Raw genomic sequence first — 55,797 nt, forward strand, 5'->3', positions numbered from 1 at the left:
CGGCCATCCACAAGTCACGGCCCAACACCGTCGCATTGCGCTCGGGCGGGGGGTTGAGCACCACGCCCAAGTCGATAAGGCCGGTGTCGAGCAAGGTGAGCACTTCGTTGTCAGTGACATCCAAGCTGGTGACGTCAATACCAGGATAGAGCTGCGCAAAACGCTGCAATGCGGGTGTCAGAAATGTCGCCAGCACCATGGGGAAACTGGCGATGCGAATAGTCCCACGCAACATGGGCCTGGCTTCGTCCACGGTGCTACGAATCGCCTGCAACGCCCCAAGCATGACTCGCGCCTGCTCGATCACACTCAAGCCCAGGGCGGTGGGCAAGGTCTTGCGCGGTTCACGGGTAAACAGCTGCGCCCCCAGCGTCGCTTCCATACCGGCCATCGCCTGGCTGGCGGCGGATTGGGTCATGCCCACGCGCTCGGCGGCGGCGGTGATGCTGCCGTGATCGGCCACGGCCACCAGCAAGCGCCAGTGCATCAGGTTCATCATGGCAGTAGCTGTCCTTATGGCAGGGGTCTGAACGTTTAATTTTACGCACGGTGCCACGCCCGCGAGACTGGCGCAAATTCAACGGAGCTGCCCCAGATGAAACTGTATTTCTTCCCCCACGCCTGTTCTCTCGCACCGCATATCGTGCTGCGCGAATTGGCGCTGCCGTTCGACCTGGTCTTGGTGGATAACCAAGCCAAGATCACCGCCGACGGCGAAGACTTCCTGCAGATCAACCCCAAGGGCTACGTCGCGGCGCTGAAACTGGACAACGGCCAGGTGCTGACCGAAGCCAGCGCGATCCTGCAATACCTGGCCGACCTGAAACCCGCCGCGGGCCTGGCGCCGGCTAATGGCAGCTGGGAACGCGTGCGCCTGCAGGAATGGCTGAACTTCATTGCCAGCGAGATTCATGGCGGCTTGGCCGTGTTCTTCAACGGTGCGATCCAGGGCGAAGTGAAAGCTGCATTCCAGGCCACGCTGTTCAAGCGTTTCACGGTGCTGGTGCAGACGCTGGAGCGCCAGGATTACCTATTGGGTGCGCAGTACTCGGTGGCAGATGCCTACCTGTTTGTGGTGCTGCGCTGGGCGGCGTTTCACGCGATTGATTTGGATAAGTGGCCGGCGCTGGCGGCGTTTCAGCAGCGGGTGGGTGAGCGCCCGGCGGTGATTGCGGCGTTGGCCGCCGAGAATCCATAAGGCAAACGCAGCCCCTGTAGGAGCCGGCTTGCCGGCGATGGCGTCCTCACGGGCCTATCGCCGGCAAGCCGGCTCCTACAGAGGGAATGGGGTGGATTCGAGGAAGGTGGCCAGTGCCAGTACATCCACCGAGCCTGAGCGGTCTTCATCAAGATGAGCCACCTGGCTGCGCACGGCTTGATGGACCAGCCGCACACCTTGCCCCAGCCGAAGCGCCCCCCTTAAATCCACCGCCTGCGCGGCGACGATCAGTTCAATACTGGCCAGCCACAGCACCCGCTCGGTCAAGCGACGAGTCTTGTCGACCACCGCCATGGCCTGGCCCGCATAGTCTTCAACACGGTCCGCCACCGGCACGCTGACCGCCGGCAGCGGATTGGCCAGGTGCCCGATTTCCGCGACCAACGCCGAACTGGTGCGCTGCAAGGCGGCCATGCCGACATGACCGGGTTGAGTGATCAGGAAGCGCGGCAGATCGCTGGAAGCCGGCGACAGCAGCTTGGCAATGCGTTCAGCGCTGCACGCGGCGACACGGGTAAGCGCCAGGCCCAACCCTTCAGTGGCCAGCGCCAAGTGGGTGCTGTCGAAATTCGCCGTGGCCAGCACAAGCGACGCTTCGCTGATCAACGCCGGGTTATCCGCACCGCTGCGCAGTTCCAATTCAACCAATTCATGCAGGGCGTGCAGCGCCTGCTGCGCCGCACCCTGGACCACCGTGGCACAGCGAAAGCTCAACGGGTCCTGCAAGCGGCGTGGGCTGTCCGCCAACTCACCACCCGCCAGCAACTGCAACAACGCCGCCGACTGCTCGCTTTGCCCCGGAGCAGGCCGCAGACGCGAAGCCCACGGCTGGAACGGACTGAGGTTGGCCCGATAGCCTTCACACGATAACGCCAGCGCCGCCAGCAAAACCTCCAAGGCCCGCTGCGCCTCAGCCACCAGCAACGCGCCCAGCCCAACACTGGCCGCATTCGCAGAGACCAGCGCCAAGCCATCTTTGCCGGTCAGCGGCACTGACAACGCGAGACTCAGGTGCGCCAGTGGCGCCAGGTCGCTCTCGCCCAACGAGCCGAGCAACGGTACATCGGGCTCGACGCCGGAATTGAGCAACGCTAGCAGTGCATCCGCCGCCCCCGGAGAAATACCCGAACGCCCCTGAGCCAATCCGGCCAGCCGCGCAGCCGTGATCGCACGCAGCTCCTGGCGATTGGCAAGGCGCCCGACCCCCACCGCACGACCCAACGCAATACTCGCCTGTACGGGCGCTACCGCCGTATCCACCGCTGCACCGAGGCCGGTATTTACGCCATAAATTGGCGTGCCTTCAGCCGCCAGTTTCACCAACAACTGATGGCCTTCTTCAATACGCTGACGGGCCTGCGCAGAGAAATCCGCGGGTACGTCCTGGCGGGCAATCGCCAGCAAATCGGCGAGGCTCAAGCCTTCGGGATCGAAGTGAATCATGCCCAGCGCAACCGCTGGCCAATCCCCAGGCGCCCGGCTTTTTCCAGCAGCGCATGGCCCAACGCGATATCACTGAGGCTCAGGCCGCGGTGCCAGAACAGGATGGTTTCCTCGGCGGTTTCCCGGCCTCTTTTCAAGCCGGCAACAATTTGGCCCAGTTCGGCATGCAGGGTCTCGGCAGTGAGTTTGCCAGTCTCAACATGGGCGCGCAGCGAGCCAAATAGCCCGCCTTTGCATTGGCCCCAATCATCGACCACCAGCTTGCTCATGATGTCGGTGAGGGACAATTCCACCGCGCTCATGGTGCCGTAGGGCACCACAAAGGCACCGGGCTTGATCCACTCAGTGCGCAGTAAGGGCTCGGGCTGATCAAGGCGCGACGCCTCGACCACAATGTCGGCGCCACGCACGGTGGACTCCCAATCGTCGGTGACGATCACCGACTTGCCCAGGTCCTTGCGCAGGCGCTCGGCGAAGGCTTCCCGGCTTTCGCTGCGGCGTGAGTGCACACGGATTTCGTCGAAGTCGAACAGGTGATCCAGCAAGCGCACGTTCCAATACGCCGTGCCACGCGCACCAATGTGCGCCAGCACTTTACTGTCGGGCCGGGCCAGGTATTTGGCGCCGATGGCCGTGATGGCACCGGTGCGCATGTCGGTGATCGCCGAGGCATCCAAGATGGCCTTGGGAATCCCGGTGGCGGGGTCCAGCAGGTTGAGGATCGCCAATTCCGAGGGCAAACCCTTGCGGTAGTTGTCGACAAAGTCCCCCACCACTTTGACACCGGCATAGCCGATATCGCCGCCCAGCACACCACGCAATACGTTGAAGTGACCGTTGATCCCGCCGCCGGGAATCAGGTGGGTACGCGGCTCGATCACCGCCTCGCCACGCCCCTGGATCGCCAGGCTCGCTTCGATGGCGCAGAGGATTTCGTCATTGGTAAGCCCCAGTTCGTCGATGTCGAGGCCGTTGAGAAAATCGATGTAGATCGGTTGCATGGTCACGGCGCCTTGAAGACAGCTTGCTGTACATCGACCTTTTTCGGGATCAGGCCGTTGGCAAAGAACAGGTCGGCGGTGTGTTGCTGGGTGGCGATATCGGCGGCTTGCAGCGGACGAATCGGCGTGGAGGAACGGTGTTCGAAGTAGCTTTTGACCACCGCGGGTTGCAGGCCCAGGGTCTTGGCCATCAGCGCGATGCTGGCTTCGGGCTGGTCGAGGGACAGGCGCTGCGCCTTGGCCAGTGTCTGGATGATCGCGCCAATGGATTGCGGGTATTGCTTGGCAAACGGGCTGCTCACCACGAAGAAACTGCCCGCCGGATTGAGGCCCTGGCCATCGCCTAACACGCGGGCGGAACCGTCGACCACGGCCGCGGAGTAGTACGGGTCCCACACCACCCACGCATCGACTTTGCCTTGCTCAAAAGCGGCACGCCCGTCGGATGGCGACAGGTACACCACATTCACGTCTTTCCATTGCAAACCGGCGCGCAGCAGGCTTTTCAGGAACAGGTTGTGGGCGCTGGAGCCCTTGAGCAGCGCCACGCGCTTGCCCTTGAGTTCGGCCACGCTCTGTACGCTGCTGGCTTTTGGCACCAACACCGCTTCGGTCTTGCCCTCGTTGGGTTCTACGGCGAAATACTGCAAGTCGATGCCAGCGGCCTGGGCGAAAATCGGCGGGATATCACCGATATTGCCGATGTCCAGGCTGCCGCCGTTCAGCGCTTCGATCAGCGGCGGGCCGCCGAGGAATTCGATCCACTGCACCTGGGTGCCGGGCAACGCTTCCTCGAAGAGTTTGTGCTCACGGGCCAATACCATGCTCACCGAACTTTTCTGGTAACCGATGCGTAACGTGGCAGGTTCGGCCGCCAGCACCTGACCGACGACCAGCGAAAGTACCGCAGCAGCGAAGATTTTAAGCATCAGAGCGCTCCCTTGACCTTGGTCGCCACATCGATCGGCACCCATTGCTGCCAGACGTCTGGGTGGTCCTTGAGGAACGCTTCAGCGACCTGGCGCGGCGGTGTACGTTTCTCGCTCATTTCGCCGAGGATGCCATTGAGCAGATCAATCGGAAGGTCGACCTTTTCAAACACGCTGACGAGTTGCGGGTACTGCGCCTTGAACGGTGCCGACACACCAATCGCCAGCCGCGCCGGCATCGAGCGGGTGCCGATGGGGTTGGGGTTTTTCGCGTCGGAGAGGGTCTTCCAGGCTTCGGCGTTGAAGGGCGGCTCTTCCAGCTTGACCAGCTTGAAGCGACCCAGCAGCGGCGTCGGCGACCAATAGTAGAACAGCACCGGCTTGCCACGACGGATCGACGACGCCACTTCGGCATCCAACGCCGCGCCGGAGCCGGTGCGGAAGTTGACGAAGCTGTCGGTGAGTTTGTACGCCTTTAGCTTCTGGCTGTTGACGATCTCCGATGTCCAGCCCGTTGGGCTGTTGAGGAAGCGTCCACGGCTCGGGTCTTCGGGGTCGCGGAACACGTCCTTGTAGCGCGGCAGGTCGGCCACCGACTTCAAGTCCGGCGCCAGGGGTTTGATACCGCGTGCGGCATCGCCCTTGATCACGAACTCCGGCACCCACCAGCCTTCGGTGGCGCCTTTGACCGTGTCGCCCAGGCCAAACACTTTGCCTTCGTTTTCCGCCTTGATCCATGCCGGACTGCGCCCGGCCCACTCTTCACCGATCACCTGGATATCGTCCTTGGCCAGGGCGGCTTCCAGGCTCACGGTGCTGCCGGGCAAAGTGTCGGTCGGCAGGCCGTAGCCTTTCTCGACAATCAGGCGCAGTACCTCGGTGATCAAGCTGCCACTTTCCCAGGTGATGTCACCGAAGTGGATGGGTTTGACGGCTTCAGCGGCCGTTGATGGCTGCGCCAAGACGGCCAGTGCCAGCAGCGAGCCACCGAGCAGGTGTTTAAGTGTTTTCATGCAGAACCTCGTGGTGATCTGTAGGAGCCGGCTTGCCGGCGATGGCCGCAACTCGGTTTCCCCTGCTTAAAAGTCATAACTGAGCCGCGTGTAGTAAAACGCCCCTTCCGGCGCCGACGGCGACAAGTAGCTGTACTGCTGGCCCGGCGTCTGGCGCAGGCGGGTGTTGAAGTCGTCGGGCTTGCTGTCGAACAGGTTGTTGGCGCCGACAGACAAACGCAGTTGTTGAGTGAAGGCGTAGTTCACGTCCAGGTCGGTGTTCCACTGCGCGCCGAAGGTCTGGTCGTACTGGGCGTTGGCTTCGCTGGCGGCGTATTTGCGGTATTCGCCGTAGCGGGTTTCGCTGAGGGCGATGGTCCACGCACCGATGCGGTGGGTCGCGCCGAGCACTAGCTTGTCTTCGGGGTAACCGTGTTCCAGGAAGCCACGGGCTTCGCGGGTGAGGATGTCGAAGCCGTTGGGGTTTTCGTGGACCTTCTCGATCGTGGTGCGTGCCTTGGTGTAGCCGGCCGACAGGCTCAACGCGCCGTACTGCGCCAGGTCCAGGTTGTACTTGCCCACGATGTCGACGCCTCGGGTGCGGGTGTTGGCCGCGTTGGTCATGAACTGCGCCCAGGTGTACTGGCCAAACCCGGCTTGCTGCAGGATCTGCTCGGCGCGCGGCCCGGAAATGCCGCCGCTGTAGAGCAGGCGATCACGGATCGAGATCTGGTAGGCGTCGATAGTCAGCGAAGCGTTTTCAATCGGGCGCAGCACCAGGCCCAGGGAGTAGTTGGTGGATTTTTCCGGTTTGAGCGGCTCGGCACCCAGCGCACGGGCGGCCGGGTTGTCGGCGGGCAACATGCGCGTCAGCACCGGGTTGCCGTTGATGTCGACGTTGGTGGTGGTGGTCCACGACGTGCCGATCTGCCCCAGGGTCGGCGCACGGAAGGAGTTGTTCACCGTGGCGCGCAAGCCCACCTGCGGCGTGAAGTCATACCGCGCCGACAGCTTGCCGGTGGTGGCCGATCCAAAGTCCGAATAGTGCTCGGTACGCCCGGCCAGCCCGACCTGGAATTTGTCGGTGAGCTGGTGCTCAAGACCAAAGTAAACGCCGCCGACATCACGCTTGTAGGTGCCGGCGTCGTCTGGCGTGAGACCGGAGGCTTGCACCGCGCCGACCTGCACACCGTTGATGCCGCCAAAGGAGTAGGACTCGTAGTCGCCCTCCTCCAGACGATACTGCTCATGGCGATAGGCAATGCCCGCCGAGACGGTCAGCGGATGGCTTGACCAGTTGACGTCCAGATCCTTGGCGTAATCCAGGCCGATGTTGGTCTGGTCGTTGATCAGGGTGGCCACGTCGAATTTGGTCGGGCTGTTCAGGCCGTAGCTCGGGTTGACGGTGTTGAACGCCAACTCATCGTGCTTGTCGCGACCGTAGGTGGCACTGAGGTCGAAGCGCCCGAGGGTGTCGTCTTCGTAGCGGGTGCCCACGGTGAGCGCACCGTCTTCATAGCGGTAGCGATATTTGGGAATGGTGCCGTTGGGGTAGATGCCCTGCACGTTGTTCGGGTTATTCGCCAGCAGCGGTGGCGTGTTGTTCACCGACTTGTCCTGGCCGAAGGTGGCGAAACTGTAGAGGCGCCACTGGTCGCTCAGGCCGATTTCGGCGTTGGCTGCCAGGTTGAATTTATCGCGCCCTGCACCGCCCCAGCGCGGGTCTTGCAGTTGGCCGTCGGCGACGTATTTGTCGCCAATGTCAGTGGGTTTGTTGTTGAGGGTGTTGAAGCTCAGGGTAAGGAAGCCATCCCCCGGCAAGCCCAGGCCGTACCAGCCGTCGGTGGTTTTGCTGAAGCCGTCGCCCTGGGCGTATTTACCCAGTTGGGTGTTGACCTGGCCACCGCTGTCACGTTCCTTGAGCACAATGTTGACCACACCGGCTACCGCATCCGAGCCGTATTGCGCCGACGCGCCATCGCGCAGCACTTCGACATGATCGATGCTGCTGATGGGGATCATATCCAGGTCCACCGGCTGTGCGCCAATGAACGGCACGCCGCCGGAGATGTTCACCACCGCCGAGGCATGACGGCGCTTGCCGTTGATGAGCACCAGCGTCTGGTCCGGCGCCAGGCCACGCAGGGACGCGCCCTTGGGGTTCTGGCCACGGGTGGCGCTCTGGTTCTGCGGAAAGTTGAACGAGGGCAGCAGTTGGAACAGCGCCTGGTTGAGGCTGGTGGCACCGGTCTGCTTGAGTTCTTCGGCGTTGATTACGTCCACCGGTGCGGCGCTGGTAAGGGCCGTGGCATCACTGCGCCGGGTGCCGATGGCGACTACGCGGTCCAGGGTCGGCGCTTGCGCTGCGCTGGTTTGTGCCTTGACGTTGCTGGTCGCGTTTTTGCTCGCGCCTTCCTTGATGATGAACGCACCGTCCGGACTGACCTGGACTTGCAGGCCGGTGCCCTTGAGTGCGGCGTCCACCGCCTGTTGCGCCGACAGCGAACCGTCCACGCTGGCCGAGGAATAGTTACCCAGTTGCGGGGTGAACGAGATCACCTGACCACTTTGCCGACTGATGTTGAGCAGCACTTCATCCAGCGGGCCAGGGGCGATGTGATAGACCTGGCGTGCTTCTTCGGCACCGGCGGCAAACGAGAAAAACAGACTGGCCAACGGCACCAGGGCAAAGGTTCGAAGCGGCACACGGTTGAACTGATTCACTTTGGCTCCCCCCAAGGAAACACGAGAACGCTGCTCCCCGCAGCGCTTACGGGAGTGATGTGGGTCAGCGGGGGGAAAACTTGCAGATCGTTTGGTTATGTCCTTAGAACCCACATAGGCATAGCCTCCTCGCTTTATGTGGGAGCTGGCTTGCCTGCGATGACGTCGACTCGGTTGGACTGACAGACCGAGCCGCTCGCATCGCAGGCAAGCCAGCTCCCACAGGGACCGAGTGAATCGGCTATACCGCACTGACAGTCACCCACAAACCGGTGCGGCGGGTGATGTGGATCGGCAAGGTGCGCGCCAGGGTGTCAAGGATTTGCTGGGGGTTGTCCAGCCGGTACAAGCCGCTGACGCGCAGGCCCGCCACGGAAGGGTCCAGGCGCAGCACACCATTGTGATAGGGCCGCAGTGCGTCGATGACTTCAGCCAGCGGGCGGTCGCGCACTTGCAGGAAGCCGTCGACCCAGGCCGTGGCGCCGGAGGAACTGGCCTGCACCGGACCGAATCCGGCACGGTCGTAATGCACTTCATGGCCAGCGGCGAGTTGCAGGCGTTCGCCGTTCTGGCCGTCGATTTCCACCGCGCCGTTGAGGGCGACCACCTGGCCCAGCCCTGCCCGTTCACGCACCAGGAACCGGTTGCCATACGCGCGCAGGCGGGTCTGGTCGGTTTGGATCAAAAACGGTCGGATGCGATCACTGGCGACCTTGGCCAACAACTCGCCTTCGCGCAGACGTACCAGGCGGCGTTGCGGATCAAACTGGATGTCGGCCGCGCTGTGCGCGTTGAGCAGCAATTCGCTGCCATCGTCCAACGTGACGGCACGGCGCTCGCCGGTGCCGGTGCGGATATCCGCCGTGAGTTCATTCAATGGCACGCCGAGCGGCTTGGCCAGCAAGGCCGCGCCAACTGCCACACCAGCGCCGGCCAGAGCGACCTGCAACACATGACGTCGACTGGACGATGCCTCCAGCGCCTGCTGCAACACCTTGCCACTCACCCCTTGCGCCTGGGGAACCTGGAACATGCCCAGGCGGCTTTCCAACTGTCGGCACAAGGCATCATGACGCGGGTCGGCAGCGCGCCATTGTCCATAGCGTTGCCAGTCGCCCGCCGTGGCTTGGCCGGAGCGCAGCAGCACGTACCAGCGCGTGGCGCTGTCGATCAGCTCGTCGCTCATTCCAGGCACAGCCTCAGGCAGCGGTTGAAAGCGCGAGTCATATAGTCGCTGACTGAACGCTGGGAAATCCCCAGTTCGCTGGCGATTTCCGGGTAGGTCAGGCCATTGAGCTGCGAAAGCAAAAAGGTCGCCTTGACCTTGGCCGGCAAGCCGTCAAGCAACTGGTCGATGGCTTGCAGGGCTTCGAGCATTTGCGCCAGTTCTTCCGGCGACGGTGCGCTGCTGGTCTCGTCATTGTCGAGAGCGTCGAGGTAAGCGCGCTCCAGATCACGCCGGCGCCACAGTTGATACATAAGGCGTTGGGCGATGGTGGTGAGCAGCGCACGCGGCTGGCGGATGGGCACGACACCCGGCGCACTCAGCAACTGGACGAACGTGTCGGCGGCGATGTCTTCGGCGTGGGCACGGGAATCGAGGTGGCGGTGCAAACGGCTGCACAGCCAGTCGTAATGACTGCGGAACAATCCGCCCACGTAATCGCTGTGAGAAGTGTCGGCGCCGGACATAGTGGCTCCATCTGAGTAGGTTGCGCGTTATGTCCGGTGTTCCGGTGGAGCGATCCTAGCAAGGCCGCTTATTCTTTAATAATATTTAAAAGGTATTTTTATATAACCTTATTGAAGTATCGGGAAGCCGGCGTTGATGGCCTGTCGTTGGTAGTCCAGGAGCACTTCGTAGTCGTCTTCGCTGGCGGGTAGCACGGCCTGCAGGCCCAGCGTCTCGGCGACTTGCGGCAAGTCCTGCAACGCCTGATTCATGGCCTGGCGGAGTTGAATGACCTGTTCATCGCTCAAGCCCAATGGGCCGATATAGGGCAAGGTCGGGCTCGGTGCGCTACGGCTGACGATGCGCAGCCCCGCCACTTCCTGCGGCGCGAAACGGGCCAGGTAGTCGTAGGTGACGCTGTCGATGGCGGCGAGGTCGGCGCGGTCTTCGCGCAGCCAGCGCAGGCTCTCGCGGTGAGCGCCGCTGATGGCGACGCTGGCGAAGAAACGCCCGTCGCGTTGCAAGGGTGCCAGGCGTTCGCGCAGCAGGTTCATGCCGCTGTTGGAGTCGTGACCGTTGATAACGCCACGGCTGTTGTAGAAGTCCGACAGGGTAAAGCGAGCGTTGTCATCGCGGGTCAGCAATAGGCTGCAGTGCTCGCCTTGACTGCTGTGGGGCAGCTCGTAGCGCGGGCGGCCAATGACACGGACTTGCCCGCGCAGCTGGGTCATCAATGGATAACCGCAAGTCTGGGTCAGGAGTAATTCAGGCGCGAGCCACAGACTGTGCAGGTCGAGATGCGCGGCGTCGAGTCGCCCCATGCCCAGGTGGTCGAGGATGCGCGCAATCCACTGCTGGTTGGCCTGTTCGATCGGTGCGGGCGCGACATACATCAACAGCTCAGCATAGTGGTCACTCATGGTCATCTCTCACGCAAAAGGGTGACGGGGGCTGTCGATGGCCTTGACGCCGTGACGGCTGATCAACTGGCCATAGCCCTGCACCAGGAAGCCGCCGCTGCGCGCCACCCATTGCTCACGCCGGGCGCGGTAGACCGTGGGCAGCAAGTACCAGGGCAGTTTCGGCAGGTCGTGGTGCACCAAGTGCAGGTTGTTGTTGAGGAACAGCCAGGTCCACGGCCAGGACGCTTCGTTGAGCACCGTGCGTTGCTCCGGCTGCAGGTGCGGGCGGTGTTCATAGTAGGAACGGATCGAGGCCAGGGACAAGGCCGGCACGCTGACCAGCAGCAGGTAATGCCACACCGACAGCGCACTGTAGTGGGCGATGAAACCCAGCATCAATACGGTAACGGCGCTGTGGGCCAGCCACATCGGCCACACCTGGGGCAGCCGCCGGTATTCGTGACGGGACAGACGGCCAATCGCCAAGGGCGCCGCCAGCAGGAAGCGGCCGAGCACCGTCTTGGTCAGCCAATGCACGCCACGCTCGAACAGCGAGCTGGTGTCCCATTGCTGCTGGTTGAGGTAGCGGCTTTCCGGGTCGATGCCCGGCAGGGTCAGGTCTTCGTCGTTGTGGTGCAACAGGTGGCTGTCGCGGTACAGCGTGTAGGGATACCACACGGCAAAGGGCGCATAGCCAAGCAGCTTATTGAGCCGCAGCGAACGGGTGGGATGGCCGTGGAGCAATTCGTGTTGCACCGACAGCCACAGCGTCACGATAGGAATCAGCAGCAAGAGGCTCAACCCCAAGCCCAGCCAATGGCTACCCAGGATCACGGCGAACCAACCGGCGTACACGCCGATCAGCAGCAGCCAGGTTGGCCATTCGGTTCTTGCGGTAAAGGTGGTGGCCAGGGCTTCGATTTCCCGGCGTTGGGTCGGATCAAGGTAGTTGGCCATCGGCAGCTCAGAGCAGGTGTTTCCTGCTCTGTGCAATGAGGCGCGAAAATCTTGCAGATCGTTTGGTTCTAAGCTTGTAACTCAGTGACCGAACAGGCCTGTCTCGGTTTTCTTAGCTTTCTTGTCGGCGCGTTTTTCATCCGCGGTCTTTGCCGGTTTTTTCTTCGCGGCTTTCTTTGAATCCATACCTTTGGCCATGATGCATGCTCCATACAGGGGATGTAGCACTGGGTATACCACCTATTGCCCGGCAGAAGGCGCTTATAATCCCCGGCCCTGGATAACGCTGCCTGAACACCATGCCCGAATTGAACATCGAACCGCTGGCAGAGCCGCTGTGGCCGCTGCTGAACAAGTTTTACCGCAACCACAATTCGTCGATGAAGGCGCTCAAGGGTGGGCGTTTGTGGGTGGCGCGGGACGGTGAGATTGTCGCCGGGTTGTGCCTGACGCCCGTGGTAGGTGGGCAATGGTTGACCGGGGTGTTCGTTGACCCTGCCTATCGCGGCCAAGGGCTGGCGGCGCGGGTGATCGAGGCAGCGGTTGCCGATGTCGACGGCACCCTGTGGTTGTTGTGTAACCCAGACCTGGAAGGGTTGTATCAACGCATGGGCTTCACTCAGGACACCGTGCTGCCGCAATCCCTCAGCGAACGCTTGGTACGCTACAAGCGCAACAAACCCATGATCGCGATGGGCTTAGATCGTTTGGTGAGGTCGACCGCAGATAATGTGTGATCAGCGCCTGCAGGGCCCATGCTAGCCTCGGCGGCACAGTGGCCCTTTACAGGATGATCATGAAAACGACGCTTGCAGCTCTCTCCCTCACCGCCCTGCTCGTCCCGGTCTTGAGCCAGGCAGCCGACGCAGCCATCACCGCCGAGCAGTACCAGAGCGTACTCGCCGGTAGTTGGCGCGACCCTGCCAACAGCGCCCGCGACGGTTATCGCCACCCGCAACAGACGCTGGAATTCTTTGGCCTGGGCGCCAAGCAGACGGTGATCGAGATCACCCCCGGTGGCGGCTGGTACAGCGAAGTGCTGGCGCCGCTGCTCAAGGATCATGGGCACTACATCGCCGCAGTGCAGGCGGCGAGCAGCAGCGCCTACGCGCGCACGTCCGAAGAGAACCTGAGAAAGAAATTCGTGGCTGATCCGGCTCGGTACGGTAAGGCTGAAGTCGTCGAGTTCGATCCCAAGGCCCCGGTGTTCGGCAAACCCGCGTCGGCAGATGCAGTGCTGACGTTCCGCAATGTGCATAACTGGGTCGAGGCAGGTACTGCGCCGGCCACGTTCAGCGCGTTCTACAAGGTACTGAAACCGGGCGGCGTGCTGGGCGTGGAAGATCACCGGGCCAAGGATGGCGCGGATCTGGAAACGATCAAGGACAGCGGTTACCTGACCACCGCGCAGGTGGTGAAGCTGGCGTCCGATGCCGGGTTCAAGCTGGCGGGACAGAGCGAGGTGAATGCTAATCCGAAGGACACCAAGGACTACCCGGCTGGCGTGTGGACGTTGCCGCCGACGCTGAGATTGGGCGAGCAGGACAAGGCGAAGTATGTGGCGATCGGGGAGTCGGATCGGATGACGTTGCGGTTCATTAAACCGACCCGATAACAATTATTGAAGTATCGCTTTTCTGTGGTGAGCGGGCTTGTCCCGCGCTGGGCTGCGAAGCAGACCCAAACCTTTCACCGCAGTGCGCCTGACGCGCCGCGGTGGCTTGGATAGGGCCGCTTCGCAGCCCAGCGCGGGGCAAGCCCGCTCACCACAACAAGCCCGCTCACCACAACAAGCAGCCTCACATTCAGATGCAGGATCAATCGTCGGCCGTGGGATCCAAGTCCGGGAACATCACTTCGATAAAGCCGAACTTGCTGAAGTCGGTGATCCGCGACGGGTACAACCGGCCGATCAGGTGATCGCATTCATGCTGCACCACCCGCGCATGGAAACCATCGGCAAAGCGCACGATGGGTTCACCCTTGGGATCAAAGCCTTCGTAGCGAATCTGCTGATAGCGATCCACCGCACCCCGCAAACCCGGCACGGACAGGCAACCTTCATAGCCTTCCTCCAGCACCGGACTCAACGGCGTGATCAGCGGGTTGATCAGGATCGTCTGCGGCACCGGCGGCGCGTCCGGGTAGCGTTCGCTGGCCTCGAAACCGAAGATCACCAATTGCAGGTCGACACCGATCTGCGGAGCGGCCAGGCCGACTCCGCCCACGTGTTCCATGGTCTGGAACATGTCATCGATCAATTGCCACAGCTCGGGGCTGTCGAACATTTCCGGCGGAACCGGGGGGGCGATACGCAGCAGGCGCTCGTCGCCCATTTTCAGGATTTCACGGATCATCGATCAGACTTCATCGGCAGTGGGCTTGGAGTGGTCCCGGCCGAGGCCTGAGACGTGTTGTTTTTCATCGGTGTGGCCGGGCTCATCGAACTCTTTTTCACCCGGATCCTTGCCTTCGGCGGACATGTGTTCGATCACCGCGTTCATCTCCGCCCCAAGCAACAGCACGGCAGCGGAAATATAGAAATACAAGAGCAGCACGATGATCGCGCCGATACTGCCATACATGGCGTTGTAGTCGGCAAAGGTTTTGACGTAGTAGCCAAAGCCCAGGGAGGCAACGATCCACACCACCACCGCCAACACCGAGCCTGGGGTGATGAAGCGGAATTTCTGTTCGACATCGGGCATCACGTAATACATGAGGGCCACGGCGAACATCAGCAAAATCACAATCAACGGCCAGCGCAGGATGGTCCACAGGGTGACCACGAACTCCTGCATGCCGATCTGCCCGGCCAGCCACTCCATCACTTGCGGGCCCAGCACCATCAGTGCGGCGGCGGCCAGCAGCATGCCGGCGATGCCAACGGTGTAGAAAATCGACAGCGGGAAGCGCTTCCAGATCGGTCGGCCTTCAACCACGTCATAAGCGGCGTTCATCGCGCTCATCATCAGGCGCACGCCAGCCGAGGCCGTCCACAATGCGATCACGATACCCACCGACAGCAGGCCACCCTTGGATTGCTGCAATTGGTCGATCACCGGGTTGACCTGCTCCAGCGCCTGCGGCGGCAACACCAGTTCCGACTGCAGGCGCAGCCAGGTGAAAAAGTCGGGCAGGTGCAGGAACCCGATCAGGGCAATCAGGAACAGCAGGAAGGGAAACAGCGAGAACAGCATCTGGTAGGCCAGTGCCGAGGCGTACGTGGGCATTTCGTCATCGACGAATTCCTTGACGGTGCGCAGCAGCACTTTGTGCAGCTTGAGACCATCGAGAACCGGAAAAATCATAGCGTCTCCTTTCGCCGCAAAAAGGTTGAGTTCGTGGGCGACTCAGGGGCCGTTTTCTACATCAAGGTAGCCTATTTGGCGACCTTGAAACAATTTCGAAACTTTAACCGCATCAGGTGACACAAAAACGGCCATCCGTGGATGGCCGTCGGGCTGCGTGTAACCAGCCAGCGATTCAGTGTTATTTGGTCGCTTTTTTGACCGCGTCCTTGGTGTCGCCTACCGCTTTTTGCACTTCGCCTTTCTTTTCCTGGACCACACCTTCAGCGCGCAGTTTGTCGTTGCCGGTGACTTTACCGACACCTTGCTTGATATTGCCGACCGCCTCGTTTGCCACGCCTTTAACCTTGTCAGATGTACTGCTCATGGTATTTCTCCGAAAGAACAATCAAGGGTTTTGGGTCATTACCTAAAGATTGACCCGAGGCCGTTCAGCAGAGTTTCAATTATTTTTGCCCACGCATTTCATCGCCGGCCGCAGGTTTGGCTTTATGTTTTGCCGCCAACCCCTGAGAATGCCCGGCACATTCAGGCTCACACGCTGAATAACAGATCCCGTAGGAAGGTTATGAAACTCAATAAAGCACAGGCCATCGCCCGCCGAAACACCGAACTGGGCGGTGCCGTACTCGGCGTCAACAACTGCCACTTCACCGACCTGGACCGCAAACGCAACATCTGGTGGTTCGACCTGCCAGTGGGCCGGATTGCCGTGGGCCAGTACGAGTGGATCCACCTGTTGATGCACAACGCCGAGACTGACCAGTTGCTGCACCTGAAGGTGCCGACGGCGTTTTTGCGTGAGCACATCGAAGGCTTGGTGGTACGCAATGCCGGCAAGCGCAAGCCGGAGATTACGCTGGAGCTGAGTGCAGACAAGGATTCGTTCTTGAAGGATGTGCGTCCGGCGGGGGCTGGCGTGGGATTCGCGCAGTTCGCGCTGTAACCCCCCTCAATAAAAAACCCCGCTTCGGCGGGGTTTTTTATGGGATTACTTTTTAAGACCGAGCTTCTTCAACTCTTCGTCGCGCAACTCACGGCGCAGGATCTTGCCCACGTTGGTGGTCGGCAATGCATCGCGAAACTCCACGGCCTTGGGCACTTTGTAGGCGGTGACGTTGGCGCGCATGTGCTCCATCACCTGGTCCTTGGTCAGGGTAGCGCCCGGCTTGACCACGATAAACAGCTTGATGTGTTCCCCGGACTTCTCGTCCGGCACACCGATGGCGGCGCACTGCAGCACGCCCGGCAGGCCTGCCAGCACGTCTTCCAACTCGTTGGGGTACACGTTGAAACCCGAAACCAGGATCATGTCCTTCTTGCGGTCGACAATGCGCATGTAGCCGTCGGGCTGGATGATCGCGATGTCACCGGTCTTGAGCCAGCCTTCGCTGTCGAGCATCTCGTCGGTAGCATCCTGGCGCTGCCAGTAGCCCTTCATCACTTGCGGGCCCTTGACGCACAGCTCGCCGGTTTCACCCAGGGCAAGTTCAGTGCCGTCGTCAGCGATGACTTTGCACACGGTGGACGGCACCGGAATGCCGATGGTGCCGATCTGGATGTGCTGGATCGGGTTCACGGTGGCCACCGGGCTGGTTTCGGTCATGCCGTAGCCTTCGCAGATGCCACACCCGGTCACGGCCTTCCAGCGCTCGGCGGCGGCCAATTGCAAGGCCATGCCGCCGGACAGGGTGACTTTCAGCGCGGAGAAGTCCAGCTTGCGGAATGCCTCGTTGTTGCACAGCGCCACGAACAGCGTGTTCAAGCCGACAAATCCACTGAACTTCCACTTCGACAGTTCCTTGACCATCGCCGGCAGGTCGCGCGGGTTGCTGATCAGGATGTTGTGGTTGCCGATCAGCATCATCGCCATGCAATGAAAGGTGAACGCATAAATGTGGTAAAGCGGCAGCGGGGTGATCAGGATCTCGCAACCTTCATTGAGGTTGGAGCCCATCAGCGCCTTGCACTGCAACATGTTGGCGACCAGGTTGCGGTGGGTGAGCATCGCGCCCTTGGCCACGCCGGTGGTGCCGCCGGTGTATTGCAGCACCGCCACATCGCCACTGGCCGGGCTGGCATCGTTGACCGGTTGGCCGTTCCCCTTGGCCAGCACGTCGTTGAATTTGATCGCGTTGGGCAAGTGATAGGCCGGGACCATTTTCTTCACGTACTTGATGACGCTGTTGATCAGAAGGCGCTTGAGAGGCGGCAACAGGTCGGCGACTTCGGTGACGATCACATGCTTGACGGCGGTCTTGGGCACGACCTTTTCCGCCAGGTGCGCCATGTTGGCCAGGCAGACGAGGGCCTTGGCACCGGAGTCGTTGAATTGGTGTTCCATTTCCCGCGCGGTGTACAGCGGGTTGGTGTTGACCACGATCAGCCCGGCACGGATGGCACCGAACACGGCAACCGGGTACTGGAGGACGTTGGGCAGTTGCACGGCGATGCGATCGCCGGGCTTCAAGTCGGTGTGCTGTTGCAGGTACGCGGCGAAGGCGCCGGACAATTCGTACAACTCACCGTAGGTGATGGTCTTGCCCAGGTTGCTGAAAGCCGGTTTGTTGGCGAAGCGCTGGCAGGACTGCTTCAGTACCGCCTGAATATTCGGATACTCGTCTGGATTGATTTCTGCAGCAATCCCGGCGGGGTACTTATCCTTCCAAAAGTCTTCGTTCATGGAAGCCCACTCCTCAGCGACGTCAGCGACGCGAATTCATCATCGCATTTGATGCGATTATTATTGGTGTATGTTTTTTTAGGTGAATCTGGCGCTTTCAAGCAGGCCGAGACGTCACAAAGCGCGCCGAGAGTAGCAGCTTTGCCAAAGGTCGCCTAGAGCCAAAGATGGGCCCTGCGGTCATAAACGCGACTGTCCTACAATATTTGGTCACGGTTTAGACATTGCTGAAATGTCCCCGGAAAAGGCTCTGGAATGGGTTCTTCAGGCCAACACAAGACAAATGTGGGAGCGGCGGTGCGAGCAAGCCCGCTCCCACATTTTTGATTGCATTTCAATTCGAGGTCAGGCGATGTCGCGAAGCTCACGCCGCAAAATCTTGCCCACCGGCGTCATCGGCAACGACTCCCGCAACACAATGTGCTTGGGCACCTTGTACCCGGTGAAGTTGGTCTTGCAGTAAGCTTTCAGCTCCTCAAGGCTCACCCCTTCGGCACGTGCCACCACAAACAGCTTCACCGCCTCCCCCGTGCGCTCGTCCGGCACGCCAATCACCGCGCAGTTGGCCACGGCCGGGTGAGCCATTACCACGTCTTCGATTTCGTTGGGGTACACGTTGAAACCCGAGACGATGATCAGGTCTTTCTTGCGGTCGACGATGCGCACAAAGCCATCCTCGTCGATCACCGCAATGTCACCCGTCTTGAGCCAGCCTTCGGCGTCCAGCGCTTCAGCGGTAGCAGCCGGTTGCTGCCAGTAGCCCTTCATCACCTGTGGGCCCTTGATGCACAGCTCGCCACGCTCGCCCAAGGGCAACTCGACGCCCTGATCATCGATCACTTTCATCGCCGTGGCCGGCACCGGGATGCCCACGGTGCCCAGGCGGGATTTATTGCCGTAGGGGTTGGTGCTGGCCACCGGAGAGGTTTCCGTGAGGCCGTAGCCTTCGCCGATGGCGCAACCGGTGATCTGCTGCCAGCGCTCGGCAGTGGCCTTGATCAGTGCAGTGCCACCGGAGTTGGTGAGCTTGAGGTGGGAGAAGTCGAGGGACTTGAAGTCAGGATGGTCCATCAACGCCACGAACAGCGTGTTGAGCCCCAGCAGCCCGGTGAAGCGCCACTTTTTCAGCTCCTTGATAAAGCCGCCGATGTCCCGCGGGTTGGTGATCAGCACGTTGTGGTTGCCCGAGACCATCATGCACATGCAATTCGCCGTGAAGGCATAGATGTGATAAAGCGGCAGCGGCGCGATCATCACCTCCTGCCCTTCCTTGATCAACGGGTGGCCGTCCTCACCGGTCTGGGACATACAGGCGCGCACCTGTTGCATGTTTGCCACCAGGTTGCCGTGGGTGAGCATTGCGCCCTTGGCCAGGCCGGTGGTGCCGCCGGTGTATTGCAGCACGGCGATATCGTCCAGGGTCACCGGGTGGCGCGTCACGCCCAGGCCCGCGCCCATGCGCAGTGCGCGCTTGAACGACACCGCGCGCGGCAGGCTGTAGGCCGGGACCATCTTTTTGACCTTGTCGACCAGGGTGTTGACCAGCCAGCCTTTGGCGGCGGGCATGAAGTCGCCCATCTTGGCTTCGATCAGGTAGTCGATCTCGGTGTCGCTGCACACCTCCTGCACCCGCGAGCCGAACAGGTTGAGGTAGACCAGCGCACGTACGCCGGCGTCCTTGAACTGGTGACGCATCTCGCGCGGGGTATACAGCGGGTTGGTGTTGACCACGATCAGCCCGGCGCGCAAGGCCCCGAACACGGCAATCGGGTAATGCAGCACGTTGGGCATCTGCACCGCAATGCGGTCGCCCGGCTTGAGGTCGGTGTGCTGTTGCAGATAGCCGGCGAACGCCGCACTCTGGCGCTCAAGCTCGGCGTAAGTCAGGGTGATGCCCATGTTGCTGAATGCCGGACGGTCGGCAAAAGCCTTGCAGGAGCGCTCGAAGACCTCGATCACCGACTTGTAGGCAGACAGGTCGATGTCATTGGGAACGCCCGCCGCGCGTTTGTCATTCCAGAAATCAGGTTGCATTATTCTTGTCCTCTTACCTGAGTGTGTCCGGCCGCTTTCCTAACGCTATAAAAAGCGGAGCTTTGGGGACGTTAGCAGCTATGACCAAACAGGCAAATACGCTAAATCGTGTCATTGATTGTATGAATCTTGCCCCTGATGCCTAGGATGCATAGACAGATACGCTGCCCTTCAACAGATGAGCTATACACTGCAACGACCCTGAGCAAAGGAAGCGCCATGAACCACAGCACCTTCTGGCTGGCCGCGAATGACCGCAGCCGCCTGTACGTCAATCAATGGATGCCCGACGGCCCGGCCAAGGCCGTGGTGATGCTGTCCCATGGCATGGCCGAACACAGTGCGCGCTATGCACGCCTAGCCGAGGCCCTGTGCGGCGCCGGCTACGGCCTGTATGCGCTGGACCAGCGCGGACACGGCCGTACCGCCGATGAAGGCACCTTGGGCCTGTACGCCGAGAAGGACGGCTGGAACAAGGTGGTAGGCGACCTGGCCAGCCTCAACCAGCATATAGGCCAGCAACAGCCGGGGTTGCCGATCATTCTGCTGGGCCACAGCATGGGCAGTTACATCGCCCAGGCCTACCTCCTGCACCACAGCGCCAGCCTGGATGGGGCGATTCTCAGTGGCTCGAACTTCCAGCCGGTGGCGCTGTACCGCGCCGCACGGGTGATCGCGCGGTTCGAGCGCCTGCGCCAGGGGTTGCGCGGGCGTAGTGCGCTGATCGAATTCCTGTCGTTTGGCTCGTTCAATAAAGCGTTCAAACCCAATCGCACCGCCTTCGATTGGCTCAGCCGTGACCCGGATGAGGTGGACAAGTACATCAACGACCCACTGTGCGGGTTCCGCTGTACCAACCAGCTCTGGATCGACCTGCTAGGCGGCTTGCAGCAGATCAGCAAAGCGTCCAATCTCGCTCAGATCGATCCGGGCCTGCCGATCCTGGTGATGGGCGGCGAATGTGATCCGGTGAGTGAGGGCAAGCGTCTCAACAGTCTGGCCGAGGCGTTGCGCGACGCCGGCTGCCAGCACCTGCAACTGGCTGTCTACCCGCAGGCGCGTCATGAAGTGTTCAACGAAACCAACCGCGATGCTGTCACAGCGGATGTGCTGGCGTGGCTCGACCAGGCGCTGACATTACGCAGGCCGACTCGCTGCGAATAATTTTTGTTTAAAATCAGTCAATTAAATTACCGATTAGCCACAGGATGCACCTTTAGATGACCCAGGTAACCAACACCCCGTACGAAGCCCTCGAAGTCGGCCAGACCGCCACCTACAGCAAATTGGTGGAAGAGCGCGATATCCAGCTGTTCGCCGCGATGTCCGGTGACCACAACCCGGTGCACCTGGACGCCGAGTACGCCAAGGCGACTATGTTCAAGGAGCGTATCGCCCATGGCATGTTCAGCGGCGCCTTGATCAGCGCGGCCGTTGCCTGCGAGTTGCCTGGGCCGGGCACCATCTACATCGGCCAGCAGATGAGCTTCCAGAAGCCGGTAAAGATCGGCGACACCTTGACAGTGCGCCTGGAAATCCTCGAAAAGCTGCCGAAATTCCGCGTGCGCATCGCCACCCGTGTATTCAACCAGCGTGATGAGTTGGTGGTGGACGGTGAGGCGGAGATCCTTGCGCCGCGTAAGCAGCAAGTCGTGACCTTGACCGAATTGCCGCCGATCAGCATTGGCTAATCCTTGCGCATAAAAAAGCCCCGCATCAGCGGGGCTTTTCTTATTCAGCTACGCCTCAAGACTGAGCGCGAGCCTGGTTACGCAGGGCTTTCACCTGGTCGTGGTTGCGTTGTACGCCGTGATACTGACGCTCAACCAGGTCACGAATGCCCAACAGGTTGTGCTTGTTGATCTTTTCGATCGCTTCACGGTAAGCCTTCAACGCGTGGTCTTCACCGCGCTCGGCTTCGTTCAGTACTGCTTCTTCATCTTTGCCAGTGACCATAGACTTCACGTCGACCCACCCACGGTGCAGGGCACCGGCAACGCTGCCGGAATCTTCCGGATCACCGCCCAAGGCACGTACGGCGGTTTTCAGTTCAGCGGCGGCGGTGGCGCAGTCAGCGGAACGCTTGGCAAACAGGGCTTTGAGTTCTGGGTGCTTGATGTCTTCAGCGCACTCCTTGAAACCCTTTTGGCCGTCGATGCTGGTCTCGATCAGGTCGTTCAGTACGGAGATCGATTCTTTATTGATGTCAGTCATTTTTCAATTCCTTGTACGGGTTAGAAGGTTGTCTTAGTGGTTGCAGCGCCCGTGCCAGGTTTTCAAAAATTAAATTAATCTTATATTTCAATAACTTAAGATAAATTGAACCATCTGTATGTACGTTATTTGCATGATCTGTCATTTGGCCTTCATGCAGAATGCCTGTATTTTCAAAGCTCTCGATACAAACACCTGAGCCTTCATGAATCCTGAAAAACTCGAACTGCTGATCACCCGCGAAATGCCCTTCGGCAAATACAAGGGACGGATCATCGCCGACCTGCCCGGCCCCTACCTGAACTGGTTTGCCCGTGAAGGTTTCCCCCATGGCGAGCTGGGTGGTCTGCTGGCCCTGATGCAGGAAATCGACAGCAACGGCTTAGCTGAATTGTTAGAACCGCTGCGCGCAAAACACGGCAAACCCGCCCCTCGTCATTAAGAGCCCAGCCCATGCCACTGAATGCAGACAACGAGCTTCACTGGTACACCATCGCCCAGCGTTACGCGCTGGAGCCCGGCCCGATCAACCTGGAAAACGGTTACTTCGGCCGCATGAGCCAAGCAGTACAGGCGCAGTACCTGGAACACGTTGCGTTTATCAACCGTAGCAACTCGTTGCATGTGCGCCAGCAATTCGAGCGTGGCGAAAATGACGCGATCCGCTGCCAACTGGCCGGGCTGATCGACGCCGACCCCGCCGCAGTAGCCTTCACCCGCAATGCCACCGAAGCCCTGCAATCGCTGATCCGCAACTACAACCGCCTGCAACCGGGCGATCAGGTGCTGATCAGCGACCTGGAGTACGACACCGTGAAAGGCGCCATGCGCTGGCTGGCGGGCTATCGCGGCGTGGAAGTCATCGAACTGTCCCACACGCACCCGGCGAGTTTCGACAGCCTGGTGCAGACGTATCGCAATGCATTCGTGCAGTACCCGCGCTTGAAACTGATGGCACTGACCCACGTGACCCACCGCACCGGCCTTGTCATGCCGGTGGCCGCGATTGCCCAGGCTGCGCGGGAGCAGGGCATCGACATAATCCTCGACGGCGCCCATGCCCTGGGCCAGATCGAATTCAACCTGGCCGAATTGGGGATCCAGTTTGCCGGTTTCAACCTGCACAAATGGATTGGCGCCCCGCTGACGTTGGGCTTTCTGTACATCGCCCCAGAGCGTCTGGCAGACATTGATCCGGACATGGGCGAGTTCCACTACCCCGCCACCGACGTTCGCGCACGTACGCCCTACAGCACGCCGAATTTCCCGGCGCTGATGACCTTGCCACTGGTCTTGGAAGAGCACCGGCAATTGGGCGGCGCGGCGGCCAAGGGTGCGCGGGTGAACTACTTGCGGGACTTATGGGCAAGCCAGGTGCGGGCACTGCCTGGGATCGAAGTGCTGACGCCGGACGATCCGCGCCTTTATTGCGGAATTACGGCGTTCAAGTTTATAGGACGGGATCAGCAGGTGATGACGGAGCGTTTGCTCAAGGACTACAACCTGTTCACCACGACGCGCGTAGGTGCGTCGTTTGGTACCTGTATCCGGGTAACGCCGGGGTTGGTGACGTCAGCAACGGATATCAATGCCTTGGTTAAAGCCATTACCGAACTGAACACCCATACCTTGTAGGAGCCCGGCTTGCCGGCGATGAGGCCCGCAAGACTTGCACCTACCTCGATGGCGCCATCGCCGGCAAGCCGGGCTCCTTCCGGTTGTGGTGCACTTTTCAGCGGGCAAAAAAAAGCGGTACACCGACCAAGTGCACCGCAAAAATGCCGTTAAGCACAGCAACAACGATTCGGTAAATCAGATCAATCCAGCAGCGCCAGAGCCTCAGCGGTGACTTCCTGGATGCGTGCCCAGTCGCCATTCTTGATCCACTCAGGGTCAAGCATCCAGCTACCGCCCACGCACATCACGTTTTTCAACGCCATGTAGTTTTTGATGTTGGCCGGGCCCACGCCGCCGGTCGGGCAGAACTTCACTTCGCCGAACGGGCCGCCCAGGGCCTTGATTGCAGCCACACCACCGCTGACTTCGGCCGGGAACAGCTTGAAGCGGCGGTAGCCCAGGCCATAGCCTTCCATGATGCCCGAGGCATTGCTGATGCCGGGCAGCAGCGGGATCGGGCTGTGCACCGAGGCTTCCAGCAGGTCGCGGGTGATGCCTGGGGTGACGATGAACTGCGAACCGGCCACTTCGGCAGCTTCAAGCATGTGGCGGTCGAGCACGGTGCCGGCACCGGTGCACAGTTCAGGGCGTTGCTCGCGCAGGACCTGAATGGCCTTCAGGCCGAACTCGGAACGCAGGGTCACTTCCAATGCGGTCAAACCACCGGCTGCCAGGGCATCGGCCAGCGGCAGGATGTCCTGTTCGCGGGCGATGGTGATCACCGGCAGGATCCGCGCCTTGGCGCAGAGGCTGTCGATCAAGGCAACTTTATCCGCCATGGACACGGTCGGTTGAGGGCTTTTCATAGCGGCTGATCCTTGGCTCATGGGCACCAGTAAATCTCTAATGTAGGTTGCAAAAACGCGCGAATCGGCATGGCAGCAACGTCGTCACTGGCCAGCGCGGCGCTCAAGGTGGTCAATTTCGAACTGCCGGAAATCGACAGCACGGTGTAGTTCGCCGTGGCCAGCAACGCGCGACTCATGGTCAGGCGCTGGTGCGGCACGGTCGGCGCCAGCATCGGCCAGCAACGGCGGGTACCATTGGCCTTCAGTGCTTCGCCCAGGTTCGGGCTATTGGGGAACAGCGACGCGGTATGACCGTCATCGCCCATGCCCAGGACCAGCACATCAATGGCTGGCAATTCGGCCAGCAGGCGATCGGCCTGCTCGGCAGCGTCTTCGAGGTTGGCGGCAGCGCTGTACAGGCTCAGGAACTTAGCCTTGGCCGCCGGGCCTTGCAGCAGGTGCTGCTTGAGCAAACCTGCATTGCTGTCGGCGTGTTCCACCGGCACCCAACGCTCGTCGGCCAGGGTGATGGTGACCTTGGACCAGTCCAGCGCCTGCTTGGCCAGGTGCTGGAAAAACGCCACGGGGCTGCGGCCACCGGACACTACCAGGGTCGCTTCGCCACGCGCACTGATGGCCGTGCGCAATTGCTCGGCCACGTCATTGGCCAGCCCTTCCGCCAACAGCACCGGGGTGCGGTACTCGTGGGGGGTTACGCCCTGGGGCAGTTTCAAATCAGATATCGCCATACCACGACCTCCCATCCCGCGTGATCAGTGCAATGGAGCTCATCGGCCCCCAGGACCCCGCCGCGTACGGCTTGGGCGCATCACCGGATTTCTTCCACCCGGCGATCAACTGGTCACACCACTTCCACGCGGCTTCGATTTCATCTTTGCGAACAAACAGGTTCTGATTGCCGCGCATCACTTCCAACAACAACCGCTCGTAGGCATCCGGGATCCGGGCGCTGCGGTAGGTGTCGGAAAAATTCAGTTGCAGTGGGCCGCTGCGCAGTTGCATGCCCTTGTCCAGGCCCTGCTCCTTGGTCATCACGCGCAAGGAAATACCTTCGTCCGGCTGCAGGCGGATGATCAGTTTGTTGCTGATCTGCAGGCGCTGCTCGGGAGCGAAGATGTAGTGGGACGGTTCCTTGAAGTGAATGACGATCTGCGACAGTTTCTGCGGCATGCGCTTGCCGGTGCGCAGGTAGAACGGCACTCCGGCCCAACGCCAGTTGCGAATATCGGCACGCAGAGCGACGAAGGTCTCAGTGTCGCTCTGGGTGTTGGAATTCTCTTCCTCCAAGTACCCCGGCACCGGCTTGCCGGCGCTGTAGCCAGCGATGTACTGGCCGCGCACCACCTGGGTGGTCAGACCGTCCGGGCTGATCGGCGCCAGGGCCTTGAGCACCTTGACCTTCTCGTCGCGAATGCTGTCGGCGGACAGGTCGGCCGGCGGGTCCATGGCGATCAGGCATAGCAACTGCAGCAAGTGGTTCTGGATCATGTCGCGCAGTTGGCCGGCCTTGTCGAAGTAGCCCCAACGGCCTTCGATACCGACCTGCTCGGCCACGGTGATTTCCACGTGGGAGATGTAATTCTGGTTCCACTGGGTTTCGAACAGGCTGTTGGCGAAACGCAGGGCGATCAGGTTCTGGACGGTCTCTTTGCCCAGGTAGTGGTCGATGCGGTAGGTGCGGTTCTCCGGAAAGAACTGCGCCACGGCGTCGTTGACCTTGCGCGAGGATTCCAGGTCCGAACCGATGGGCTTTTCCAGCACCACGCGGGTGTTTTCCGCCAGGCCGACCTTGGACAGGTTCTCGCAAATCGCGCCGTACACCGCCGCCGGGGTGGCAAAGTAGGCGATCAAACGTTGTTCGGTGCCGGCGATTTCCGCCAGGGCCACGTAGTCATCGGCTTTCATGAAGTCGACGTGAACATAGGTCAGGCGCGCCAGAAAACGCTGGGCGATGGCTTCGTCCAGTTCCTTGCCGACGTATTTACGCAATTCTTTTTCAATGTGCGCCAGGTGCTGTTGCTCGGAACCGGCTTCACGAGCCAGGGCCAGGATGCGCGTATCGTCGTGCAGGAGCGCGGCGCCATCGAGTTGATAGAGGGCAGGAAATAACTTGCGCAGCGCCAGATCACCCAAGGCGCCAAACAGGGCAAAGGTGCAGGGTTCTACGGTTATCGAAGGCATGATGTTTGTTCTTTTATCAAGTTAAGCTACAAATACCTTTTTTCAAGGCATCACTCAAGGAAAAATGTAGTAATAACCACAACATTTTCCCGAAATACGCATTCCGAGTGGTGGTGTTCAGCTACCCTCAGTAGGATAGGCCACCGCAAAAGGCCACTCGTCGATTGGTTGCCACCCTAATTTGCATCGTCGCCCGAAGGAAAGACTGAATGGACCGCGTGCGAAATCTTCTGGAACAGATCCAGAACCGCCTCGAAGAATTGAACAAGGCCGAGCGCAAAGTCGCCGAAGTCATCCTGCTCAACCCACAGCAGGCCACCCGCTTCTCGATCGCTGCCCTCGCCCAGGCCGCTTCGGTCAGTGAACCGACGGTCAACCGTTTCTGCCGTTCGTTCGGCGTGAGCGGCTACCCTGAACTGAAATTGCAGCTGGCGCAAAGCCTGGCCAGTGGTGCCGCGTACGTCAGCCGTGCGGTGGAGGCCGATGATAACCCTGAGGCCTACACCCAGAAGATCTTTGGCAGCGCTATTGCATCGCTGGACAGTGCTTGCCAGGCACTGGACCCGAACCTGATCAGCAAGGCCGTGGACCTGTTGATCCAGGCACGGCAGATCCACTTCTTCGGCCTGGGCGCTTCGGCCCCGGTGGCGATGGATGCCCTGCACAAGTTCTTCCGCTTCAATCTGGCGGTGACCGCCCACGCCGACGTGCTGATGCAGCGCATGATCGCGTCGGTGGCACACACGGGCGAGTTGTTCGTGATCATTTCCTACACCGGGCGTACCCGTGAGTTGGTGGAAGTGGCGCGCATCGCACGTGGGAATGGCGCATCCGTACTGGGCGTGACCGCCGAGAACTCACCGCTGGCCAAGGCCAGCACGGTGAGCCTGAACATCCCGTTGCCGGAAGACACCGACATCTACATGCCGATGACCTCGCGGATTATCCAACTGACGGTGCTGGACGTGCTGGCAACCGGCATGACGTTGCGTCGCGGGGTGGATTTCCAGCCGCATTTGCGCAAGATCAAAGAGAGCTTGAATGACAGCCGGTATCCGGTGGGGGATGAGTTCAACTAAACCTGAAACACCGCTGCTGGTGAGAGGGAGTTTGTATGTGGTGAGCGGGCTTGCCCCGCGCTGGGTGGCGAAGCCGCCCTGAAAAACGGGCACCTCGGTACATCAGGTACATACACCGCGCCTGTAATGGGGCTGCTTCGCAGCCCAGCGCGGGGCAAGCCCGCTCACCACAACAAGCCCGCCCACAACAACCGCAATGCCACGCTAAACCCCCGCTCTTGCCTGCAGGCTGAGATGCGCCCGCTCCCCCGGCGCCAGGCTCGCCCCGGCCATCGCCGACTCCACGCACACAAACCCCGACGCCTCATTGAAGCTCACGCCCAACAGTGGCCGGCTGCCTGGGTGCCACACCACCGTGTCGGCGCTGTCGCCCGTATCAATGCACAATTCACGCTGCCAGGCGTGATCCTTGAGCTGTAATTCGCCTTCGTGCTGGAACACCCGTTGGCACCCGCCCTCCACGCGTAGCTCGCCTTCCTGCTGGCAAACCTGGCGATTGAGCTGGTCGTAACCTTGTGCCCCCTCAAGCCCAGACAGCGCTACCTCATCGACGTGACCGATACGCCAGTAAGCATGCAACGCATGACTCAATTGGCACGGCAGTTCGTCCTGATGCTCGGTGCTCAGGCGCAGTTCCAGGGTTTCGCCCAGATGCGCGTGCAGGTCGACTTGCCAGTCGCACAACTGCAATTGCCAGTGCAGGCGTACGCCGTCGTCGTCGGTGCTACTGTCGAGCAGTTTCCAGTCGATCAGCCTCGCCCAGCCATGGGAAGGCCAGGCATTTTCGCTCGGGTGACGGCCATACCACGGCCAGCACACTGGAACGCCACCACGGATGGCGCCGACTTGTGGCCATTTGGCCGCACACCACAACCAAGGCTTCTGACCGGTAGGCTGAAAGTGCAGCAATTGCGCGCCCTGGCGACTGAACACCGCCTGGCACAGCGGATGGTCGATCACCAACACGTCACGCATCTGGAAGCGCTCCCAGGCGAACACCGGGCGCTCGCGCAGGGATTTGAAAAAGCGTTGCAGCGGTTGCTCATGCATGTGCCACAGTCCTGAATGTCTTCACGGTGCCGCCCAAAAAAAGCGGGTAGCCATGGCTACCCGCAAAATGCGCACAGAGAGGAGGAGCTTATCGCAACAGCGTTAGAACGTAGACTGGATTTTCAGACCGGCCACCAACGCGTTGTCGACTTTGTCCACGCCGCCAGGCTGGACGACGTATTGCAGGTTAGGACGCACGGTCAGCCAGTTGGTCACCTTGAAGCCGTAGTTGAGTTCGACGTTGTACTCGGTCTCGCGAATCGGCGTGTACAGCGGGTTGTCATAGTCGCTCACGCCATTGGCGGCGTTGAGCAGTTCAGAGTTTTTCTTTACGTCATCATTCACGTGCAGGCGAGCCACGCCAATACCGATGTCGTCTTTTGGACGCGCATCGAATGGGCCTTTGTACACCAGCATGATCGACTGGTAGTTGTCGACCAGGTTGGTTTCCTTGTCGTGGAAGGTGGCGTTGGCCGCGATGTTCAGGCCGCGGGAAGCGTCGCCGTTATGCGTGGTGAGTTGCTGTTGGGCAACGAACCAGTAGCCTTTCTTGCTGCTGCGGGTACGGAAGCTTTCACCCGTGAGGACCGCATTGCCACCGTTGACGTCTTCACGCACATCCGGAGCATCAGCCGCGCTCTTGTAGTAACCCACACGGTATTCGCCCGGCAGGCTGTTGACCTTCGGCGACCAGACCAATTCCACCGGAATCACGGTGCCCTTGGTGCCGCTGCCGCTGAGTTTGAAGCCGTTGCCGTGCTCCAGTTGCGATGGGTTCTGGTTGTACGCACCGATTTGCGCGTACAGCTCTGGCGTGATGTTGTACTTCACGCGGATCGCGGCCTGGCTGACTGGCCAGTTGTACCAGGTGTTGACGTAGTTACCCACTTGCGAGCCGCAGAACGACAGGTTCTGGAAGTCGCACGGGAAGGTGTTGAAGTCTTCGCCTTCGCCGAAGTAACCGAGTTTCACGTCCAGCTTGTTGTCGAACATCTGGTGCTGAATCCAGAACTGGGTCAGACGCACCATGTGGCCACGGCCGTAAACTTCTTGAGACGAGCTCAGCGTGCCGGCACGCGGGTCACCAATACGGTCGTTGGAGATGTTTTGGCCATTACGGTTGGTCAACTGGATCTTGGCCTGGGTGTTATCCCAGCCCCACAGCTTTTGCAGGTCCAGTGCCACACCGAGACCGAACTGGTCAGAGTAGCGACCGGTCTTGTCGTCGTTGTAACCACCTTTGGCGTTGTAGCCCATCTCCCCAACGTAGTCAGCCTTGATGTCGATACCTTGCTCGATCAGCTTGGTACGCTCGCCACCCCAATCGCCCGTCATCCACTTGGAACTGGAGCTGAATGCATCGTCTGCCATCGCATTGGCGGACAATACCAGGGCTGCTGCAGCTGACAGTTGGCAGATCAGCCGAGTGTTGTTGTGTTGCTTTTTCATCCCTACATCCTCGTCTTTATTGTTATTAAACTGTTTTTATCTAACGCGGTTTACTTTTTTTATCTAAAACAACAAGTTATCTGCTTCAACGGCCTTTGAATTGGGCCACATTGTCGGCATGCCCCTGTGCGGGCAATGAAGAAGCAGTGCCCAGTCGCTCGCCGGTGTTGGCGTCGAACAGCAGTACCTTGGAAGGATCGAATTGCAGGGTCAGGGTCTCGCCCACCTGCGGTGCCACGTCAGGCGCCAGGCGGCAGCAGACCTTGGTGTCATTCAGTTGCACGAACACCAGGGTGTCCGGGCCGGTCGGCTCGGTGACCTGCACCTCGGCACGGATGCTCGACGCACTGTCGCCCTCGCCCGACGCCAACATGATCTGCTCCGGACGCAAGCCCAGGATCACGTCACGGTCTTCCAGGCCGACATCAGTGGTGTTCAGCGCCAGTTCGCAACGGGCCTGCCCGCTGTCGAGCAGGGCCACCAGGCGACCGTCCTTGCGTTGCAGGCGCAGGGGCACGAAGTTCATCGGTGGCGAACCAATGAAGCTCGCCACGAACTGGTTGGCCGGGTTGTTGTAGATCTCTTTCGGGGTGCCGAACTGCTGGATGATGCCGTCCTTCATCACCGCCACCTTGTCGCCCAGGGTCATCGCTTCGATCTGGTCGTGGGTCACGTAGACCGTGGTGGTCTTGAGACGCTGGTGCATCAGTTTCATTTCGGTACGCATCTCGACGCGCAGCTTGGCGTCGAGGTTGGACAGCGGTTCGTCGAACAGGTAGATCTTCGGCCGACGCGCCAGGGCACGGCCCATGGCCACGCGTTGTTGCTGGCCGCCGGAGAGTTGGCCAGGCTTGCGGTTGAGCAGGTGTTCGATCTGCAGCAGCTTGGCCACGCGCGCCACTTCGGCATCGATATCGGCCTGGGGCATCTTGCGGATCTTGAGGCCGAACTCGATGTTCTCGCGCACGCTCATGGTCGGGTACAGCGCGTAGGACTGGAACACCATGGCGATGTCACGGTCCTTGGGGCTCATGCCACTCACGTCTTGGTCGCCGATCATGATCGCGCCGCCAGTGATGGTCTCAAGCCCGGCGATGCAGTTCATCAGCGTGGATTTGCCGCACCCCGAAGGGCCGACCAGGATCAGGAATTCGCCTTCCTTGATCGACAGTTCGATGTTCTTCAAGGTGTCGGGCAGGCCGGCGCCATAGGTCTTGTTTACATTGCGAAGTTCAAGCGTAGCCATGATTACCCCTTGACCGCGCCGGCCGTGAGGCCGCGCACGAAATACTTGCCTGCGATCACATAGACCAGCAGGGTCGGCAGCCCGGCGATCATCGCCGCCGCCATATCCACGTTATATTCCTTGGCCCCGGTGCTGGTGTTGACCAGGTTGTTCAGCGCCACCGTGATGGGCTGGGAGTCGCCGCTGGAGAACACCACGCCGAACAGGAAGTCGTTCCAGATCTGGGTGAACTGCCAGATCAGGCAGACCATGATGATCGGGGTCGACATCGGCAGAATGATCTGACGGAAGATGGTGAAGAAGCCCGCACCGTCCAGGCGCGCGGCTTTGATCAGCGCATCCGGAATGCTCACGTAGTAGTTACGGAAGAACAGCGTGGTAAACGCCAGGCCGTAGACCACGTGCACAAACACCAGGCCAGTGGTGGTGCTGGCCAGACCCATTTTGCCGAGGGTGAACGACGCCGGCAGCAGCACGGTCTGGAACGGCAGGAAGCAGCCGAACAACAGCAGGCCGAAGAACAGTTGCGAGCCTTTGAAGCGCCAGAACGACAGCACATAACCGTTCAATGCGCCGATGGCGGTGGAGATCAGTACGGCTGGAACGGTGATCTTGATCGAGTTCCAGAAGTAGCCGTCCACAGTGGCCCAGGCCTTGACCCAGCCAATGCCGGTAACCACGGTCGGCCAGCTCAGCAGGTTGCCGGAGCTGATATCTTCCGGGGTCTTGAAGCTGGTGAGCAGCATCACCACCAGCGGCACCAGGTACAGCAGCACGGCAAGAATCAGCACCGCGTAGATCGCGATGCGACTCAGGCTGATAGGTGATTTGGAGGCGAGACTAGTCATTACGTTTGGTCCTCAGCTCGGAGTAGAGGTAAGGCACGATGATCGCGAGGATCGCACCGAGCATCAGGATGGCACTGGCCGAACCCATGCCCATCTGGCCACGGCTGAAGGTGAACGAGTACATGAACATCGCCGGCAGGTCGGACGAGTAGCCGGGGCCGCCAGCCGTCATCGCCGCCACCAGGTCGAAGCTCTTGATCGCAATGTGCGCCAGGATCATCACCGCACTGAAGAACACCGGACGCAGGCTTGGCAGCACCACGCTCCAGTAGATGCGCGGCAGGCTCGCACCGTCGATCTGCGCGGCACGCACGATCGATTGATCGACACCGCGCAGGCCAGCGAGGAACATCGCCATGATGAAGCCGGAGGCTTGCCAGACAGCGGCGATCACCAGGCAGTAGACCACGCGGTCCGGGTCGATCAGCCAGTCGAGACGAAAGCCTTCCCAGCCCCAGTCACGCAGGAGTTTGTCCAGGCCCATGCCCGGGTTGAGCAGCCATTTCCAGGCCGTACCGGTGACGATCATCGAGAGCGCCATCGGGTACAGGTAAATGGTGCGGATAAAGCCTTCACGACGGATTTTCTGGTCGAGGAAGATCGCCAGGGTCACGCCGATAACCAGCGTGATGCCGATGAACATCCCGCCAAACACGGCCAGGTTCTTGCTCGCTACCCACCAGCGGTCGTTGTCGAACAACCGCGCGTATTGCGCAAGGCCCGCCCATTTGTAGCTTGGCAGGAACGTGGAATTGGTGAACGAGAGTACAAACGTCCACAGGATGTAGCCGTAGAAGCCCACCAACACGATGAACATGCTCGGCGCCAGCACCAGTTTGGGTAGCCAGCGCTGCAGTGCATCGAACGGCGAGGCTTTGCTGAACACAGCAACAGAACTCATGGGAAAATCCAGTACAGGGAAAAAGGACTAGCAGATGAACCGTCCCCTGTAGGAGCGAGCTTGCTCGCGAAGGACTTCAACGATAACGCGTGCATACAGGATGAACGCGGTGATCTTGAGTTTTTCGCGAGCAAGCTCGCTCCTACAGATGGGTTGTGTTACTTGGCTGACTTGATCGCAGCGCCAAGTTTCTTGGCGGTGTCGGCCGGGTCGGCTTTCGGGTCGTTGATGTAGTTGGTCACGACATCAAAGAACGCACCTTGCACAGCCAGGGTAGTGGCCATGTTGTGCGCCATGCTTGGCTGCAGGCCGCCGGTCTTGGCGTCTGCCAGGAAGTCCTTGGCAGCGGTCTGGGCGCAGGAGTCGAAGCCGTAGGAATCCATTTTGTTCAGCATGTCGTTGCGAACAGGGATCGAACCCTTGTTGATGCTGAACACTTTCTGGAAGTTTTCACCCAATACGACTTTGGCAATGTCCTGCTGGCCAGCAGCGGTGCCTTTGTCTTTCTGCTTGAACACCGCCAGGGAGTCGATGTTGTAGGTGAAGGCTTTGTCGGTGCCTGGGAAGGCTACGCACTCGTAGTCCTTGCCGGCGACTTTCTTGGCGGCGGTCCATTCGGACTTGGCCCAGTCACCCATGATCTGCATACCGGCCTTGCCGTTGATGACCTTGCCCGCCTCGAGGTTCCAGTCCTGGCCTTTACCGTCGACGTCCATGTAGGTCGCGACTTTCTTCAGTTCGGTCAGCGACTTGACCATTTCCGGACCGGTCAGCGCAGCGTTATCCAGATCAACCAGAGCTTTCTTGTAGCCATCGGCACCCATCACAGACAGAACGACCGCTTCGAACACGGTGCTGTCCTGCCAAGGCTGACCACCGTGGGCGAGCGGAATGAAGCCCGCGGCTTTCAGCTTGTCGCCGGCTGCGTAGAATTCTTCGAGGGTGGTCGGGTTCTTGGTGATACCGGCTTTCTTGAAGACTTCCGGGTTGATCCACAGCCAGTTCACGCGGTGGATGTTGACCGGTACGGCGACGTAGTCACCGTCGTACTTCACGGTATCGGAGACTTTCTTGTCGAGCAGGGAGTCCCACTTCTCTTCTTTGGCGACGTCTTTGAGCACGTCTGTGTCGAGCAGGCCAGTGGACGCCCATTCCTGAATGTCGGGGCCTTTGATCTGGGCAACACCTGGCGGGTTACCGGCGACCGCGCGGCTTTTCAGCACGGTCATGGCGGTGGCGCCACCGCCACCTGCGACGGCGCCGTCTTTCCAGACGAAACCATCTTTCTCAACTTGGGCCTTCAGGACATCTACGGCCGCCTTCTCACCGCCCGAGGTCCACCAATGCACAACTTCAACCGTACCTTTCGAGTCGGCGGCAAATGCAGAGAGAGGAAACAACGAGGCAATGGAAATAGCGACGGCGAGGCGATTAATCGCGTTCATCTGAGTACCTTTTCTTGTTGTTATGCATGCAAGTCTTAGGCTTGCGCTGCACGGAGTTTAAACATGGATTTTTCAGGCGCAGGTAACAAAGGGATGCACAAATGTCACCATCTGGTGACATAGCGCCCAGCACCGATGGCACTGGCCATGCTTGGCGCCAGCGGCAGCGCAGGCAGCAATACCGCTTGCCAGGCATGGTACAGGTCCGGCTTGCCACCCCAGATGTTGCTGCTGGGTTGATTGTGTGGACTGAGTTCGTGGTGCCAACTGCCGTGGACACGGTCGATGAAGTGGGTTTCGCAAAACTCCCAGAAACGCCGGTACCAGATTTCGTAATGCAACTCGCCCGTACGTTTGAGCAGGGCCTGGGCAGCGGCGCTGGCTTCAGCGTGGGTCCAATGCAGACGTTCACGCACCACCGGGCGCTGGTTCCAGTCGAGGGTGTAGACAATGCCGGGGGCGCCATCCACGGACCAGGCGTATTCGCACGCGCTGGCGAACAGGCCCTTGGCATCGGTCACCAGCCACTCGGGCGTGGCGAGCCCGGCTTGCAGGCGCGCGGCCTCCAGGTGCAGCACCAGCCGCGCCCACTCAAAACCGTGGCCGGGGGTGATGCCGTAGGGGCGAAAGCCGTCGGCGGGGTTGTCTTCGTTGTAACCGAGCAAAGGTTGCCAGTGCGTGTCGAAATGTTCGATCACCATGAACTGGTTGCCGGCGGCGTGGGTGTGGATCACGCGCTCGACAATACGCAGCGCGCGGTCCAGCCAGCGTGTATCGCCGGTGACATCGGCCAGCGCGAGGAAGGCTTCGGTGGCGTGCATGTTGCTGTTGGCGCCGCGATAGGCTTCGATGCCGCTCCAGTCCTGGGCGAACGATTCGAGCATCACGCCTTCCTCTTCGCTCCAGAAAAACTGGTCGATGATATGGATGGCGTCGGTCAGAAGGGTGTGTGCACCCGGCGCACCAGCCACTACCGCCGAGCTGGCGGCCAGGGCAACAAACGCGTGCAGGTAAGCGGCCTTGCCACGGTTGCCATCAAGGGCGTAGGCCGTGGCGAACCAGCCACCGTGTTCACTGTCACGCAGTGGTCCACTGAGGGCTGCAACGCCATGTGCAACCAGCTCGGCATACCCCGGCATGCCCAGGGCGTGAGCCATGGCAAAGCTGTGAGTCATGCGGGCAGTGTTCATGGTTTCGGCGTGGGCATCGGCCGGTAACTGGCCTTTGTCGTCCAGGTTGCCAAAGCCGTCGGGCAGTCGGGACGCCTTGGCAAACGCCAGCAGGCGCTGACCTTCGGCCGCGAGCCAAGCGTGATGGGCAGGCGCGTTCAGCCAACTGCTGGCAGGCAGTGGTTGCGTGGTCATGGGTAGCCCTTATTGTTTTTTGTGGGATGACCGGAGTCTAAACAAGGGCGAGGTGGCGGCAAGTAACGAAGGGGATGGGAAATGTCACCAAGTGGTGACATTTCCATCGCCGCGTTATTGGCCGAGAGGGGTGATCTTCGCCGGCGCGTTAAGTTGCTGGTTCAGGTTCTGCACCTGGCTTTGCAAGGTCGTGATGTTGCGCGTGGTCTGGATGCGGAACACGTCGAACTCTTTATTGGTCGGAGCATCGCTGTTGGCCGGCTGGTTCTCCTGGGCGCTCTTGAGCACCACAAGGTCCTGCTCTATACGTGCAATGGCGGCACTCGGGTTGCCCTGTTTCTTCAAGGCGGCCACGTCAGCGGAAAGCTCTTTGATTTCACTATCACGCTTGCCGACATCACCTTGCGACGCTTTAAGTGTCGCCACGGCGTCGGTCAGCGCCTGGACCTGGCCCTGCAGCTTGCTGTTGGCATTGGACAGGTCGGTGGTGCTGGCGGTCATTTGCGCCAGACGCTTATCCAACTCGGTGGCTTGCCCGGCCACGCCGACTTGCTGCTTGCCCTGCTCCAGCAACTGGTTTTCAAGCTGCTTGATCTGCAGTTTCAGCGCTTCACTGCCATTGTTGACGCTGGCCTCACTGGCCACCACCTTGCCGGAAATGTCCTGCAGGCGCCCCGCCGCTTCCTCGCTGATGCGCGCGAAGCTTTCCTGGGTGGCCACCAACTGCTGGCCCATCAGGGAGATCTGCTGGAAGCTCCACCAGGCCAGGCCCGCAAAGGCGATCAGCAGCGCGCCGATCAAGGCCCACAATGGCCCGGTGCTGGCGCTCTTGACCTTGACCACCTTGGTGTTGCGCGAGCGCACCGAGGTGGCTGGGGTGGATTCGAAATCATCGTCATCCCCGATATCGGCCCGCAGGCTGGGAACGTTGTCGAAGTCGTCTTTAGCATCGTTGCGCATGTATCAACCCTGAATCGGTGAAGTGGCGAGCGACGGGAGTATAAACCGCGTTCCCGGCGCACTGATCGACTCGGAACGCCGGATTCGGTTCCCGAAGTGTTGCCGCTTGTGTGCTTACTTGACCCCCGGATCCTGGGCTTTCCACCAACTGCAGAACTCGTCCAGGGCAGTCCACAGGCTGACTTTGGGCTCGTAGTCCAGATAATGCCTGGCGCGGCTGATGTCGAGGGTGAAATCTTTGTTCATCACTTGCATGCCCAGGCGCGACAGCGACGGCTCCGGACGCCCGGGCCACATCGCGCAAAACGCCTCGTTGAGCGCCGCCACGCTGTAGGACAAACCGTAGGACCGATACCGCGTCACCTGCGGCAGCTCCATTTGACGCATCACGTAGTTCACCACATCCCACACCGGCACCGGCGCACCGTTGCTGATGTTGTAGGCCCTGCCCAGTGCCGAGCCCGGCGCGAGCAAACTGCTGAGCAAGGCTTCGTTGAGGTTGTGCACGCTGGTGAAATCGACCTTGTTCAGGCCGTTGCCGACGATGGCCAGGCGGTTCTTGCGCTGCATGTTCAACAGGCGCGGGAAGATGCTCATGTCGCCGGCGCCCGTGACGAATCGCGGACGCAGGGCAATCACTTCGAGGCCGAATTCCTGGGCACCGAACACCTTTTGCTCGGCCAGGTATTTGGTGGCGGCATAAGGGTGCTTGAAGCGCTTGGGCACTTGCTCTTCGGTCAGGCCCAGGTGGTCGCGGCCGTCAAAGTAGATGGAGGGCGATGACAAATGCACCAAACGCCCGACGTGCTGCTTGAGGCAGGCTTCGACGACGTTCTCGGTGACCAGCACGTTGCCTTGATGAAAATCCTGATACTTGCCCCATAGGCCGACGGCGCCAGCGCAATGCACCACGGCTTCAACATCACGGCACAGGTCGCGTACCAGGTCGGCGTCCTTCAGATCACCCTGGATAAACTCGGCGCCGCGCCTGACCAGGTGCTCCACACCTTCGGCACGTCGCCCGTTGACCCGCACGTCCAGGCCCTGCTCCAGGGCGAAACGCGCAAAGCGTCCGCCAATGAAGCCGCTTGCGCCGGTGACCAGAATCTTCATGTATTACCCCATGTTCTTTCGTTTTTCATCGCTGTTGCCTTGACGCGCGCCATCACTCCAACGGCACCAACCATTGACCACAGGCCTGGGCCAGATGATCGGTCAACAAGCCCAACAGTTGCCCGCCACTGCGCCAATGATGCCAGTACAACGGCACATCGATGGGCTTATCTGGCAATAACTCGACCAATATGCCCTTTTCCAACTGGTCGCGAACCTGCAATTCCGGCACCAGCCCCCACCCCAGGCCCGCCTCCGTCAAGCGGATGAAGCCTTCGGACGATGGGCATAAATGATGCTCGAAACCGCCGTCCACGCCGAGGGATGCCAGGTAGCGGTGCTGCAGGAAATCATCCGGCCCGAACACCAATGCCGGGGTGCGCGCCAGTTGATCCGCCCGTACGCCCTGGGGAAAGTGCCGGGCGATAAAGGCCGGACTGGCCAGCGCGCGATAGCGCATGGCACCCAGCAACAGGCTGCGCGCGCCCGCCACCGGACGCTCGCTGGCGCAGATACAAGCCGCTACTTCACCCGCGCGCATGCGTTTGAGACCGACGGTCTGGTCTTCCACGACCAAATCCAGCAGCAGATGCTGCTCAGCGCAAAACCCACTGACGGCCTCGGCCCACCACGTGGCGAGGCTGTCGGCGTTCAACGCGATGCGCAGGCGTTCGGGCATGCCCTCTTCATCCAGCGCTGGCACCTGGCTTTGCAGGTCACGCTCCAGCAGGCGCACCTGTTGCACATGATTGAGCAGGCGCCGGCCGATATCGGTGGGCGTCGGCGGTGTGGCCCGCACCAATACCGGCTGGCCAATGCGCGCCTCCAGCAACTTGATGCGCTGGGAGATTGCCGACTGCGACAGTCCCAGCACTTGTGCGGCGCGTTCGAAGCCGGCCTGTTCCACCACTGCCGCCAAGGCAGAGAGCAATTTATAGTCGAACATCAGTTTCTCTAATGAGCGATCAGCAATATTGGTTTTTCTTATACAGCCTGCACCCTGAGAATAGCCAGCATCGCTTCTCTCTTTATAAGGAACCTCCCATGGCTGGCGAAATCGCCCTGGCAACCCTGCTGCGCAGCATGAGCCCCCAGCTCAACGACGGCGACTACGTGTTCTGCACCGTGCCCGACAACCGCATCCCGGCTGGCTGCGAGGTGATCGGCAGCTTTCGCGAGCAGGAAGGCCTGACCCTGATCGTTGAACGTCAACAAGCGGAACAGGCCGGCCTGGCGTTTGACTACGTCGCCGCGTGGATCACCTTGAACGTGCATTCGGCCCTGGAAGCCGTAGGCCTCACCGCCGCTTTCGCCAGTGCGCTGGGCCAGGCCGGCATCAGTTGCAATGTAATTGCCGGCTATTACCACGACCACCTGTTCGTCGGGCGTGCCGATGCCGAGCGCGCCCTGCAGGTGTTGCGGCAACTGGCAGCAGACGCGGAGTAAATGCTATGTGGCAGAGTTATCTGAATGGTTTGCTGGTGGCGCTGGGCCTGATCATGGCCATCGGCACTCAGAATGCCTTTGTGCTGGCGCAAAGCCTGCGCCGCGAACATCACCTGCCCGTCGCCGCGCTATGCGTGGTGTGTGATGCCTTGCTGGTCGCCGCAGGGGTGTTCGGCCTGGCGACGGTGCTGGCGCAAAGCCCGGTGCTGCTGGCGGTGGCACGTTGGGGCGGCGCGGCATTCCTGATCTGGTACGGCGCCTGCGCACTGCGCCGGGCGTTTTCGAAACAAAGCCTGGACCAAGACGACAATCTCAAGGTGCGCTCACTGCGCGCGGTGCTGCTGAGCGCACTGGCCGTGACCTTGCTCAACCCGCACGTGTACCTGGACACCGTGTTGCTGATCGGCTCACTCGGCGCCCAACAGACCGAGCCCGGCGCCTACGTGGCCGGTGCCGCCAGCGCGTCGTTCCTGTGGTTCGCCACCCTGGCACTCGGCGCAGCGTGGCTGGCCCCCTGGCTGGCACGCCCGGCCACGTGGCGTTTGCTCGACCTGTTGGTGGCCGCGATGATGTTCAGCGTGGCCTATCAACTGATCACCGCCTGAGGAATATTCCAAAACGCTCTGGAACCTCTATCCCACACAGTTGTTGCGTGGTTTTGCCGCACCCCCGGTGCTATGATCCGGACCCTGCGCCGCAAAGAGTACAAACTCCCCGGCGCTTGTTTGGCCGCCCGTGATCGGCCTTGCGCTCACCGCAACTGACCTGATTAGGAGAATCATCATGGCTTTCGAATTGCCGCCGCTGCCCTACGCACACGATGCCCTGCAGCCGCACATCTCCAAGGAAACCTTGGAATATCACCACGACAAGCATCACAACACCTACGTCGTGAACCTGAACAACCTGGTGCCAGGCACCGAGTTCGAAGGCAAGACCCTGGAAGAGATCGTCAAATCCTCTTCGGGCGGCATCTTCAACAACGCCGCTCAGGTCTGGAACCACACTTTCTACTGGAACTGCCTGGCGCCAAACGCCGGCGGCCAACCAACCGGCGCATTGGCTGAAGCTATCAACGCCGCGTTCGGTTCGTTCGACAAGTTCAAGGAAGAGTTCACCAAAACCTCCGTCGGCACCTTCGGTTCCGGTTGGGGCTGGCTGGTGAAAAAGGCTGACGGTTCCCTGGCACTGGCCAGCACCATCGGCGCCGGCAACCCGCTGACCAACGGCGACACCCCGCTGCTGACCTGCGACGTGTGGGAACATGCCTACTACATCGACTACCGCAACGTGCGTCCAAAGTATGTGGAAGCGTTCTGGAACCTGGTCAACTGGAAGTTCGTGGCTGAGCAGTTCGAAGGCAAGACCTTCACTGCCTAAGCACTGCTTGCAGTAAAAAAGAGCCCGGCGAATGCCGGGCTTTTTCATGCGCCATGGAACCGAGTGACAAGCCTTGGCCACGCAGTCTCTGGAGAGGAATCAGCCTTTCTTATCTGTCGGAGAAATCACCATGACCATTGGCGCACTCGCAGCTCTGCCTATCGTTGGCGACCTCGTCAAAACCGCTGGCGACATCACCAAGTCCCTCGCACCGCTGGCCCAACCCTTTGCTGACGTCGCAGCCAAGGCTTTGGGCAAGATGCTTGACCAGACTTTCGAACCCACCCAGAAATCGGTGGATTTTTCGAACACACAGGAAATCGGAAAACGCACGCTGACGTTCTAAACGACCCGTCGCTGCGGCCTCGTAACGGGCAGGCGGACAGCAATCCGCCTCGCCTCCCGCTTCAAACCCGGTTTTACCCCAATGTTCCTTTGACTGCCCTCACCAGATTGCCAATACTCATGGCATATTGAGGCTACCCGCATGGAACAAGGAATGACCCTTTGAAGCTGGAACTCAAGAACAGCTTGTCGGTGAAGTTGCTACGGGTTGTGCTGCTGTCGGCATTGATCGTGGGCGTAGCGCTGAGCGTGGCGCAGATCGTTTTCGATGCCTACAAGACGCGCCAGGCCGTAGCCGGCGATGCCCAGCGCATCCTCGACATGTTTCGCGACCCCTCGACCCAGGCCGTCTACAGCCTGGACCGCGAGATGGGCATGCAAGTGATTGAGGGCCTGTTCCAGGATGACGCCGTGCGCATGGCGTCCATCGGCCATCCCAATGAGACCATGCTGGCCGAAAAAAGCCGCGCCCTGCAGCAATCGTCCAGCCGTTGGTTGACCGATCTGATACTCGGCCAGGAACGCACATTCACCACCGCTTTGGTCGGCAAAGGCCCCTACAGCGAGTATTACGGCGACCTGAGCATCACCCTTGACACGGCCACCTACGGCAAGGGGTTTATTGTCAGTTCGGTGATCATCTTTATTTCCGGGGTGTTGCGCGCGCTGGCGATGGGGCTGGTGCTGTACCTGGTCTACCACTGGCTGCTGACCAAGCCGCTGTCACGGATCATCGAGCACCTGACCTCCATCAACCCCGACCGGCCCAGCGAACACAAGATCCCGCAGCTCAAGGGCCACGAGCGCAACGAACTGGGGTTGTGGATCAATACTGCCAATCAGTTGCTTGAATCCATCGAACGCAATACCCATCTGCGCCATGAAGCTGAAAGCAGCCTGCTGCGCATGGCGCAGTACGATTTCCTGACTGGCCTGCCGAACCGCCAAAAGCTACAGGAGCAGTTGGACAAGATCCTTATCGACGCCGGCCGCCGCCAGCGCCGTGTGGCTGTGCTGTGTGTGGGGCTGGACGACTTCAAAAGTGTCAACGAGCAGTTCACCTACCAGGCTGGCGACAAACTGCTATTGGCGTTGGCTGACCGCTTGCGCGCCCACAGCGGTCGCCTTGGCGCACTGGCCCGATTGGGCGGCGACCAGTTCGCCCTGGTGCAGGCCGATATCGACCAGCCCTACGAGGCCGCCGAACTGGCGCAAAGCATCCTCGATGACCTGGAAGCGGAATTCGCTCTCGACCACGAAGGCATCCGCCTGCGCGCCACGATCGGTATCACCCTGTTCCCGGAAGACGGCGACAGCACCGAAAAGCTGCTGCAGAAAGCCGAGCAGACCATGACCCTCGCCAAGACCCGCTCGCGCAATCGCTATCAGTTCTATATCGCCAGCGTTGACAGCGAAATGCGCCGTCGCCGTGAGCTGGAAAAAGACCTGCGCGACGCCCTCAGCCGCGACCAGTTCCACCTGGTGTACCAGCCGCAGATCAGCTACCGCGATCATCATGTGGTCGGCGTGGAAGCGCTGATCCGCTGGCAGCACCCGGAACACGGCCTGGTGCCGCCGGATCTGTTTATCCCCTTGGCCGAGCAGAACGGCACTATCATCCCGATTGGCGAATGGGTGCTGGACCAGGCCTGCCGACAGCTACGCGAATGGCACGACCTGGGTTTCACCGAGCTGCGCATGGCGGTCAACCTGTCCACCGTGCAGTTACACCACAGCGAGTTGCCGCGGGTGGTCAACAACCTGATGCAGATCTACCGCCTGCCACCGCGCAGCCTGGAACTGGAAGTCACCGAGACCGGCCTGATGGAAGACATCAGCACCGCCGCTCAGCACCTGCTGAGCCTGCGCCGTTCCGGAGCATTGATTGCGATTGATGACTTCGGCACCGGCTACTCATCCCTCAGCTATCTAAAAAGCCTACCTCTGGACAAGATCAAGATCGACAAGAGCTTCGTGCAGGACCTGCTGGATGATGATGACGACGCCACCATCGTGCGGGCGATCATCCAACTGGGCAAAAGCCTGGGCATGCAAGTGATCGCCGAAGGCGTGGAAACCGCCGAGCAGGAGGCCTATATCATCTCCGAAGGCTGCCATGAAGGTCAGGGTTACCACTACAGCAAACCCTTGCCGGCGCGAGAGCTGGCGGCGTTCTTGAAGCAGTCGGAGCGCAACAACGCCGCAATTCTTTGACCCGGTAAACCGATACTGAATATTTCCCGCGTTTAACCCTTTACACAAAATGCAAATCTTTCGCATTATGTCGCAGTTTTTGCGCTCCCCCGCGCGCCCCATCAACAACCGAAGCAGGATGTTCGCCATGATTCGTATGCCCCTGGCCACCGCCAGTCTGCTGGCCATTGCCATTTCTCTCGCCGGTTGCGGCGAAGGTAAAGACAAGGCCGCAGCGCCCCAGGCGCCGACCCCGGCTGCCAGCACTACCGCTCCAGCGGCTGCCACGCCTGCCGGCCAGGTCGACGAAGCCGCCGCCAAGGCCGTGGTCGCGCATTACGCTGACATGGTGTTCGCGGTCTACAGCGATGCCGAGTCCACCGCGAAAACCCTGCAAACCGCGATCGACGCATTCCTTGCCAAGCCGAACGACGAAACCCTGAAAGCCGCGCGCACCGCCTGGATTGCCGCTCGCGTTCCTTACCTGCAGAGCGAAGTGTTCCGCTTCGGCAACACCATCATCGACGACTGGGAAGGCCAGGTGAACGCATGGCCGCTGGACGAAGGCCTGATCGACTACGTCGACAAGTCCTACGAACACGCCTTGGGTAACCCAGGTGCTACCGCTAACATCATCGCCAACAATGAAATCCAGGTCGGCGAAGACAAGGTCGACGTGAAAGACATCACCCCGGAAAAACTCGCCAGCCTCAACGAGCTGGGCGGTTCCGAGGCCAACGTCGCCACCGGCTACCACGCTATCGAATTCCTGCTCTGGGGCCAGGACCTGAACGGCACCGGCCCAGGTGCCGGCAACCGTCCTGCGTCGGACTACCTGACCGGCGACGGCGCCACCGGCGGCCACAACGAGCGTCGCCGCGCCTACCTGAGCGCTGTGACCCAACTGCTGGTCAGTGACCTGGAAGAAATGGTCGGCAACTGGAAACCCAACGTCGAAGACAACTACCGCGCCACCCTGGAGGCAGAACCTGCCACCGACGGCCTGCGCAAAATGCTGTTCGGCATGGGCAGCCTGTCCCTGGGCGAACTGGCCGGTGAGCGCATGAAGGTTTCCCTGGAAGCCAACTCGCCGGAAGACGAGCAGGACTGCTTCAGCGACAACACCCACAACTCGCATTTCTACGACGCCAAGGGTATCCGCAACGTCTATTTGGGCGAGTACACCCGCGTCGACGGCACCAAAATGACCGGCGCCAGCCTGTCATCCCTGGTGGCCAAGGCCGACCCGGCTGCCGATACCGCATTGAAAGCGGACCTGGCAGCGACTGAAGCGAAGATCCAAGTCATGGTTGACCACGCCAACAAGGGTGAGCACTACGACCAATTGATCGCTGCTGGTAACGATGCCGGCAATCAGATCGTCCGTGACGCCATCGCGGCACTGGTCAAGCAGACCGGTTCGATCGAAGCCGCTGCGGGCAAGCTGGGCATCAGCGACCTGAACCCGGACAGCGCTGATCACGAGTTCTGATCAGTACGCAATTAAATGAGGCGACCTTCGGGTCGCCTTTTTTGTGCGCGGATGTCGACAATCAATCAGACACAACACAATCCATGTGGGAGCGGGCTTGCTCGCGAATGCGGTCTATCAGATACAAATTCTTCAACTGACACGCCGCCTTCGCGAGCAAGCCCGCTCCCACATTAGACTCACATCGCTTCCAAGCCCCGGTTTACAAGACCTGCACCGCAGGTAGAATGGCGCCACCTCAAACACCCGAGCTCACTTCATGGCGTTGCCGACCCTGCGCATCATCGGTTTCATCATCGGCATCTTCCTGATCACCCTTGCGATCGCGATGGTTGTGCCCATGGCAACCCTGGTGATCTTCGAACGCACCAGCGACCTGCCCTCGTTCCTGTGGGCCAGCATGATCACTTTTATCGCCGGCCTGGCCCTGGTGATTCCCGGTCGTCCCGAGCATGTGCACTTGCGCCCGCGGGACATGTACCTGCTGACCGTTACAAGCTGGGTGGTGGTGTGCATATTCGCCGCGCTGCCCTTTTTGCTGACCCAGCACATCAGCTACACCGACTCGTTTTTCGAAAGCATGTCCGGCATCACCGCCACTGGCTCCACGGTGCTGAGCGGCCTGGATGCCATGTCGCCGGGCATCCTGATGTGGCGTTCACTGCTGCACTGGCTGGGCGGTATCGGCTTTATCGGCATGGCAGTAGCGATCCTGCCGCTGCTGCGCATCGGTGGCATGCGCCTGTTCCAGACCGAATCCTCGGACCGCTCGGAAAAGGTCATGCCCCGCTCGCACATGGTGGCGCGGCTGATCGTAGCGGCCTACGTGGGTATTACCATTCTCGGCAGCCTGGCGTTCTGGTGGGCTGGGATGGGCTTGTTCGATGCGATCAACCACGCGATGTCGGCGATTTCCACCGGTGGGTTCTCCACCTCTGATGAATCCCTGGCGCACTGGAAACAACCGGCGGTGCACTGGGTGGCGGTGGTGGTGATGATCCTCGGCAGTTTGCCGTTCACTTTGTACGTGGCCACATTGCGCGGCAACCGCCGAGCGCTGATCAAGGACCAGCAGGTACAAGGCCTGCTCGGTTTGTTGATCGTGACCTGGCTGGTGCTCGGCACCTGGTACTGGTGGACCACCAACCTGCACTGGCTGGACGCACTGCGTCATGTGGCGCTGAACGTCACGTCGGTGGTGACGACTACAGGTTTTGCACTGGGCGACTACAGCCTGTGGGGCAACTTCTCACTGATGCTGTTCTTCTACCTGGGCTTTATCGGCGGCTGCTCGGGCTCCACGGCGGGCGGGATCAAGATCTTCCGGTTCCAGGTCGCCTATATCCTGCTTAAAGCCAACTTGAACCAGCTGATTCACCCACGTGCGGTGATCAAGCAGAAGTACAACGGCCACCGTCTTGACGAAGAAATCGTACGCTCGATCCTGACCTTTTCGTTCTTCTTCGCCATCACCATCTGCGCCATTGCCCTGGCCTTGTCGCTGCTGGGCCTGGACTGGATGACTGCCTTGACCGGTGCAGCGAGTACTGTCTCGGGCGTAGGCCCGGGCCTGGGCGAAACCATTGGCCCGGCGGGTAATTTCGCCAGCCTGCCGGATGCGGCGAAGTGGATCCTGTCGCTGGGCATGCTGCTCGGCCGGCTGGAGATCATTACGGTCTTTGTTCTGTGCATTCCGGCGTTTTGGCGCCACTGACGCCTGACACTTCCAGCAACCGCGCCCGGTATTCGCCGGGCGTGGCATCAAACCAGCGTCGAAATGCGCGGAAGAAGTTGCTTGGGTCAGCAAAGCCCAGCAGGTAGGCAATTTCCAGCAGGGTCATGCTGGGCTGCGCCAGGTATTGCTCGGCCAGTTCACGGCGAGTGTCGTCGAGCAGGGTCTGGAAGCTGGTGCCCTCCTCCTGCAAGCGCCGCTGCAAGGTGCGCTGGGACAAGTGCAGCGTCTGGGCTACCACTTCACGCTTGGGCTCGCCCTGGGGCAACAGGCGGCACAACACCTGCCGCGCCTTGTGGGTCACGCGGCTTTCCGAAAAGCGCGCCAGGTATTCACCGGCAAAGCGGTCATGCAGCAGGGCCATGGCCTCATTGGCCGTGGGCAATGGCGCGTCCATGTCCGCCTGTTCGAAAATCAGCGCGTCATAGGGCGCGTTGAATTCCAGCGGCGCATGGAAGGCTTGTTTATAGGGTGCCAGGTCCGCCGGTTGCTCACCTTGCAGCACCACTTTTCGAGGCTGCAGCGTGCGACCGGTCAGCCAGCCACACAGGGCCAAGGCACTGGCCAGCGAAGCTTCGGCACTTTGCCGGGTGGGTGGCAGGTGGTCACCGTGTACCGTCAGAATCAGCGCATAACCTTCGGGGACCAATCTGAAACTCAGGTCGGCGCTTTCAGCGATGATCCGCTGGTAGCGCACCAGGCGCATGAAGCCTTCGGCCAGGGTATTGCTGGACATCAACGCATAACCGGCCACATGAAATGACGCCGGGCGCACCACTTTGCCCATATTCAGGCCGATCGCCGGGTTGCCCGACAGCTCCACCGCCCGCTGCCACAGGCGGGTCATGGAATCCTGCGGGAACCGTGCATCGGGGTCGCTCAGGGCGGCGTAGTCGAGGCCGAGCTGCTTGAACAAGGCGCGGCAATCCAGGCCGTCCATTTCCAATGCCTTGACTATCCCCATCGCCCAGCTTGCAGACGTTGTTCGTTCGCTCATGGCGTCTTCTTAATAAAGCAGGCTCAAACGGCAGCCAGGAAGCCAAGGATACTAAAGTGGCATCTATTGTCACTGGCTGTTACCACTGATCACTCTAGACTCAAATAAGCTCCCCGCCGAACATCTGTTGGGCGGTACAACAATCAAAAGGGCCGGTCACCGTGGAAAACGTCAAGCGATTCAACAGCTTTGCTGAGTTCTACCCGTATTACCTGAGCGAACACGCCAACAGCACGTGCCGGCGCCTGCACTTTATCGGCACCACGCTGGTGATCGGCATTTTGGCGTATGCCATTGGCAGAGGTTCGCTTCTCCTGTTGATCGCCTTGCCGATTGCCGGTTACAGCTTTGCCTGGATCGGCCACTTCTTCTTCGAAAAGAACCGCCCAGCGACCTTTCAACACCCGTTCTACAGCCTGTTGGGGGATTTCGTGATGTACCGCGACATGATCCTGGGCAAGGTACCCTTCTAGCCAAACGACCGTTTAAACGATGAAAGTTCATCCATCTGCCGACATTAAAATCTTTTTGTCATTTGCAGTGCTGTATCCTGCCAAGGCTTTTTGAGAGCGCGGAATCACCTGCGATTGAAAAAACAGACCTTGCGAGGAGCGACGACGATGCACGAGATACCTAATCTCCCCTTCCCAAGCCTGCACCCTACAGAGCAGCCAACACCGCAGCAGGCCAGTGACAAACAGCCTGAGGCCAAAGAAGCAAAACCAGTCGACAGCGAAAGCCAGGACTGACGCCGTACCAGACCGTGTGGAAAGCGCAACATTGAGCGCTTTCCACACTGCCTGAATCAATCGAGACGCCCGCCATGACCGATACCCTCCCCGACAACCCGGACACCGCCTTACTCGACGCTGCCTTGCAGATGGTCGAGATCTGGAACCGCCTCAGCGCCGACAAACAAGCGCTGCTGCTCAAGCGCTTCGGCACCCAGGAAAACGCACTGGCCGCCCTGGTCACCACCCAATTGCTCGCCCCTACCCAAGCCTGACGTCTTTCTGAGCTGAGGTTTTTGCGTTTTACCGCCCTGCGCGAGCCAAACCACCGGTATCATTAGCAGCCTATCTTTACCTGCCGCGACAGTGGACCTCTCCCATGCCCGATACCCAGCGCCCCATGGCGGTCACGCTGCAAGTTGTTTCCATCGTGTTGTTCACCTTCATTGGCTACCTGAACATCGGCATTCCCCTCGCCGTATTGCCAGGCTATGTCCACAGTGAACTGGGCTACGGCGCGGTGATTGCCGGCCTGGTGATCAGCGTGCAATACCTGGCCACCCTGCTGAGCCGCCCGTATGCGGGCAAAATCATCGATAACCTGGGCAGTAAGCGCGCCGTGCTGATCGGCCTGGTGGGCTGTGGCCTGAGCGGTGTGTTCATGCTGTTCGCGGCGTGGTTCTCAAGCCTGCCGGCCTTGAGCCTGGGCAGCTTGTTAATCGGCCGCCTGGTCCTTGGCAGCGCGGAAAGCCTGGTGGGCTCGGGCGCCATCGGTTGGGGCATCGGCCGGGTCGGTGCGCAGAACACCGCCAAGGTGATTTCCTGGAACGGTATCGCCAGCTACGGCGCGCTGGCCGTCGGCGCACCACTGGGCGTGTTGCTGGTGAGGCATTTCGGACTGTGGAGCATGGGGGTCAGCATTATCCTGCTGGCCATCGTCGGCCTGCTGCTGGCCTGGAACAAAGTCGCTGCACCGATTGTTGCCGGCGTACGCCTGCCCTTCATGAATGTGCTGGGCCGCGTATTGCCCCACGGTTGCGCCTTGGCGCTGGGTTCCATCGGCTTTGGCACCATCGCCACCTTCATCACCTTGTATTACACCACCCAGCATTGGGATAACGCGGTGTGGGCCCTGAGCCTGTTCGGCGCCAGCTTTATCGGTGCGCGGTTGTTGTTCGGCAACCTGATCAACCGGATCGGCGGTTTTCGCGTGGCGATTGCCTGCTTGTCAGTGGAGATCCTCGGCCTGCTGTTGCTGTGGCTGGCACCGGACGCAAACCTGGCCCTGGCCGGCGCGGCGTTGAGTGGGTTCGGCTTTTCCCTGGTGTTTCCGGCCTTGGGCGTCGAAGCCGTCAACCTGGTGCCAGCCTCCAGCCGCGGCTCGGCGGTGGGCGCCTACTCGCTGTTTATCGATCTTTCACTGGGCATCACCGGACCACTCGCCGGGGCTGTCGCAGCCGGCTTCGGCTTTGCGTCGATCTTCCTGTTCGCCGCGCTTGCCGCCCTCGGTGGTCTGTTGCTGAGCGTGTACCTGTACCGCCAGGCACCCAAGGCCCGTGAGGCGCGTGGCGACTAGAAGTCGACCTTGCCGCGCCCGGCCTTGATACTGCCGCGCTTGGTCTTGGATTCGAGGCGGCGCTTTTTCGACCCCAGGGTCGGCTTGGTCGGGCGGCGTTTCTTCTCCACCTTGGTGGCGCTGAGGATCAATTCCACCAGACGCTCCAACGCATCCGCGCGGTTCTGCTCCTGGGTCCGGTATTGCTGGGCCTTGAGCACCAGCACGCCCTCGCTGGTGATACGACTGTCGCGCAGCGCCAGCAAGCGCTCCTTATAGAACTCCGGCAGCGACGACGCCGGGATGTCAAAACGCAGGTGCACCGCACTCGACACCTTGTTGACGTTCTGCCCACCCGCACCCTGGGCGCGAATGGCGGTCAGCTCAATCTCGGCGTCGGGCAGGTGGACGTTGTTGGAAATCACCAGCATCTTTCAAAAACCTTAAGCAACGGACAAGCCCAACTCAGAAAGCAGCATCGACGCCTGGGCTTTGGAAATCACGGCGCCTTTGAACAGTTTGGCATCATTGAGGCGAAACCCGCTCAAATCCGCACCCCGCAGGTCAGCACCGGCGAAGTTGGCGCCGTTGATGCGGGCGTGGGCCAGGCTGCAATCGATCAGTTCCGCCTTGCGGAAGTCAGCATCCGACAAATCGCTGTCGGAGAAATCCAGGTTATTCAGCACGGTGCGTGCAAACGACAGCCCGGACAGAAAGGCACTGTTGAGCCGGGTTTCGCTGAAACTCAGGCCCAGGGAGGCGCAATGGGTGAAGTTGGCGCCGGTCAACTTGCAGTGTACAAAACTCGCCTGGGACAGCTTGCTGCGCTGCCACCGGGTGTTGTTCAGGTCACAACTGTGGAACTGCGCTTCGAGCAGGTTGGCCGCTTCGAAAATGGCGAGGCTGGCGCGGCAGCTTTTCCATTGGGTGTCTTCCAGGCGCGAACCGAGAAAGGAGGTCTGGACCAGGATGCAGCGTTCGAACACCCAGTGATCCAAGGCCATGCGTGACAGATCGGCGCCGCTCAAATCCACTCCGATCAGACGCAATGGGCCTTTGTGCTGGTCGATCAGACGTTCCAGCTCATCGCGCTGTAAGGCGCCGCCGTCGATGTCGGTGAGTTGCATGGGGTCTCCGGGCACGCTCGAAAAACGAGAGGCGATTCTAACCCGGCCACGCCCACAAAAAACCCGGCATGGCGCCGGGTCTTTGATTTGAAGAAAGGTCCTACTCCAGAACCGTCCCTGTTGTGCTCACCGCCGCTCGGGCCTTGCGCTTATTCTTGATCCCATAACAAACCGCCATAAACGCCACCCACACCGGGATCGCGTACACCGACACCTGGATCCCCGGAATCATCAGCATGATCACCAGGATAAATACCACGAACGCCAGGCATACATAGTTGCCGTACGGGTACCAGAGCGCCTTGAACAACGGCACCTGGCCGGTACGGTTCATGTGTTGGCGGAACTTGAAGTGCGAGAAGCTGATCATCGCCCAGTTGATCACCAATGTGGCCACCACCAGGGACATCAACAGTTCCAACGCGTGTTGCGGGATCAGGTAGTTCATCAACACGGCGACCAGGGTAATCGCCGCCGACGCGAGGATGGAACGCACTGGCACACCGCGCTTGTCGATCTTCGCCAGGGCCTTGGGCGCGTCGCCCTGCTCGGCCATGCCCAGCAGCATACGGCTGTTGCAGTAGGTGCCACTGTTGTACACCGACAGCGCCGCCGTCAGGACCACGAAGTTGAGGATATGCGCAGCGGTGTTGCTGCCCAGCATCGAGAACACTTGCACGAACGGGCTGCCGCTGTAGGCATCACCGGAGGCGTTGAGGGTGGTCAACAGGCTGTCCCATGGGGTCAGCGACAGCAGCACGACCAGAGCACCGATGTAGAAGATCAGGATGCGGTAGATCACCTGGTTGATCGCTTTTGGGATCACCGTGCGTGGCTGGTCCGCTTCAGCGGCGGTAAAGCCGAGCATTTCCAGGCCGCCGAAGGAGAACATGATGATCGCCATGGCCATCACCAGCCCGCCGACGCCATGGGGGAAGAACCCGCCGTGTTCCCACAGGTTGGTCACCGAGGCCTGTGGCCCGCCGCTGCCGCTGACCAGCAGATAGCTGCCCAGGGCGATCATACCGACGATGGCCACCACCTTGATGATGGCGAACCAGAACTCTGCCTCACCGAAAACCTTGACGTTGGCCAGGTTGATCAGGTTGATCAGCACGAAGAAGGCTGCGGCCGAGACCCAGGTCGGAATCTCCGGCCACCAGTAGTGCACGTACTTGCCGACAGCCGTCAGCTCCGACATGCCCACCAGAATGTACAGGATCCAGCAGTTCCAGCCCGACAGGAAGCCGGCGAAACCGCCCCAGTACTTGTGGGCAAAGTGGCTGAAGGAACCGGCGACCGGCTCTTCGACGATCATTTCGCCGAGCTGGCGCATGATCATGAAGGCAATGAAGCCACAAATGGCATAGCCCAGGATCATCGACGGGCCGGCGGATTTGAGCACCCCGGCCGAGCCGAGGAACAAGCCGGTGCCGATGGCGCCACCCAGGGCGATCAACTGGATATGCCGGTTTTTCAGGCCGCGTTTTAGCTCGCCTGAAGAGGAAGGGGGAACACTCATGAAAAGGCTCTCACGCAAGGTTTGATGATGTTGAATGCAGGTTGCTGCCTTGAATTACCGACTCAAGCAGCGCCGCTCAAACCCCAGCGCAGGCACCAGGAGTACAGCGTCTTTCTAACGGTCATGCGTCACCTGTTTGTTTTTATCTGTGACGAAATCGAACCCGTCCGGCTCGTGGCCAGGCGGAGTGATCAGGGCGGGTACACCCCGAGGTCTTGGCCTTTTGCGTGGTTACGCAAGGGGGTCACAGTAAAACGCGGCGGATTGTACACCGCTCGCCAGCTTGAGGGCGCCCTCGAAAGAAGCGTGCGACGATCTGTCAGGTAATCCTTACAGGGCTGGATCGACCAATAATGTCGCCATTTACTCGTAAATTAATCGTTACATCACGGAAAATTAACGTTACAGCCATGATCTCGATAAAAATTGGCGGTAGGAAATTTCCGAAAGATTAGTCGCGCCAGTTCCCTGTATTTATTCAAGAAATAGCCCGCTCAAAAAAACAGAACAAAAAATCCAAATGAAACCGTGTCAATAAAAATTTTGCATTTTGAAACACTCTCTCCTAGGTTCTTCCCACTTGCCAGCGAAGTCCGTTGGCAAGCCGTTCTCAAACAACGTCCTCTAGGAGATACACCATGCAAGCACTGGAAAACGACCTGGAAACCGAACTGCAACTCGACGATTGGTTTGAAGCGCCGACCCATGAGGCCGCCGTTGAAATGATGCAAGCCGATGCCGTTGTGCCCTTCGGCACCGCGATGTGGCCATTCTAAAAACCGGCAGGCATTCGGCAGGTGCCGTGCACGGCACCTGCCCCCTTACCCAAGGCACAGAAGGAAGTACGTCATGGACAAGGCCCGCGCCGTCGAACACTTTCTCTACTACCTCGCGCACCATCCGGCCCTCAATGGCCTGAGTAGCCCCACCGTGCTGCTGGGCCATACCGAGCGCTACGACGCCATCGCCCAGGCGATCACCCACAGCAGCGCCGCCCGCTTCAACTTCCAGGTGCAGCGCCTGGAACTGGCCGCCAGCGACACCCTGGCCGAAGCCATTGAAGCCTGCGACCTGTACCTGTTTCTCTACGATTCCTCGACCTTGCCCAACCCAAGCGCCGAAGGCCCGGACTTTATCCGCGCCCTGCAAGGCGTGATGGCTGAGCACTGGAAAAAGTCCCTGCTGTTCAAGGATTACGGCGACTACTTCTACGACACCTTCAGCGTCGAGCCCCAGCGCATTGCTGACCTCAATGCCACGCTGATCCGGCGCATGTCCCAGGCCACGGTGTTGAGCTTTACCGACAAGCACGGCTCACGCCTGGAAGCGCCGATGAGCAGCATCAAGAAGTGGACCAATATCAACGGCATCGGCAACCACGACCTGGCCCCCGGCGAGATCGCCACCCACAGCGAGGCCATCAATGGCCAGGTGCGGTTTGTCGGCACCTTTCTCAGCACCATCCCGTTCGCACGCAAATATGGCGTGCTGGCGTCACCGCTGGAGCTGTGGATCGAGAACTCGACCATCTGCAGCGTGGCCAGTGACGTGCCGGGGCTGGCGGACGACTTCAATAAGTACCTGAACGCCAACCCGTCGAACCGGCGTGTGGAAGAACTGGGGATTGGCACCAATGAAGGCGTGAAGGACCTGTATGCGCGCAATGCCGGGTTTGAGGAGCGCCATTGTGGGTTGCACCTGGGCCTGGGGGGCGGGCAGAAAGGCAGCCATCACCTGGATTTGATCTTTGCCAGCGGGGTATTGGCGCTCGACGACAAGCCGGTGTTTGATGGCACCTTCGCGTTTTAGAAGCACATCAGGATGACGAGGGCCCCTGTGGGAGCCGGGCTTGCCTGCGATGGCGGTGGATCAGTTGGCATATTTACCCAAAGACCCACCGCCATCGCAGGCAAGCCAGCTCCCACAATTGAATGCATTTCAAATCCAGATCCAAAAAAAAACGCCAACCCGAGGGTTGGCGTTTTTGTGCAGCGCTTAGCGTATCACTGCGGCTTCTTGCGACCAAAACCCGGACGCTGACCCGAACCGGCTGGGGCGCCACGGCGCTTGCCCGATGGCTCGTCCGCGACCAATTTCGGGCCAGGGCGTTTGTTCGCTGCTGGCTTGGCTGGACGCTTGGTGCTGGCGTTGTCCGCTGGGCGCTCGGCTTCACCGCGATTGCTGCGACCACCCGACGGAGCAGGACGCGGCGCACGTGGCGCACGCTCACCTTCCTGGCGCGACGGCGCGGTTGGACGACGCTCACCTTCAATCTGCGGTTCACGGGAAATACGACCGCCGGTCGCCGGTGCATTCAGCGCAGGGCGCAGGGTGCGGGCAACCCGTTCGGTGCGAGCCACAGGGCGCGACGATTTACGCTGCATACGCTCAAGCTTGTCTTTGCTCTTGGCGTTCATCTGCGGCATAGCGACGGGCGTCAGGCCGACTTCGGCGCTGAGAATGTCGACTTCGTACTGGCTCATTTCGCGCCAGCGGCCCATCGGCAGATCGGAGTTGAGGAACACCGGACCGAAACGCACGCGCTTCAGGCGGCTGACCACCAGGCCCTGGGATTCCCACAGGCGACGTACTTCACGGTTACGGCCTTCCATTACCACGCAGTGGTACCAGTGGTTGAAACCTTCACCACCAGGCGCTTGCTTGATGTCGGTGAACTTGGCCGGGCCGTCTTCCAGCACCACGCCAGCCTTCAGGCGCTCGATCATCTCATCATCGACTTCACCACGTACACGCACGGCGTACTCGCGGTCCATCTCGTAGGACGGGTGCATCAGGCGGTTGGCCAGCTCACCGTCAGTGGTGAACATCAACAAGCCGGTGGTGTTGATGTCCAGACGACCGATGTTGATCCAACGGCCTTCCTTCGGCTTAGGCATCTTGTCGAACACGGTCGGACGGCCTTCCGGGTCGTCACGGGTGCAGATCTCACCATCGGGCTTGTTGTACATGATCACGCGGCGCACCGATTCGGCGGCCTCTTCACGCTTGATGACCTTGCCATCGATGGTGATTGCATCGTGCAGGTCGACGCGCTGGCCGAGGGTGGCCTCGAC

At 60.4% G+C, this 55,797-nt stretch carries 55 protein-coding genes (2 of these 55 running past the window's edge); 21 read left to right on the top strand and 34 right to left on the bottom strand.

The features are described 5' to 3' along the window. Positions 1-499, bottom strand: partial view of a LysR family transcriptional regulator gene (locus RB216_RS23005; protein WP_068932363.1) — the 5' portion only. 371 nt of this gene lie to the left of the window's left edge; 499 of the gene's 870 nt are visible here — the first part of the coding sequence; its start codon is at positions 497-499; the stop codon falls past the left edge of the window. 96 nt (positions 500-595) lie between these two features. On the opposite strand from RB216_RS23005, the gene gstA reads away from it, so the two are divergent. Beyond that, positions 596-1,198, top strand: a complete 603-nt coding sequence (gstA, locus tag RB216_RS23010) for a glutathione transferase GstA (RefSeq protein ID WP_308907941.1) — start codon at positions 596-598, stop codon at positions 1,196-1,198. A 75-nt stretch (positions 1,199-1,273) separates the two neighbouring features. Here the strand turns inward: gstA and RB216_RS23015 are convergent, their stop codons facing one another. The 9 genes from RB216_RS23015 to RB216_RS23055 all read right to left on the bottom strand — a co-directional run bounded on the left by RB216_RS23015 (position 1,274) and on the right by RB216_RS23055 (position 11,839). After that, positions 1,274-2,662 (bottom strand): aromatic amino acid lyase, encoded by a 1,389-nt coding sequence (locus tag RB216_RS23015; protein ID WP_308907942.1) that lies wholly within the window; start codon positions 2,660-2,662, stop codon positions 1,274-1,276. Next, entirely contained in the window at positions 2,659-3,663 is a 1,005-nt protein-coding gene (locus tag RB216_RS23020) for an ornithine cyclodeaminase family protein (RefSeq protein ID WP_305382507.1), read from the bottom strand. Before RB216_RS23020 ends, RB216_RS23015 begins: the two co-directional genes overlap by 4 nt. A 2-nt stretch (positions 3,664-3,665) precedes the next feature. Further along, positions 3,666-4,592, bottom strand: coding sequence for an aliphatic sulfonate ABC transporter substrate-binding protein (locus tag RB216_RS23025; RefSeq protein ID WP_122685456.1), 927 nt, complete (start codon positions 4,590-4,592; stop codon positions 3,666-3,668). Beyond that, positions 4,592-5,605: an ABC transporter substrate-binding protein gene (locus RB216_RS23030; RefSeq protein ID WP_308907943.1), complete on the bottom strand. Its 1,014-nt coding sequence runs from the start codon at positions 5,603-5,605 to the stop codon at positions 4,592-4,594. Before RB216_RS23030 ends, RB216_RS23025 begins: the two co-directional genes overlap by 1 nt. Before the next feature lie 66 nt (positions 5,606-5,671). Beyond that, positions 5,672-8,308, bottom strand: a complete 2,637-nt coding sequence (locus RB216_RS23035) for a TonB-dependent receptor domain-containing protein (RefSeq protein WP_122685460.1) — start codon at positions 8,306-8,308, stop codon at positions 5,672-5,674. A 241-nt stretch (positions 8,309-8,549) separates the two neighbouring features. Then, a complete protein-coding gene (locus RB216_RS23040; protein ID WP_122554760.1) occupies positions 8,550-9,494 on the bottom strand; it encodes a FecR domain-containing protein in 945 nt (314 codons plus the stop codon). Continuing rightward, positions 9,491-10,000 (bottom strand): sigma-70 family RNA polymerase sigma factor, encoded by a 510-nt coding sequence (locus tag RB216_RS23045; protein ID WP_068932374.1) that lies wholly within the window; start codon positions 9,998-10,000, stop codon positions 9,491-9,493. Before RB216_RS23045 ends, RB216_RS23040 begins: the two co-directional genes overlap by 4 nt. A 108-nt stretch (positions 10,001-10,108) precedes the next feature. Next, entirely contained in the window at positions 10,109-10,900 is a 792-nt protein-coding gene (locus RB216_RS23050) for a phosphate/phosphite/phosphonate ABC transporter substrate-binding protein (RefSeq protein ID WP_122685463.1), read from the bottom strand. 9 nt (positions 10,901-10,909) lie between these two features. Then, complete coding sequence (locus RB216_RS23055; protein ID WP_028617685.1) at positions 10,910-11,839, bottom strand: fatty acid desaturase; 930 nt, start codon at positions 11,837-11,839, stop codon at positions 10,910-10,912. A 299-nt stretch (positions 11,840-12,138) separates the two neighbouring features. On the opposite strand from RB216_RS23055, the gene RB216_RS23060 reads away from it, so the two are divergent. Together RB216_RS23060 and RB216_RS23065 are read left to right on the top strand one after the other, a co-directional pair. Beyond that, the gene (locus tag RB216_RS23060) at positions 12,139-12,576 is read left to right on the top strand and encodes a GNAT family N-acetyltransferase (protein ID WP_308907944.1); all 438 of its coding nucleotides are present in this window, start codon (positions 12,139-12,141) and stop codon (positions 12,574-12,576) included. A 59-nt stretch (positions 12,577-12,635) separates the two neighbouring features. Then, a complete protein-coding gene (locus RB216_RS23065; RefSeq protein WP_028617687.1) occupies positions 12,636-13,454 on the top strand; it encodes a class I SAM-dependent methyltransferase in 819 nt (272 codons plus the stop codon). Between the two features lie 202 nt (positions 13,455-13,656). Here the strand turns inward: RB216_RS23065 and def are convergent, their stop codons facing one another. From def to RB216_RS23080, 3 genes are all read right to left on the bottom strand, one after another. Beyond that, positions 13,657-14,196, bottom strand: coding sequence for a peptide deformylase (def, locus tag RB216_RS23070; protein WP_028617688.1), 540 nt, complete (start codon positions 14,194-14,196; stop codon positions 13,657-13,659). 3 nt (positions 14,197-14,199) lie between these two features. After that, on the bottom strand, positions 14,200-15,150 hold the full coding sequence (locus tag RB216_RS23075) for a YihY/virulence factor BrkB family protein (RefSeq protein ID WP_016975971.1): 951 nt from the start codon (positions 15,148-15,150) through the stop codon (positions 14,200-14,202). A 181-nt stretch (positions 15,151-15,331) separates the two neighbouring features. Further along, positions 15,332-15,517, bottom strand: a complete 186-nt coding sequence (locus tag RB216_RS23080) for a CsbD family protein (RefSeq protein ID WP_028617689.1) — start codon at positions 15,515-15,517, stop codon at positions 15,332-15,334. A 201-nt stretch (positions 15,518-15,718) separates the two neighbouring features. Here RB216_RS23080 and RB216_RS23085 point away from each other — a divergent pair, with 201 nt between their 5' ends. Next, entirely contained in the window at positions 15,719-16,096 is a 378-nt protein-coding gene (locus tag RB216_RS23085) for a hypothetical protein (RefSeq protein WP_010208214.1), read from the top strand. 45 nt (positions 16,097-16,141) lie between these two features. On the opposite strand, the gene fadD1 is transcribed toward RB216_RS23085, so the two are convergent. Together fadD1 and fadD2 are read right to left on the bottom strand one after the other, a co-directional pair. Then, on the bottom strand, positions 16,142-17,833 hold the full coding sequence (gene fadD1 / locus RB216_RS23090; RefSeq protein WP_028617690.1) for a long-chain-fatty-acid--CoA ligase FadD1: 1,692 nt from the start codon (positions 17,831-17,833) through the stop codon (positions 16,142-16,144). 345 nt (positions 17,834-18,178) lie between these two features. Further along, positions 18,179-19,867: a long-chain-fatty-acid--CoA ligase FadD2 gene (gene fadD2 / locus RB216_RS23095; RefSeq protein WP_068932381.1), complete on the bottom strand. Its 1,689-nt coding sequence runs from the start codon at positions 19,865-19,867 to the stop codon at positions 18,179-18,181. Between the two features lie 219 nt (positions 19,868-20,086). Between fadD2 and RB216_RS23100 the strand changes: the two genes are divergently transcribed. Further along, complete coding sequence (locus tag RB216_RS23100) at positions 20,087-21,031, top strand: alpha/beta hydrolase (RefSeq protein ID WP_028617692.1); 945 nt, start codon at positions 20,087-20,089, stop codon at positions 21,029-21,031. A gap of 56 nt (positions 21,032-21,087) precedes the next feature. Next, positions 21,088-21,558 (top strand): MaoC family dehydratase, encoded by a 471-nt coding sequence (locus RB216_RS23105; protein ID WP_308907945.1) that lies wholly within the window; start codon positions 21,088-21,090, stop codon positions 21,556-21,558. A gap of 55 nt (positions 21,559-21,613) precedes the next feature. On the opposite strand, the gene RB216_RS23110 is transcribed toward RB216_RS23105, so the two are convergent. Further along, entirely contained in the window at positions 21,614-22,081 is a 468-nt protein-coding gene (locus tag RB216_RS23110) for a ferritin-like domain-containing protein (protein ID WP_003175720.1), read from the bottom strand. A 205-nt stretch (positions 22,082-22,286) separates the two neighbouring features. Between RB216_RS23110 and RB216_RS23115 the strand changes: the two genes are divergently transcribed. Both RB216_RS23115 and RB216_RS23120 read left to right on the top strand, forming a co-directional pair. Next, positions 22,287-22,523, top strand: coding sequence for a DUF3820 family protein (locus tag RB216_RS23115; protein ID WP_028617694.1), 237 nt, complete (start codon positions 22,287-22,289; stop codon positions 22,521-22,523). A gap of 11 nt (positions 22,524-22,534) precedes the next feature. Beyond that, positions 22,535-23,716: an aminotransferase class V-fold PLP-dependent enzyme gene (locus RB216_RS23120; RefSeq protein WP_308907946.1), complete on the top strand. Its 1,182-nt coding sequence runs from the start codon at positions 22,535-22,537 to the stop codon at positions 23,714-23,716. 182 nt (positions 23,717-23,898) lie between these two features. On the opposite strand, the gene RB216_RS23125 is transcribed toward RB216_RS23120, so the two are convergent. From RB216_RS23125 to zwf, 3 genes are read right to left on the bottom strand one after another with little or no spacing between them, the layout of a single operon-like run. Next, positions 23,899-24,564 carry a bifunctional 4-hydroxy-2-oxoglutarate aldolase/2-dehydro-3-deoxy-phosphogluconate aldolase gene (locus RB216_RS23125; RefSeq protein ID WP_099585438.1) on the bottom strand — a complete coding sequence of 222 codons (666 nt, stop codon included), beginning with the start codon at positions 24,562-24,564 and terminating at the stop codon, positions 23,899-23,901. A 17-nt stretch (positions 24,565-24,581) separates the two neighbouring features. Beyond that, positions 24,582-25,295: a 6-phosphogluconolactonase gene (gene pgl / locus RB216_RS23130; protein WP_308907947.1), complete on the bottom strand. Its 714-nt coding sequence runs from the start codon at positions 25,293-25,295 to the stop codon at positions 24,582-24,584. Then, positions 25,282-26,748: a glucose-6-phosphate dehydrogenase gene (gene zwf / locus RB216_RS23135; RefSeq protein ID WP_028617697.1), complete on the bottom strand. Its 1,467-nt coding sequence runs from the start codon at positions 26,746-26,748 to the stop codon at positions 25,282-25,284. Before zwf ends, pgl begins: the two co-directional genes overlap by 14 nt. A 218-nt stretch (positions 26,749-26,966) precedes the next feature. Between zwf and RB216_RS23140 the strand changes: the two genes are divergently transcribed. Then, entirely contained in the window at positions 26,967-27,827 is an 861-nt protein-coding gene (locus RB216_RS23140; protein ID WP_174890969.1) for a MurR/RpiR family transcriptional regulator, read from the top strand. 204 nt (positions 27,828-28,031) lie between these two features. On the opposite strand, the gene RB216_RS23145 is transcribed toward RB216_RS23140, so the two are convergent. From RB216_RS23145 to RB216_RS23190, 10 genes are all read right to left on the bottom strand, one after another. After that, the gene (locus tag RB216_RS23145; RefSeq protein WP_028617698.1) at positions 28,032-28,877 is read right to left on the bottom strand and encodes a D-hexose-6-phosphate mutarotase; all 846 of its coding nucleotides are present in this window, start codon (positions 28,875-28,877) and stop codon (positions 28,032-28,034) included. A gap of 102 nt (positions 28,878-28,979) precedes the next feature. Further along, positions 28,980-30,326 carry a carbohydrate porin gene (locus RB216_RS23150; protein ID WP_122685479.1) on the bottom strand — a complete coding sequence of 449 codons (1,347 nt, stop codon included), beginning with the start codon at positions 30,324-30,326 and terminating at the stop codon, positions 28,980-28,982. A gap of 85 nt (positions 30,327-30,411) precedes the next feature. After that, positions 30,412-31,572 carry an ABC transporter ATP-binding protein gene (locus tag RB216_RS23155; RefSeq protein ID WP_305382531.1) on the bottom strand — a complete coding sequence of 387 codons (1,161 nt, stop codon included), beginning with the start codon at positions 31,570-31,572 and terminating at the stop codon, positions 30,412-30,414. Between the two features lie 2 nt (positions 31,573-31,574). Then, positions 31,575-32,420, bottom strand: coding sequence for a carbohydrate ABC transporter permease (locus RB216_RS23160; protein WP_016975397.1), 846 nt, complete (start codon positions 32,418-32,420; stop codon positions 31,575-31,577). Beyond that, complete coding sequence (locus RB216_RS23165; RefSeq protein ID WP_028617701.1) at positions 32,413-33,321, bottom strand: carbohydrate ABC transporter permease; 909 nt, start codon at positions 33,319-33,321, stop codon at positions 32,413-32,415. Before RB216_RS23165 ends, RB216_RS23160 begins: the two co-directional genes overlap by 8 nt. Positions 33,322-33,479: 158 nt before the next feature. Then, the gene (locus tag RB216_RS23170; RefSeq protein ID WP_028617702.1) at positions 33,480-34,766 is read right to left on the bottom strand and encodes an ABC transporter substrate-binding protein; all 1,287 of its coding nucleotides are present in this window, start codon (positions 34,764-34,766) and stop codon (positions 33,480-33,482) included. 104 nt (positions 34,767-34,870) lie between these two features. After that, entirely contained in the window at positions 34,871-36,130 is a 1,260-nt protein-coding gene (locus RB216_RS23175) for a D-mannose isomerase (RefSeq protein ID WP_308907948.1), read from the bottom strand. Between the two features lie 114 nt (positions 36,131-36,244). Beyond that, positions 36,245-37,090: an ATPase gene (locus tag RB216_RS23180; protein ID WP_308907949.1), complete on the bottom strand. Its 846-nt coding sequence runs from the start codon at positions 37,088-37,090 to the stop codon at positions 36,245-36,247. Positions 37,091-37,204: 114 nt separating this feature from the next. After that, positions 37,205-38,203: an NAD-dependent epimerase/dehydratase family protein gene (locus RB216_RS23185; RefSeq protein WP_308907950.1), complete on the bottom strand. Its 999-nt coding sequence runs from the start codon at positions 38,201-38,203 to the stop codon at positions 37,205-37,207. A 52-nt stretch (positions 38,204-38,255) separates the two neighbouring features. Further along, entirely contained in the window at positions 38,256-39,149 is an 894-nt protein-coding gene (locus RB216_RS23190) for a LysR family transcriptional regulator ArgP (RefSeq protein WP_016975403.1), read from the bottom strand. A 98-nt stretch (positions 39,150-39,247) separates the two neighbouring features. On the opposite strand from RB216_RS23190, the gene RB216_RS23195 reads away from it, so the two are divergent. The 7 genes from RB216_RS23195 to RB216_RS23225 all read left to right on the top strand — a co-directional run bounded on the left by RB216_RS23195 (position 39,248) and on the right by RB216_RS23225 (position 46,773). After that, on the top strand, positions 39,248-39,649 hold the full coding sequence (locus RB216_RS23195) for an ACT domain-containing protein (RefSeq protein WP_028617706.1): 402 nt from the start codon (positions 39,248-39,250) through the stop codon (positions 39,647-39,649). A gap of 5 nt (positions 39,650-39,654) precedes the next feature. Next, on the top strand, positions 39,655-40,254 hold the full coding sequence (locus RB216_RS23200) for a LysE/ArgO family amino acid transporter (protein WP_308907951.1): 600 nt from the start codon (positions 39,655-39,657) through the stop codon (positions 40,252-40,254). Between the two features lie 178 nt (positions 40,255-40,432). Then, positions 40,433-41,029, top strand: coding sequence for a superoxide dismutase (locus RB216_RS23205; RefSeq protein WP_003175739.1), 597 nt, complete (start codon positions 40,433-40,435; stop codon positions 41,027-41,029). A gap of 130 nt (positions 41,030-41,159) precedes the next feature. After that, a complete protein-coding gene (locus RB216_RS23210) occupies positions 41,160-41,375 on the top strand; it encodes a hypothetical protein (protein WP_028617708.1) in 216 nt (71 codons plus the stop codon). Between the two features lie 161 nt (positions 41,376-41,536). Beyond that, positions 41,537-43,588 carry a putative bifunctional diguanylate cyclase/phosphodiesterase gene (locus tag RB216_RS23215; protein WP_308907952.1) on the top strand — a complete coding sequence of 684 codons (2,052 nt, stop codon included), beginning with the start codon at positions 41,537-41,539 and terminating at the stop codon, positions 43,586-43,588. A 127-nt stretch (positions 43,589-43,715) separates the two neighbouring features. Further along, positions 43,716-45,059 (top strand): imelysin family protein, encoded by a 1,344-nt coding sequence (locus RB216_RS23220; protein WP_028617710.1) that lies wholly within the window; start codon positions 43,716-43,718, stop codon positions 45,057-45,059. A gap of 259 nt (positions 45,060-45,318) precedes the next feature. Then, positions 45,319-46,773, top strand: a complete 1,455-nt coding sequence (locus tag RB216_RS23225; protein ID WP_028617711.1) for a TrkH family potassium uptake protein — start codon at positions 45,319-45,321, stop codon at positions 46,771-46,773. Here the strand turns inward: RB216_RS23225 and RB216_RS23230 are convergent. Further along, positions 46,730-47,788 (bottom strand): AraC family transcriptional regulator, encoded by a 1,059-nt coding sequence (locus RB216_RS23230; protein ID WP_028617712.1) that lies wholly within the window; start codon positions 47,786-47,788, stop codon positions 46,730-46,732. The genes RB216_RS23225 and RB216_RS23230 overlap by 44 nt on opposite strands. A gap of 161 nt (positions 47,789-47,949) precedes the next feature. On the opposite strand from RB216_RS23230, the gene RB216_RS23235 reads away from it, so the two are divergent. The 3 genes from RB216_RS23235 to RB216_RS23245 all read left to right on the top strand — a co-directional run bounded on the left by RB216_RS23235 (position 47,950) and on the right by RB216_RS23245 (position 50,095). Continuing rightward, the gene (locus RB216_RS23235; protein WP_016975413.1) at positions 47,950-48,261 is read left to right on the top strand and encodes an Mpo1-like protein; all 312 of its coding nucleotides are present in this window, start codon (positions 47,950-47,952) and stop codon (positions 48,259-48,261) included. A gap of 350 nt (positions 48,262-48,611) precedes the next feature. Then, a complete protein-coding gene (locus RB216_RS23240) occupies positions 48,612-48,794 on the top strand; it encodes a hypothetical protein (RefSeq protein ID WP_028617713.1) in 183 nt (60 codons plus the stop codon). Between the two features lie 104 nt (positions 48,795-48,898). After that, positions 48,899-50,095: an MFS transporter gene (locus RB216_RS23245; protein ID WP_028617714.1), complete on the top strand. Its 1,197-nt coding sequence runs from the start codon at positions 48,899-48,901 to the stop codon at positions 50,093-50,095. Here RB216_RS23245 and arfB read toward each other — a convergent pair. From arfB to RB216_RS23260, 3 genes are all read right to left on the bottom strand, one after another. Beyond that, a complete protein-coding gene (arfB, locus tag RB216_RS23250; RefSeq protein WP_016975416.1) occupies positions 50,092-50,505 on the bottom strand; it encodes an alternative ribosome rescue aminoacyl-tRNA hydrolase ArfB in 414 nt (137 codons plus the stop codon). The two genes, RB216_RS23245 and arfB, sit on opposite strands and share 4 nt — an antisense overlap. 12 nt (positions 50,506-50,517) lie before the next feature. Next, on the bottom strand, positions 50,518-51,201 hold the full coding sequence (locus RB216_RS23255; protein ID WP_028617715.1) for a pentapeptide repeat-containing protein: 684 nt from the start codon (positions 51,199-51,201) through the stop codon (positions 50,518-50,520). 100 nt (positions 51,202-51,301) lie between these two features. Then, complete coding sequence (locus RB216_RS23260; RefSeq protein ID WP_122685484.1) at positions 51,302-52,723, bottom strand: amino acid permease; 1,422 nt, start codon at positions 52,721-52,723, stop codon at positions 51,302-51,304. Positions 52,724-53,361: 638 nt separating this feature from the next. Here RB216_RS23260 and RB216_RS23265 point away from each other — a divergent pair. Then, complete coding sequence (locus tag RB216_RS23265) at positions 53,362-53,499, top strand: hypothetical protein (protein WP_003175756.1); 138 nt, start codon at positions 53,362-53,364, stop codon at positions 53,497-53,499. A gap of 73 nt (positions 53,500-53,572) precedes the next feature. Then, positions 53,573-54,532 (top strand): CgnE/CgnB domain-containing protein, encoded by a 960-nt coding sequence (locus RB216_RS23270; RefSeq protein WP_028617717.1) that lies wholly within the window; start codon positions 53,573-53,575, stop codon positions 54,530-54,532. A 194-nt stretch (positions 54,533-54,726) separates the two neighbouring features. Here RB216_RS23270 and rluB read toward each other — a convergent pair whose 3' ends face one another. Next, positions 54,727-55,797: the 3' portion of a 23S rRNA pseudouridine(2605) synthase RluB gene (gene rluB, locus RB216_RS23275; RefSeq protein WP_068934988.1), read on the bottom strand. Its footprint extends 141 nt past the window's final position; only the last 1,071 of its 1,212 coding nucleotides appear in the window; its start codon lies beyond the right edge, outside the window — the gene reads right to left on this strand; it ends in the stop codon at positions 54,727-54,729.

This window comes from Pseudomonas canadensis (assembly GCF_030980095.1).
GTDB lineage: Bacteria > Pseudomonadota > Gammaproteobacteria > Pseudomonadales > Pseudomonadaceae > Aquipseudomonas > Aquipseudomonas canadensis.

What these genes read in the sequence shown, in the direction of transcription:
- RB216_RS23175 (WP_308907948.1), bottom strand. Translation starts at nt 36,130, where the DNA reads ATGACCACGCAACCACTGCCTGCCAGCAGTTGGCTGAACGCGCCTGCC.
- RB216_RS23155 (WP_305382531.1), bottom strand. Translation starts at nt 31,572, where the DNA reads ATGGCTACGCTTGAACTTCGCAATGTAAACAAGACCTATGGCGCCGGC.
- RB216_RS23265 (WP_003175756.1), top strand. Translation starts at nt 53,362, where the DNA reads ATGCAAGCACTGGAAAACGACCTGGAAACCGAACTGCAACTCGACGAT.
- RB216_RS23165 (WP_028617701.1), bottom strand. Translation starts at nt 33,321, where the DNA reads ATGAGTTCTGTTGCTGTGTTCAGCAAAGCCTCGCCGTTCGATGCACTG.
- RB216_RS23190 (WP_016975403.1), bottom strand. Translation starts at nt 39,149, where the DNA reads ATGTTCGACTATAAATTGCTCTCTGCCTTGGCGGCAGTGGTGGAACAG.
- RB216_RS23085 (WP_010208214.1), top strand. Translation starts at nt 15,719, where the DNA reads ATGAAACTCAATAAAGCACAGGCCATCGCCCGCCGAAACACCGAACTG.
- RB216_RS23050 (WP_122685463.1), bottom strand. Translation starts at nt 10,900, where the DNA reads ATGAGTGACCACTATGCTGAGCTGTTGATGTATGTCGCGCCCGCACCG.
- RB216_RS23205 (WP_003175739.1), top strand. Translation starts at nt 40,433, where the DNA reads ATGGCTTTCGAATTGCCGCCGCTGCCCTACGCACACGATGCCCTGCAG.
- def (WP_028617688.1), bottom strand. Translation starts at nt 14,196, where the DNA reads ATGATCCGTGAAATCCTGAAAATGGGCGACGAGCGCCTGCTGCGTATC.
- RB216_RS23115 (WP_028617694.1), top strand. Translation starts at nt 22,287, where the DNA reads ATGAATCCTGAAAAACTCGAACTGCTGATCACCCGCGAAATGCCCTTC.
- RB216_RS23075 (WP_016975971.1), bottom strand. Translation starts at nt 15,150, where the DNA reads ATGATTTTTCCGGTTCTCGATGGTCTCAAGCTGCACAAAGTGCTGCTG.
- RB216_RS23060 (WP_308907944.1), top strand. Translation starts at nt 12,139, where the DNA reads ATGCCCGAATTGAACATCGAACCGCTGGCAGAGCCGCTGTGGCCGCTG.
- RB216_RS23025 (WP_122685456.1), bottom strand. Translation starts at nt 4,592, where the DNA reads ATGCTTAAAATCTTCGCTGCTGCGGTACTTTCGCTGGTCGTCGGTCAG.
- RB216_RS23180 (WP_308907949.1), bottom strand. Translation starts at nt 37,090, where the DNA reads ATGCGCAACGATGCTAAAGACGACTTCGACAACGTTCCCAGCCTGCGG.
- RB216_RS23040 (WP_122554760.1), bottom strand. Translation starts at nt 9,494, where the DNA reads ATGAGCGACGAGCTGATCGACAGCGCCACGCGCTGGTACGTGCTGCTG.
- RB216_RS23030 (WP_308907943.1), bottom strand. Translation starts at nt 5,605, where the DNA reads ATGAAAACACTTAAACACCTGCTCGGTGGCTCGCTGCTGGCACTGGCC.
- RB216_RS23080 (WP_028617689.1), bottom strand. Translation starts at nt 15,517, where the DNA reads ATGAGCAGTACATCTGACAAGGTTAAAGGCGTGGCAAACGAGGCGGTC.
- RB216_RS23200 (WP_308907951.1), top strand. Translation starts at nt 39,655, where the DNA reads ATGTGGCAGAGTTATCTGAATGGTTTGCTGGTGGCGCTGGGCCTGATC.
- RB216_RS23110 (WP_003175720.1), bottom strand. Translation starts at nt 22,081, where the DNA reads ATGACTGACATCAATAAAGAATCGATCTCCGTACTGAACGACCTGATC.
- RB216_RS23240 (WP_028617713.1), top strand. Translation starts at nt 48,612, where the DNA reads ATGACCGATACCCTCCCCGACAACCCGGACACCGCCTTACTCGACGCT.
- RB216_RS23210 (WP_028617708.1), top strand. Translation starts at nt 41,160, where the DNA reads ATGACCATTGGCGCACTCGCAGCTCTGCCTATCGTTGGCGACCTCGTC.
- fadD2 (WP_068932381.1), bottom strand. Translation starts at nt 19,867, where the DNA reads ATGCAACCTGATTTCTGGAATGACAAACGCGCGGCGGGCGTTCCCAAT.
- RB216_RS23255 (WP_028617715.1), bottom strand. Translation starts at nt 51,201, where the DNA reads ATGCAACTCACCGACATCGACGGCGGCGCCTTACAGCGCGATGAGCTG.
- RB216_RS23195 (WP_028617706.1), top strand. Translation starts at nt 39,248, where the DNA reads ATGGCTGGCGAAATCGCCCTGGCAACCCTGCTGCGCAGCATGAGCCCC.
- RB216_RS23230 (WP_028617712.1), bottom strand. Translation starts at nt 47,788, where the DNA reads ATGAGCGAACGAACAACGTCTGCAAGCTGGGCGATGGGGATAGTCAAG.
- RB216_RS23055 (WP_028617685.1), bottom strand. Translation starts at nt 11,839, where the DNA reads ATGGCCAACTACCTTGATCCGACCCAACGCCGGGAAATCGAAGCCCTG.
- RB216_RS23015 (WP_308907942.1), bottom strand. Translation starts at nt 2,662, where the DNA reads ATGATTCACTTCGATCCCGAAGGCTTGAGCCTCGCCGATTTGCTGGCG.
- RB216_RS23245 (WP_028617714.1), top strand. Translation starts at nt 48,899, where the DNA reads ATGCCCGATACCCAGCGCCCCATGGCGGTCACGCTGCAAGTTGTTTCC.
- gstA (WP_308907941.1), top strand. Translation starts at nt 596, where the DNA reads ATGAAACTGTATTTCTTCCCCCACGCCTGTTCTCTCGCACCGCATATC.
- arfB (WP_016975416.1), bottom strand. Translation starts at nt 50,505, where the DNA reads ATGCTGGTGATTTCCAACAACGTCCACCTGCCCGACGCCGAGATTGAG.
- RB216_RS23185 (WP_308907950.1), bottom strand. Translation starts at nt 38,203, where the DNA reads ATGAAGATTCTGGTCACCGGCGCAAGCGGCTTCATTGGCGGACGCTTT.
- RB216_RS23220 (WP_028617710.1), top strand. Translation starts at nt 43,716, where the DNA reads ATGATTCGTATGCCCCTGGCCACCGCCAGTCTGCTGGCCATTGCCATT.
- RB216_RS23150 (WP_122685479.1), bottom strand. Translation starts at nt 30,326, where the DNA reads ATGAAAAAGCAACACAACAACACTCGGCTGATCTGCCAACTGTCAGCT.
- RB216_RS23105 (WP_308907945.1), top strand. Translation starts at nt 21,088, where the DNA reads ATGACCCAGGTAACCAACACCCCGTACGAAGCCCTCGAAGTCGGCCAG.
- fadD1 (WP_028617690.1), bottom strand. Translation starts at nt 17,833, where the DNA reads ATGAACGAAGACTTTTGGAAGGATAAGTACCCCGCCGGGATTGCTGCA.
- RB216_RS23270 (WP_028617717.1), top strand. Translation starts at nt 53,573, where the DNA reads ATGGACAAGGCCCGCGCCGTCGAACACTTTCTCTACTACCTCGCGCAC.
- RB216_RS23145 (WP_028617698.1), bottom strand. Translation starts at nt 28,877, where the DNA reads ATGCATGAGCAACCGCTGCAACGCTTTTTCAAATCCCTGCGCGAGCGC.
- RB216_RS23170 (WP_028617702.1), bottom strand. Translation starts at nt 34,766, where the DNA reads ATGAACGCGATTAATCGCCTCGCCGTCGCTATTTCCATTGCCTCGTTG.
- RB216_RS23125 (WP_099585438.1), bottom strand. Translation starts at nt 24,564, where the DNA reads ATGAAAAGCCCTCAACCGACCGTGTCCATGGCGGATAAAGTTGCCTTG.
- pgl (WP_308907947.1), bottom strand. Translation starts at nt 25,295, where the DNA reads ATGGCGATATCTGATTTGAAACTGCCCCAGGGCGTAACCCCCCACGAG.
- RB216_RS23260 (WP_122685484.1), bottom strand. Translation starts at nt 52,723, where the DNA reads ATGAGTGTTCCCCCTTCCTCTTCAGGCGAGCTAAAACGCGGCCTGAAA.
- zwf (WP_028617697.1), bottom strand. Translation starts at nt 26,748, where the DNA reads ATGCCTTCGATAACCGTAGAACCCTGCACCTTTGCCCTGTTTGGCGCC.
- RB216_RS23100 (WP_028617692.1), top strand. Translation starts at nt 20,087, where the DNA reads ATGAACCACAGCACCTTCTGGCTGGCCGCGAATGACCGCAGCCGCCTG.
- RB216_RS23065 (WP_028617687.1), top strand. Translation starts at nt 12,636, where the DNA reads ATGAAAACGACGCTTGCAGCTCTCTCCCTCACCGCCCTGCTCGTCCCG.
- RB216_RS23020 (WP_305382507.1), bottom strand. Translation starts at nt 3,663, where the DNA reads ATGCAACCGATCTACATCGATTTTCTCAACGGCCTCGACATCGACGAA.
- RB216_RS23045 (WP_068932374.1), bottom strand. Translation starts at nt 10,000, where the DNA reads ATGTCCGGCGCCGACACTTCTCACAGCGATTACGTGGGCGGATTGTTC.
- RB216_RS23225 (WP_028617711.1), top strand. Translation starts at nt 45,319, where the DNA reads ATGGCGTTGCCGACCCTGCGCATCATCGGTTTCATCATCGGCATCTTC.
- RB216_RS23160 (WP_016975397.1), bottom strand. Translation starts at nt 32,420, where the DNA reads ATGACTAGTCTCGCCTCCAAATCACCTATCAGCCTGAGTCGCATCGCG.
- RB216_RS23120 (WP_308907946.1), top strand. Translation starts at nt 22,535, where the DNA reads ATGCCACTGAATGCAGACAACGAGCTTCACTGGTACACCATCGCCCAG.